Source organism: Roseateles sp. GW821-FHT09G09, from assembly GCF_059415965.1.
The window spans coordinates 61,241-116,603 of the sequence record NZ_JBWKOG010000009.1; the positions used below are offsets into that span (position 1 = coordinate 61,241).

53 protein-coding genes and 3 pseudogenes (1 of these 56 only partly in view) are annotated in these 55,363 nt (G+C 69.5%); 37 read left to right on the top strand and 19 right to left on the bottom strand.

Translation table 11 applies throughout. The features are described 5' to 3' along the window. Both AC07O8_RS22635 and AC07O8_RS22640 read right to left on the bottom strand, forming a co-directional pair. Positions 1 to 2,273 (bottom strand): beta strand repeat-containing protein (locus AC07O8_RS22635; protein WP_495050191.1); only part of this gene is annotated, 2,273 nt, incomplete at its 3' end. Between the two features lie 443 nt (positions 2,274 to 2,716). Further along, on the bottom strand, positions 2,717 to 3,826 hold the full coding sequence (locus AC07O8_RS22640; RefSeq protein WP_495050192.1) for a pirin family protein: 1,110 nt from the start codon (positions 3,824 to 3,826) through the stop codon (positions 2,717 to 2,719). A gap of 193 nt (positions 3,827 to 4,019) precedes the next feature. Between AC07O8_RS22640 and AC07O8_RS22645 the strand changes: the two genes are divergently transcribed. Together AC07O8_RS22645 and AC07O8_RS22650 are read left to right on the top strand one after the other, a co-directional pair. Continuing rightward, a complete protein-coding gene (locus tag AC07O8_RS22645; protein WP_495050193.1) occupies positions 4,020 to 5,516 on the top strand; it encodes an ATPase domain-containing protein in 1,497 nt (498 codons plus the stop codon). Continuing rightward, a complete protein-coding gene (locus tag AC07O8_RS22650) occupies positions 5,517 to 7,175 on the top strand; it encodes an ATP-binding protein (protein WP_495050194.1) in 1,659 nt (552 codons plus the stop codon). A gap of 67 nt (positions 7,176 to 7,242) precedes the next feature. On the opposite strand, the gene AC07O8_RS22655 is transcribed toward AC07O8_RS22650, so the two are convergent. Beyond that, positions 7,243 to 7,584, bottom strand: coding sequence for a YciI family protein (locus AC07O8_RS22655; RefSeq protein ID WP_495050195.1), 342 nt, complete (start codon positions 7,582 to 7,584; stop codon positions 7,243 to 7,245). 132 nt (positions 7,585 to 7,716) lie between these two features. On the opposite strand from AC07O8_RS22655, the pseudogene AC07O8_RS22660 reads away from it, so the two are divergent. The 5 genes and pseudogenes from AC07O8_RS22660 to AC07O8_RS22680 all read left to right on the top strand — a co-directional run. Then, positions 7,717 to 8,025, top strand: a pseudogene (locus AC07O8_RS22660) (antibiotic biosynthesis monooxygenase family protein); the annotation flags it as partial. An 18-nt stretch (positions 8,026 to 8,043) separates the two neighbouring features. Continuing rightward, entirely contained in the window at positions 8,044 to 8,547 is a 504-nt protein-coding gene (locus AC07O8_RS22665; RefSeq protein WP_495050330.1) for a GNAT family N-acetyltransferase, read from the top strand. A 4-nt stretch (positions 8,548 to 8,551) separates the two neighbouring features. Beyond that, complete coding sequence (locus AC07O8_RS22670) at positions 8,552 to 9,205, top strand: helix-turn-helix domain-containing protein (RefSeq protein ID WP_495050196.1); 654 nt, start codon at positions 8,552 to 8,554, stop codon at positions 9,203 to 9,205. A 43-nt stretch (positions 9,206 to 9,248) separates the two neighbouring features. Next, a complete protein-coding gene (locus AC07O8_RS22675) occupies positions 9,249 to 10,451 on the top strand; it encodes a hypothetical protein (protein ID WP_495050197.1) in 1,203 nt (400 codons plus the stop codon). Positions 10,452 to 10,559: 108 nt separating this feature from the next. Further along, a complete protein-coding gene (locus tag AC07O8_RS22680) occupies positions 10,560 to 10,880 on the top strand; it encodes a hypothetical protein (RefSeq protein ID WP_495050198.1) in 321 nt (106 codons plus the stop codon). Between the two features lie 82 nt (positions 10,881 to 10,962). Here the strand turns inward: AC07O8_RS22680 and AC07O8_RS22685 are convergent, their stop codons facing one another. Further along, complete coding sequence (locus tag AC07O8_RS22685) at positions 10,963 to 11,538, bottom strand: hypothetical protein (RefSeq protein WP_495050199.1); 576 nt, start codon at positions 11,536 to 11,538, stop codon at positions 10,963 to 10,965. Between the two features lie 120 nt (positions 11,539 to 11,658). On the opposite strand from AC07O8_RS22685, the gene AC07O8_RS22690 reads away from it, so the two are divergent. Beyond that, positions 11,659 to 13,077: an APC family permease gene (locus tag AC07O8_RS22690; RefSeq protein ID WP_495050200.1), complete on the top strand. Its 1,419-nt coding sequence runs from the start codon at positions 11,659 to 11,661 to the stop codon at positions 13,075 to 13,077. Here the strand turns inward: AC07O8_RS22690 and AC07O8_RS22695 are convergent, their stop codons facing one another. Beyond that, the gene (locus AC07O8_RS22695) at positions 13,078 to 13,758 is read right to left on the bottom strand and encodes an O-methyltransferase (RefSeq protein WP_495050201.1); all 681 of its coding nucleotides are present in this window, start codon (positions 13,756 to 13,758) and stop codon (positions 13,078 to 13,080) included. Between the two features lie 180 nt (positions 13,759 to 13,938). On the opposite strand from AC07O8_RS22695, the gene AC07O8_RS22700 reads away from it, so the two are divergent. Then, the gene (locus AC07O8_RS22700; RefSeq protein WP_495050202.1) at positions 13,939 to 14,604 is read left to right on the top strand and encodes a TetR/AcrR family transcriptional regulator; all 666 of its coding nucleotides are present in this window, start codon (positions 13,939 to 13,941) and stop codon (positions 14,602 to 14,604) included. Here AC07O8_RS22700 and AC07O8_RS22705 read toward each other — a convergent pair. Together AC07O8_RS22705 and AC07O8_RS22710 are read right to left on the bottom strand one after the other, a co-directional pair. Continuing rightward, complete coding sequence (locus AC07O8_RS22705; protein WP_495050203.1) at positions 14,582 to 15,814, bottom strand: arabinose transporter; 1,233 nt, start codon at positions 15,812 to 15,814, stop codon at positions 14,582 to 14,584. The two genes, AC07O8_RS22700 and AC07O8_RS22705, sit on opposite strands and share 23 nt — an antisense overlap. A 276-nt stretch (positions 15,815 to 16,090) precedes the next feature. Beyond that, entirely contained in the window at positions 16,091 to 16,897 is an 807-nt protein-coding gene (locus AC07O8_RS22710; RefSeq protein ID WP_495050204.1) for a MetQ/NlpA family ABC transporter substrate-binding protein, read from the bottom strand. A gap of 242 nt (positions 16,898 to 17,139) precedes the next feature. Between AC07O8_RS22710 and AC07O8_RS22715 the strand changes: the two genes are divergently transcribed. From AC07O8_RS22715 to AC07O8_RS22735, 5 genes are all read left to right on the top strand, one after another. Beyond that, positions 17,140 to 17,856, top strand: coding sequence for a tetratricopeptide repeat protein (locus tag AC07O8_RS22715; protein ID WP_495050205.1), 717 nt, complete (start codon positions 17,140 to 17,142; stop codon positions 17,854 to 17,856). A 137-nt stretch (positions 17,857 to 17,993) separates the two neighbouring features. Continuing rightward, positions 17,994 to 19,118, top strand: coding sequence for an O-linked N-acetylglucosamine transferase, SPINDLY family protein (locus AC07O8_RS22720; RefSeq protein ID WP_495050206.1), 1,125 nt, complete (start codon positions 17,994 to 17,996; stop codon positions 19,116 to 19,118). 23 nt (positions 19,119 to 19,141) lie between these two features. After that, positions 19,142 to 19,609 (top strand): OsmC family protein, encoded by a 468-nt coding sequence (locus AC07O8_RS22725; protein WP_495050207.1) that lies wholly within the window; start codon positions 19,142 to 19,144, stop codon positions 19,607 to 19,609. 108 nt (positions 19,610 to 19,717) lie between these two features. Continuing rightward, positions 19,718 to 21,406 carry a hypothetical protein gene (locus tag AC07O8_RS22730; RefSeq protein ID WP_495050208.1) on the top strand — a complete coding sequence of 563 codons (1,689 nt, stop codon included), beginning with the start codon at positions 19,718 to 19,720 and terminating at the stop codon, positions 21,404 to 21,406. After that, entirely contained in the window at positions 21,406 to 22,578 is a 1,173-nt protein-coding gene (locus tag AC07O8_RS22735; RefSeq protein WP_495050209.1) for a serine hydrolase domain-containing protein, read from the top strand. The genes AC07O8_RS22730 and AC07O8_RS22735 overlap by 1 nt, the downstream gene beginning before the upstream one ends. 32 nt (positions 22,579 to 22,610) lie before the next feature. On the opposite strand, the gene AC07O8_RS22740 is transcribed toward AC07O8_RS22735, so the two are convergent. Next, positions 22,611 to 23,456, bottom strand: coding sequence for a PA4780 family RIO1-like protein kinase (locus AC07O8_RS22740; protein ID WP_495050210.1), 846 nt, complete (start codon positions 23,454 to 23,456; stop codon positions 22,611 to 22,613). A 415-nt stretch (positions 23,457 to 23,871) separates the two neighbouring features. Here AC07O8_RS22740 and AC07O8_RS22745 point away from each other — a divergent pair, with 415 nt between their 5' ends. Next, the gene (locus tag AC07O8_RS22745; protein WP_495050211.1) at positions 23,872 to 24,840 is read left to right on the top strand and encodes a YihY/virulence factor BrkB family protein; all 969 of its coding nucleotides are present in this window, start codon (positions 23,872 to 23,874) and stop codon (positions 24,838 to 24,840) included. 24 nt (positions 24,841 to 24,864) lie between these two features. On the opposite strand, the gene AC07O8_RS22750 is transcribed toward AC07O8_RS22745, so the two are convergent. After that, complete coding sequence (locus AC07O8_RS22750) at positions 24,865 to 26,463, bottom strand: aspartate:alanine exchanger family transporter (RefSeq protein WP_495050212.1); 1,599 nt, start codon at positions 26,461 to 26,463, stop codon at positions 24,865 to 24,867. A 264-nt stretch (positions 26,464 to 26,727) separates the two neighbouring features. Between AC07O8_RS22750 and AC07O8_RS22755 the strand changes: the two genes are divergently transcribed. The 5 genes from AC07O8_RS22755 (at position 26,728) to AC07O8_RS22775 (ending at position 30,146) form a co-directional block, all read left to right on the top strand. Beyond that, positions 26,728 to 27,723, top strand: a complete 996-nt coding sequence (locus AC07O8_RS22755; protein ID WP_495050213.1) for a 2-hydroxyacid dehydrogenase — start codon at positions 26,728 to 26,730, stop codon at positions 27,721 to 27,723. A gap of 208 nt (positions 27,724 to 27,931) precedes the next feature. Then, complete coding sequence (locus AC07O8_RS22760) at positions 27,932 to 28,387, top strand: hypothetical protein (RefSeq protein ID WP_495050214.1); 456 nt, start codon at positions 27,932 to 27,934, stop codon at positions 28,385 to 28,387. A gap of 239 nt (positions 28,388 to 28,626) precedes the next feature. Further along, the gene (locus AC07O8_RS22765; protein ID WP_495050215.1) at positions 28,627 to 28,938 is read left to right on the top strand and encodes a hypothetical protein; all 312 of its coding nucleotides are present in this window, start codon (positions 28,627 to 28,629) and stop codon (positions 28,936 to 28,938) included. 104 nt (positions 28,939 to 29,042) lie between these two features. Then, a complete protein-coding gene (locus AC07O8_RS22770; RefSeq protein ID WP_495050216.1) occupies positions 29,043 to 29,594 on the top strand; it encodes a DUF805 domain-containing protein in 552 nt (183 codons plus the stop codon). A 162-nt stretch (positions 29,595 to 29,756) separates the two neighbouring features. Then, positions 29,757 to 30,146: a hypothetical protein gene (locus tag AC07O8_RS22775; protein ID WP_495050217.1), complete on the top strand. Its 390-nt coding sequence runs from the start codon at positions 29,757 to 29,759 to the stop codon at positions 30,144 to 30,146. Between the two features lie 52 nt (positions 30,147 to 30,198). On the opposite strand, the gene AC07O8_RS22780 is transcribed toward AC07O8_RS22775, so the two are convergent. Continuing rightward, the gene (locus AC07O8_RS22780; protein ID WP_495050218.1) at positions 30,199 to 31,173 is read right to left on the bottom strand and encodes an aspartyl/asparaginyl beta-hydroxylase domain-containing protein; all 975 of its coding nucleotides are present in this window, start codon (positions 31,171 to 31,173) and stop codon (positions 30,199 to 30,201) included. A gap of 198 nt (positions 31,174 to 31,371) precedes the next feature. Here AC07O8_RS22780 and AC07O8_RS22785 point away from each other — a divergent pair, with 198 nt between their 5' ends. Together AC07O8_RS22785 and AC07O8_RS22790 are read left to right on the top strand one after the other, a co-directional pair. Further along, positions 31,372 to 32,205, top strand: coding sequence for a MipA/OmpV family protein (locus tag AC07O8_RS22785; protein WP_495050219.1), 834 nt, complete (start codon positions 31,372 to 31,374; stop codon positions 32,203 to 32,205). A gap of 136 nt (positions 32,206 to 32,341) precedes the next feature. After that, positions 32,342 to 34,324, top strand: coding sequence for an AI-2E family transporter (locus AC07O8_RS22790; protein ID WP_495050220.1), 1,983 nt, complete (start codon positions 32,342 to 32,344; stop codon positions 34,322 to 34,324). Here AC07O8_RS22790 and AC07O8_RS22795 read toward each other — a convergent pair. Together AC07O8_RS22795 and AC07O8_RS22800 are read right to left on the bottom strand one after the other, a co-directional pair. Then, on the bottom strand, positions 34,249 to 34,539 hold the full coding sequence (locus tag AC07O8_RS22795) for a hypothetical protein (RefSeq protein WP_495050221.1): 291 nt from the start codon (positions 34,537 to 34,539) through the stop codon (positions 34,249 to 34,251). The two genes, AC07O8_RS22790 and AC07O8_RS22795, sit on opposite strands and share 76 nt — an antisense overlap. Before the next feature lie 135 nt (positions 34,540 to 34,674). Further along, complete coding sequence (locus tag AC07O8_RS22800; RefSeq protein WP_495050222.1) at positions 34,675 to 35,079, bottom strand: response regulator; 405 nt, start codon at positions 35,077 to 35,079, stop codon at positions 34,675 to 34,677. Positions 35,080 to 35,322: 243 nt separating this feature from the next. On the opposite strand from AC07O8_RS22800, the pseudogene AC07O8_RS22805 reads away from it, so the two are divergent. From AC07O8_RS22805 to AC07O8_RS22815, 3 genes and pseudogenes are all read left to right on the top strand, one after another. Beyond that, positions 35,323 to 36,675, top strand: a pseudogene (locus AC07O8_RS22805) (acyclic terpene utilization AtuA family protein); the annotation flags it as partial. A 111-nt stretch (positions 36,676 to 36,786) separates the two neighbouring features. Further along, positions 36,787 to 37,206, top strand: coding sequence for an AtuA-related protein (locus tag AC07O8_RS22810; RefSeq protein WP_495050331.1), 420 nt, complete (start codon positions 36,787 to 36,789; stop codon positions 37,204 to 37,206). Continuing rightward, complete coding sequence (locus AC07O8_RS22815) at positions 37,203 to 38,234, top strand: Bug family tripartite tricarboxylate transporter substrate binding protein (RefSeq protein ID WP_495050223.1); 1,032 nt, start codon at positions 37,203 to 37,205, stop codon at positions 38,232 to 38,234. Before AC07O8_RS22810 ends, AC07O8_RS22815 begins: the two co-directional genes overlap by 4 nt. 267 nt (positions 38,235 to 38,501) lie before the next feature. Here the strand turns inward: AC07O8_RS22815 and AC07O8_RS22820 are convergent, their stop codons facing one another. Together AC07O8_RS22820 and AC07O8_RS22825 are read right to left on the bottom strand one after the other, a co-directional pair. Further along, on the bottom strand, positions 38,502 to 38,693 hold the full coding sequence (locus tag AC07O8_RS22820; RefSeq protein WP_495050224.1) for a 4-oxalocrotonate tautomerase: 192 nt from the start codon (positions 38,691 to 38,693) through the stop codon (positions 38,502 to 38,504). A gap of 27 nt (positions 38,694 to 38,720) precedes the next feature. Continuing rightward, positions 38,721 to 39,475: pseudogene (locus AC07O8_RS22825) on the bottom strand (class II aldolase/adducin family protein). Between the two features lie 150 nt (positions 39,476 to 39,625). On the opposite strand from AC07O8_RS22825, the gene AC07O8_RS22830 reads away from it, so the two are divergent. Further along, positions 39,626 to 39,925 carry a hypothetical protein gene (locus AC07O8_RS22830; RefSeq protein WP_495050225.1) on the top strand — a complete coding sequence of 100 codons (300 nt, stop codon included), beginning with the start codon at positions 39,626 to 39,628 and terminating at the stop codon, positions 39,923 to 39,925. 73 nt (positions 39,926 to 39,998) lie between these two features. Here the strand turns inward: AC07O8_RS22830 and AC07O8_RS22835 are convergent, their stop codons facing one another. Continuing rightward, complete coding sequence (locus AC07O8_RS22835; protein ID WP_495050226.1) at positions 39,999 to 40,817, bottom strand: hypothetical protein; 819 nt, start codon at positions 40,815 to 40,817, stop codon at positions 39,999 to 40,001. A gap of 153 nt (positions 40,818 to 40,970) precedes the next feature. On the opposite strand from AC07O8_RS22835, the gene AC07O8_RS22840 reads away from it, so the two are divergent. Then, positions 40,971 to 41,342 (top strand): VOC family protein, encoded by a 372-nt coding sequence (locus tag AC07O8_RS22840; protein WP_495050227.1) that lies wholly within the window; start codon positions 40,971 to 40,973, stop codon positions 41,340 to 41,342. A 48-nt stretch (positions 41,343 to 41,390) separates the two neighbouring features. On the opposite strand, the gene AC07O8_RS22845 is transcribed toward AC07O8_RS22840, so the two are convergent. Beyond that, positions 41,391 to 42,224, bottom strand: a complete 834-nt coding sequence (locus tag AC07O8_RS22845) for an amidohydrolase family protein (RefSeq protein ID WP_495050228.1) — start codon at positions 42,222 to 42,224, stop codon at positions 41,391 to 41,393. A 41-nt stretch (positions 42,225 to 42,265) separates the two neighbouring features. Here AC07O8_RS22845 and AC07O8_RS22850 point away from each other — a divergent pair, with 41 nt between their 5' ends. Further along, positions 42,266 to 43,030: a GntR family transcriptional regulator gene (locus AC07O8_RS22850; RefSeq protein ID WP_495050229.1), complete on the top strand. Its 765-nt coding sequence runs from the start codon at positions 42,266 to 42,268 to the stop codon at positions 43,028 to 43,030. A 119-nt stretch (positions 43,031 to 43,149) separates the two neighbouring features. Next, positions 43,150 to 44,127, top strand: coding sequence for a Bug family tripartite tricarboxylate transporter substrate binding protein (locus AC07O8_RS22855; protein ID WP_495050230.1), 978 nt, complete (start codon positions 43,150 to 43,152; stop codon positions 44,125 to 44,127). 96 nt (positions 44,128 to 44,223) lie between these two features. Here the strand turns inward: AC07O8_RS22855 and AC07O8_RS22860 are convergent, their stop codons facing one another. Both AC07O8_RS22860 and AC07O8_RS22865 read right to left on the bottom strand, forming a co-directional pair. Beyond that, a complete protein-coding gene (locus AC07O8_RS22860) occupies positions 44,224 to 45,036 on the bottom strand; it encodes a carbonic anhydrase family protein (protein WP_495050231.1) in 813 nt (270 codons plus the stop codon). A gap of 139 nt (positions 45,037 to 45,175) precedes the next feature. Then, positions 45,176 to 46,309, bottom strand: coding sequence for an FAD-dependent oxidoreductase (locus AC07O8_RS22865; RefSeq protein WP_495050232.1), 1,134 nt, complete (start codon positions 46,307 to 46,309; stop codon positions 45,176 to 45,178). 108 nt (positions 46,310 to 46,417) lie between these two features. Between AC07O8_RS22865 and AC07O8_RS22870 the strand changes: the two genes are divergently transcribed. The 8 genes from AC07O8_RS22870 (at position 46,418) to AC07O8_RS22905 (ending at position 55,255) form a co-directional block, all read left to right on the top strand. Next, positions 46,418 to 47,149 carry a TetR/AcrR family transcriptional regulator gene (locus tag AC07O8_RS22870; protein ID WP_495050233.1) on the top strand — a complete coding sequence of 244 codons (732 nt, stop codon included), beginning with the start codon at positions 46,418 to 46,420 and terminating at the stop codon, positions 47,147 to 47,149. A gap of 276 nt (positions 47,150 to 47,425) precedes the next feature. Beyond that, complete coding sequence (locus tag AC07O8_RS22875; RefSeq protein ID WP_495050234.1) at positions 47,426 to 48,967, top strand: DUF4331 domain-containing protein; 1,542 nt, start codon at positions 47,426 to 47,428, stop codon at positions 48,965 to 48,967. 14 nt (positions 48,968 to 48,981) lie between these two features. Continuing rightward, complete coding sequence (locus AC07O8_RS22880; RefSeq protein ID WP_495050235.1) at positions 48,982 to 49,353, top strand: hypothetical protein; 372 nt, start codon at positions 48,982 to 48,984, stop codon at positions 49,351 to 49,353. Then, entirely contained in the window at positions 49,350 to 50,525 is a 1,176-nt protein-coding gene (locus AC07O8_RS22885; protein WP_495050236.1) for a hypothetical protein, read from the top strand. Before AC07O8_RS22880 ends, AC07O8_RS22885 begins: the two co-directional genes overlap by 4 nt. An 11-nt stretch (positions 50,526 to 50,536) precedes the next feature. Then, entirely contained in the window at positions 50,537 to 51,745 is a 1,209-nt protein-coding gene (locus AC07O8_RS22890) for a HupE/UreJ family protein (RefSeq protein ID WP_495050237.1), read from the top strand. Then, complete coding sequence (locus AC07O8_RS22895) at positions 51,742 to 53,805, top strand: TonB-dependent receptor (RefSeq protein ID WP_495050238.1); 2,064 nt, start codon at positions 51,742 to 51,744, stop codon at positions 53,803 to 53,805. Before AC07O8_RS22890 ends, AC07O8_RS22895 begins: the two co-directional genes overlap by 4 nt. Positions 53,806 to 53,870: 65 nt before the next feature. Further along, positions 53,871 to 54,557 carry a sigma-70 family RNA polymerase sigma factor gene (locus AC07O8_RS22900; protein ID WP_495050239.1) on the top strand — a complete coding sequence of 229 codons (687 nt, stop codon included), beginning with the start codon at positions 53,871 to 53,873 and terminating at the stop codon, positions 54,555 to 54,557. After that, positions 54,557 to 55,255, top strand: coding sequence for an anti-sigma factor (locus AC07O8_RS22905; protein ID WP_495050240.1), 699 nt, complete (start codon positions 54,557 to 54,559; stop codon positions 55,253 to 55,255). Before AC07O8_RS22900 ends, AC07O8_RS22905 begins: the two co-directional genes overlap by 1 nt. A 9-nt stretch (positions 55,256 to 55,264) precedes the next feature. On the opposite strand, the gene AC07O8_RS22910 is transcribed toward AC07O8_RS22905, so the two are convergent. Next, a protein-coding gene (locus AC07O8_RS22910) for a TonB-dependent siderophore receptor (protein WP_495050241.1) crosses the window boundary here: on the bottom strand, positions 55,265 to 55,363 show its end. The gene runs 2,118 nt beyond the window's last position; 99 of the gene's 2,217 nt are visible here — the last part of the coding sequence; the start codon falls outside the window, past its right edge; the stop codon is at positions 55,265 to 55,267.

Below are 55,363 nucleotides of genomic sequence, written 5' to 3' on the forward strand. Positions count from 1 at the left end.
GTGCCGCCGCCCGTCAAGCTCGTCAGCGTCGCGCCTGCCGTTGTCGCGGAGATGTCGAACGTGCCGTCGTTCGCGAGTCCGCTGGACGCGGCGATGCTGCCCGTGCCCGTCAGTGCCAAGGTCGCGCCGCTGGCGACCGATGTGGCGCCGGTGAAGGTGTGGACGCCGGACAGCGACTGCGAGCCGCCGGCGACCGCCAGACCGCCGCTGCCGCCGAGCGTGCCCGCATAGCCGCCGCTGGCGTTGACCAGCGTCAGCGTCTGAGCGCCCAGGGCGACCGTGCCGCCGCCCGTCAAGCTCGTCAGCGTCGCGCCTGCCGTTGTCGCGGAGATGTCGAACGTGCCGTCGTTCGCGAGCCCGCTGGATGCGCCGATGCTGCCGGTGCCTGTCAGTGCCAGAGTCGCGCCGCTGGCGACCGACGTGGCGCCGGTGAAGCTGTTGATGCCGGAAAGCGTCTGCGTGCCGCCGGCGACGGTCAGACCGCCGCTGCCGCCGATCGCGCCTGCAAAGCCGCCGCTGGCGTTGGCCAGCGTCAGGGTCTGAGCGCCCAAAGCGACCGTGCCGCTGCCGGCCAGGCTCGTCAGCGTTGCGCCTGCCGTCGTTCCGGAGATGTCGAAGCTGCCGTCGTTGGCGAGTCCGCTGGACGTGCCGATGCTGCCGGTGCCTGTCAGTGCCAGAGTCGCGCCGCTGGCGACCGACGTGGCGCCGGTGAAGCTGTTGATGCCGGAAAGCGTCTGCGTGCCGCCGGCGACGGTCAGACCGCCGCTGCCGCCGATCGCGCCTGCAAAGCCGCCGCTGGCGTTGGCCAGCGTCAGGGTCTGAGCGCCCAAAGCGACCGTGCCGCTGCCGGTCAGGCTCTGCAGCGTCGCGCCAGCCGTCGTCGCGGAGATGTCGAAGCTGCCGTCGTTGGCAAGCCCGCTGGACGCCGCGATGCTGCCCGTGCCTGACAGCGCCAGGGTCGCGCCGCTGGCGACCGAGGTGGCGCCGGTGAAGGTGTTGACGCCGGACAGCGTCTGCGTGCCGCCGGCGACGGTCACTCCGCCGCTGCCGCCGATGACGCCGCCGAAGGTGTCCGCGGCATTGGTCAGGGTCAGGACTTGCCCGCCGAGCGCCACGGTCCCCGTGCCCGCCAGGCTGATCAGCGAGGCGCCGGCGGTGGTCGTGGAGATGTCAAACAGGCCGTTGTTCACCAGCCGGCTCGAGGTCGCGATGCTGCCGGCGCCGGCCAGCGCCAGCGTGGCGCCGCTGCCGATCGTCGTCTGGCCGGTATAGGTATTGACGCCCGTCAGCGTGATCGACCCACCGTTCGCGCCGGTGTTGACGAAGCTCATCGCGCCCGGCGTGCCAGGCGTCTGGTCGGACAGCACGCCACTGAAGGTCGAACTCAATCCGTTCTGGTCGATCGTGCCGCCGGCGCCCTTGATCGCGAGGTTGGTGCTGTAGACGGCGTTGTTGACGTCGGCCCGCAGGGTGCCGCCGTCGAACACCGGATTGACGGCGCCGTTCACCAGATCGGAGCCGGTCACCGTGCCCGACGTGATGTCCGGCGTGGCGGGCGGTGCGTTGGTGCCCGCCAGCGGATCGCCTGTGTAGGTCCCGATGGTGTTGGCCAGGAAGAAGTTCGGCGGGACGGCGAGGTCGTTCCAGTTGTAGTCCGCGAAGCTGACCTTGTAGGTCCCCGTCGTCGCGATGTTGAAGGTCGTGGTGAGCCAGGGCGTGACGCCGTCGCCCGGGTCGAAGCCATAGGCCACATAGGTGTTCGGGGACGGACCGGTGGTGTCCCCCGCACCGCCGGCCCGGGCCAGTGACTCGAGGTACTGCAGCCCGTTGCCCGACACCGAGAAGAGGGCGCCATCGTTATAGCCAGGATCGGTGACGTTGAGTGCCCACGCGAACGAATACGTCCCGGCGTTGAGCGTCATCGTCTGCGTCAGCACCGAGAAGTTGGTGACGCTGCCGGCGAAATTCGGGTTGTGATTGAGCAGCGCGTCGACGGTCCCGTTGCTCAGCCCCAGCGCGGTGTCTGCGGCGGAGGCCCCGTTGATGGTCGCACTGACCGGCGACAGCCGCCACATGCCCTGACCGGTCGGCGGCGTCAAGGTGAACGGCGTGCCCTTGCTGAACGTCGTGAACGCCGTCGTCTGGTAGGTGACGTTGTTGCCGATGCCGGTCCAGCCGGTGGAGAAGTCCAGGGTGGTCTGCGCCTGGGCCGCGCCGGGTGGCGCGCCGATGGCGCCGATGGCGCCGAGTACCGCGAGGTACAGCAGGTTCAAGCGCGGAAGCTGTCGCTGCCGACGCACGGTGCGCTCCGCAACGGCAGTGAAAGACGGCCGCGCGCGGCTCAGACAAAGACTGTCACCCATGAGTCATCCCCTATGTCCAATGGTTTGAGTCGGTCGGCCCGGATCACTTGAGGTGCATCGCCTCATCCGTTGACGCGGATGACGTACTGCGTATGCTTTGTCTTGGAGATCTCTTGGGCCGTGACGGCAAGCAGTCTTGCATGAACCTTTGATTCGGTTCTCCGCAAAAGACAGGTGAACAAGGTGGTATGCGCTGAAATGCCGAAAATCAAATGAACCGGTCATTCGCCATTCGCCATTCGCCATTCGCCATTCGCCATTCGCCAGTCGCCAAGCGCCAGGCGAAGGGCGGGCGGAAACGTGTCCCTCCATCAGGGGGTCAGGCGTTGTTCCGTCGCCTTGACCGGGACGATTCAGTCGCGCGATGCCGGCCGCTCCGTCCGCCCGTTGGCGTGTCGGGCGAAGCGGTCGCTGTCGTCGCCATGCACCGGCGCGGCATCCGGCCAGGGCCAGCCGCCGAATTCCGTGCGGCGGTAGTCCTCGAACGCCTGGCGCAGCTCCTGCTCGGTGTTCATGACGAAGGGACCGTACTGCGCCACGGGCTCCCCGATGGGACGGCCTTGCAGCATCAGCAGCTCGCCGGGTTCGTCGCCGTTGATCAGCACGACCGTGGCGCCCGCGCGCACTTCGATGGAGGACCTGACCGGCACGACCTGACCCTCGATGGTGATCTGGCTGCCGGCGAAGAAGTACAGCTTGCGCCGCGTGCCATCGCCCAGCGCCGCGGGCAGGGTCCATGTCGCGCCCGCTTCCAGGCGCAGCGTCCACATCGCCAGGTCCGAATGCTGGCGCGAACCCCAGGAGTCCGGCGGCGGCGCGAGCGGCTTGGCCGCGCCGGCATGGCCGTTGCCGTGGCCATTTCCGTTGCCGTTGCCGTTGCCGTTGCCGGCGCCCGGCAGCTCCCCGGCGATCACCACCACCTCGGTCGCGCGTCCCGCTTCATCGACGAAGGTGTGCCGCGGGATGTCCTGCGACCAGAACATCGTGAAGTGCGGCTCCACCATCTTGCTGTCCGCCGGCAGGTTGAGCCAGATCTGGAACAGCTCCAGCGGATTGGGCCGATCGGTGTGCAGCAGGGGGAACATCTCCGCGTGGACGATGCCCTTGCCGGCCGTCAGCCACTGCACGTCGCCGCCGCCGAAGCGCGCGCCGGCCCCCAGCGAGTCCGCATGGTCGATGCGGCCCTTGCGGACGATGGTCACGGTCTCGAAACCGCGGTGCGGATGCGCCGGGAAGCCCGGCACCTGCTCCCCGTGGTACATGCTCCAGCCGTCCTGGCGCGAGAAGTCCGAGCCCATCTTCCGGCCCGCCAGCAGCGACGCGTCCGGTCCGTAGCGGCCGTTGCCGCGCGGATAGGCGTCGTCGTGGTGGACGCAGAACAGGAAGGGGTCGAGCGTCTCCCAGGGCATGCCGAGCGGCTGCACGGAGACAATGGGGGAGGCGGGCGAATCGTTAGCGGTCATGGGGAGTTTCCGGCAATGTGGTCGATGAACCATTGTCAACGCCCATTGCACGCGGTCGCAGGCTGGCATCCCCGGCGGCAACCCGGGCGGGAGCGCCGATTGCCACGGCGCGGCATCCCGACCTCTCCAGACCGTCCCCCAGGCGCTTGGCGAGACCGCCCGTTTCCCGTTTCCCGCTCCCAACGCCTTGCTCATGTCCAACACGCGCTGCTCCACTGGCATCTCCGGCCTGGATGACATCCTCCAGGGGGGACTGCCCCAGGGCCACCTTTATCTCTTCGAAGGCGAGCCGGGCACCGGCAAGACCACGCTCGGCATCCACTTCCTGCTGGCCGGCCTGGCCGTCGGGGAATCCGGGCTGTACGTCACGCTGTCCGAGACCGGCAACGAATTGAAGGAGGTCGCCCGCTCGCACGGCTGGGACCTCGACGCGGCCGGCCTCGAGGTCTTCGAGCTGGTCAGCCCGGATCAGCTGGGTCCGGAGGCGGAGCAGACCATCATCCATCCCGCCGAGCTGGAGCTGAACCAGACGGTCCAGGGCGTGATGGCGCGCATCGAGGCGAACCGTCCGAAGCGCGTCGTCTTCGACAGCCTGTCGGAGATGCGCCTGCTCGCGCAGGACCCGCTGCGCTACCGGCGCCAGGTGCTGGCGCTCAAGCACTTCTTCGCCCGGCACGACTGCACGGTGCTGATGCTGGACGACCTCAGCGCCTCCACCGGCGACATGCAGCTGCGCAGCATCGCCCACGGGGTCGTGTGGCTGCAGCAGGTCGTGGGCGAATACGGCGCGGACAAGCGCTTCCTGCGCGTGGCCAAGATGCGGGGCATCGGCTTCCGCAGCGGGGAGCACGACTTCACGCTCAAGACCGGCGGCCTGGAGGTGTTCCCGCGCCTGGTCGCGGCCGAGCACCACAAGGTGTTCCGGCCCGAGAACGTCAGCACCGGGAACGCCGCCTTCGACGACGCGCTGGGCGGCGGCCTGGCCCGCGGCAGCAACACCCTGTTCGTCGGACCGTCGGGGGTCGGCAAGACCACCACCGCCATCGCCTGCGTCCACGCGGCGCTGCGGCGCGGCGAGCGGGCCGCCTACTACCTGTTCGACGAAGGCCTGGGGACCTTGCTGCCGCGCGCGAAGACGCTGGGCTACGACCTGCAGGGCTACATCGACGACGAGCAGTTCCTGCTCAACGCGCTGGATCCGGCAGAGGTCACCGCCGGTGAATTCGCCGCGCGCGTGCGGCGGTCGGTCGAGGAGGACGGCGCCCGCACCGTGGTGATCGACAGCCTCAACGCCTATCTGCAAGCGATGCCGGGCGGCAAGTTCCTGATGCTGCAGATGCATGAACTGCTGACCTACCTCAACCAGCGCGGCGTGATGACCATCCTGGTGCTGGGGCAGCACGGCATCCTCGGCCAGGGACGCATCGACATCGACCTCAGCTACCTCAGCGACGCGGTCGTGCTGTTCCGCTACTTCGAGGCGCGCGGCAACCTGCTCAAGGCGGTCTCGGTGGCGAAGAGCCGCACCAGCAAGCACGCCAGCACCATCCACGAATTCCGCCTCGGCGAGCAGGGCGTGGAGATCGGCGTGGCGCTGACCGACTTCGAAGGGGTGGTGTCCGGCATCTCGCGCTACGCCGGGGAGGTCGCCCTCCTGAGCGACAGCGACGATTTGCCGTCGCGCCGCTGAATGACGAGCGCATTCGAATCCCGCGTGATCGTCCTGGCGCCGTTCGGCCGGGATGCGCAAGTGATCGCCGAGGTGGTGTCGGGCCTCGCCCCGGCCCATCCCGTCCATACCCCCGAGCAGCTGCTGACCGCGCTGAGTGACGGCGCCGCCGCGGCGGTGGTGACCGAGGAAGCCCTGTCCATCGCCCCCGGGAGCCCGATGCACCGGTGGCTGGGCGCCCAGCCCCCGTGGTCGGACTTCCCCTTCGTCGTCCTGACCAGCAAGCGCACCGGCCGGCGCGCGCCCGGCGCGGCGACGTCGCTGCACCTCATGGGCAACGTCATCCTGCTGGAGCGGCCGCTGAGCCCCGACACCCTGCACAGCGCGGTGGAGGCGGCGGTGCGCGCCCGCGCGAGGCAGTACGCGAACCGGGCGATGCTCGCCGAGCTGGCGGTCGCGCACGACGCGGTGGAGCGCCTCAACCGGGAGCTCGAGGACCGCATCGATCGGCGCACGCGGGAGCTCTCGACGGCCAACAACCGGCTCATGAACGAGATCGCCGAGCGCGAGCGGGCGCAGGCGGCGCTGCTGCAGGTCCAGAAGATGGAGGCGATGGGGCATCTGACCGGCGGCATCGCCCACGACTTCAACAACCTGCTGCACGTCATCGGCACCAACCTGGACCTGCTGGCGCGTCTGGACTGTCCGTCGCCGGCCGGCCGGATCGTGGAAAGTGCGCGCCGCACGGTGAAGCGCGGCGCGCGATTGACCGAACAGCTGCTGTCCTTCGCCCGCAACCAGTCGCTGGTGCCGCAGGCCACCGACGTGCATGCGTCGATCAACGGCATGCAGGAACTGCTGCTGACCTCGGTCGGATCGCGCGTGCGCATCGACCTGTCGCTGGACCATCCGCGGCCGGTCGTGCGGCTGGATCCCAACCAGCTGGAGATGGCGGTCCTCAACCTGGCCCTCAACGCGCGCGACGCGATGAAGGAAGGGGGCGCCATCCTGATCTCGACGCGGGAGATCGACTGGGAGCGCGAGGGTCAGGTCGTGCCCGGGCTGCGGGTCACGGTGGCCGACAACGGGGCCGGCATCCCACCCTCGATCATCGAGCGCGTCTTCGAGCCCTTCTTCACCACGAAGGCGATGGGCAGCGGCACCGGTCTGGGCCTGGCGCAGGTGTACGGCTTCGCGAAGCAGTCGGGCGGGCAGGTGAGCATCGAGAGCGCGCCCGGGCAGGGGACGCAGGTCCACCTCAGCTTCCCGCTGGCCACGGAGGCGCTGGCGGAGGACGCCGAGGCAGACCGTTCGAGCCTGGTCACGCCGCCGCAGGAGATCCTGGTGGTGGAAGACGACGACGAGGTGCGCCATTCCATCGTGCAGAGCTTGGAGCTGCTGGGGCATCAGGTGACGGCGGTGTCGAACGGCGCGGAGGCCTTGCTGACGCTGGACCGTCGCCAGCCGAGCCTGCTGATCGTCGACTACGTGATGCCGGGCATGAACGGCGGGGAGCTGATCCGCCGCGTGCAGGACGCCTGGCCCACGATCCCGATCATCCTGGCGACCGGGTATGCCGACATGGACAAGGTCGGCCAGGTGCTGGGCGCGCGCTCCATCCTGAAGAAGCCCTTCCGCGTGGATGCGCTGGCGGAGGCGGTGCACCTGGCGGTGGCCTGAACGGCTTTCCTGCCCCCTCTCCCGCAAGCGGGAAAGGGAGTCAGACCGGGGCGACGCCAAGGTCGCGTCAGGACGCCGGGTCGAAGAAGAACACGCGCAGCTCCTGTTGGCAGCGACAGGCCTCGGCGATGCGCGCGGCCCAGTCGACGGCGGCCTCGCGCGTGGGCAGCTCCAGCACCGTGAATCCCCCGTTGAGCGAGGGCGCCCACGGATAACCGCCTTCGGCGACGGTGCCGTCGGCCGAGACGAGCACGGGCGGGACGCTTTCGTCGATGCCGCCGCCGAAGACGTAGACGCCGGCGACCTTGGCCTCCTCGATCACGGCATGCGAGTCGCGGACCACCGCGTCCCAGTCGCCATCGGGGACGACCATCGCGGCGCTGGGGAAGGAGATCAGGTACTTGGCCATGGGGCTCTCTTTCAGGAATGTCGTCGCCGGAACCAGGGCGATCATGCCCAAGAACACAGGTTGGCGGCCTGCGCAATTCGGGATTGATGTTGAAATCATCGTTCCCTTCAACCCGCCCTTCCGAATCTCCCCGTGTTCACTTCCACCTTCACGTTCTACAAGGGCGAGTACGACGCCGACTTCCATGCACTGGACAACGCCATCGCGGAGATGGCCAAGGCCATCCCGGGCTACCTCGGCGAGGAGAGCTGGGAGAACCCCGCGCTGGGGCTCATCACCAACGTGTACTACTGGGAGTCGATGGACGCGTTGCGCCAGTTGATGAGGCATCCGCTGCATCTGCGGGCCAAGCAGCAGCACGAGCGCTGGCTCAAGGGCTACCAGGTGGTCATCAGTGAAGTGGCCAGCATGTACGGCAGCCTGGATATCCATCCGCTGGCGGGACGCCGGATCTCGGCCGTGACCAAGCGCGAGCATGAGTCCGGCAAAAAGCCCGGGAGCGAGCGGCCGGCCCGCGCCGCCGCGGGCGAGCTGCACATCTCCGTCGACAAGTCCGATCTCGACGTCGATCTCATCCACGCGTTCCTCGCGAACGAATCGTCCTGGGCTCGCGGCGTCCCGCGTCAGGTCGTCGAGCGCTCCATCGCGCACTCGCTGTGCTTCGGTGGTTACATCGACGGGCGCCAGGTCGCGTTCGCGCGGGTGATCTCGGACTTCTCGACCTTCGCGAACCTGGTCGATGTCTTCGTCCTCCCGACGCATCGCGGCCGGGGGCACAGCAAGCGCCTGATGGATGCTGTGATGTCTCATCCCGATCTGCACGGACTCCGGCGATTCACGCTCGCCACGGGAGACGCGCACGGGCTCTACGCGCCGTTCGGCTTCACGCCGCCGCTGAAGCCGGCGACGCTGATGGAGCGCTACTTGCCCGGTCTGTACGAGTCGACCTCGGAGAGAGGGTGAACGAGTGACGACAGCGATCTCCGTTCACCACGCCTTCGAGCAGATGGCGCGTCACCGCCACGGCGAGGGCTATGTCGCGCTCGTGCTCACGGGCGGCTACGTGGAGGCGGGTGACCGGGGACGGCTGCGCGTCGAGGCCGGCCAGGCCGTGTTCCATGGCGAGCACGAATCGCATCGGAACGAGTTCTTCGGCATCGGCGCACGGGTGCTGAATCTGCCGGTGTCCGGGCGCGACATCCGCGAGGCGTTCGGGCAGGTCGACGATGCCGATGCGGTCGCCCGGCTCGCCGAGCGCGACCCCGCCGAGGCCGCGCGACTGCTGCACCGGATGTTTCGACCGCTCGCCGTGCGACTGGACGATTGGCCGGACCTGCTGGCCGCGGCGCTCTCCGCCGATCCGGATCTCGGGCTCGCCGAATGGGCCGACACCATGGGCATCGCGCCGCAGTCGCTCAGCCGGGGCTTCCACCGCGCCTATGGCACCAGCCCGAAGCGCTACCGCCTGGAGCAGCGAACGCTGCAGGCGCTGCGCCGTCTGCCGGACTGGCAGGGATCGATGGCGATGCTCGCCGCAGAGACCGGCTTCGCCGACCAGGCCCACCTGACGCGCGCCATCGTGGCGCTGACCGGCCGGACACCGAAGTACTGGCTGGGTTAAGTCCGTTCAAGAAGGGAAGGCACGGCATGCCTAGCATCCAGGCATGCAACGACGACTCTTCCTCAACACGCCGCTGATCGCGTCGATGGCGTCCCTGCTTGCCGTCGAGCCCGTCGGCGCCCAGACCCGGCCCAATCGCACGCGATGGCGGGTGCGGGCGTCCGAAGGCTTCGATGCGATCGCCTTCCTCGGGCCGTTGTCGGGCACGCGGCTCTACCTCGATTTCTATGGCGACGACGCCGACGCCTTCGCGCCGCGCCTGCCCGAGGCGGTAAGCGGCGACGTGGCGCGGTTGTGGAACGAGGCGACCAAGGACGGCTTCGGCCTGCTCGGTCCCAACCTGCAGGTGCTGTTCTCGGCCAACGGCCACGACGCGACGATCGCCACGCTGCTGGCCGCGCTCCGGTCACGGGAGAGCTCCATCCTGCCGAGCTACAAGGCCAGCAGTTATTGGAGCGAAGAGGACTGGGCCTGGTTCGACCGCGCGGCGCCCCGAATCGACGCGATCTTCAGCGCGATGCAGCGCGCCGGGTTCGCGGCCTTCCGCAAGGAGCGGATCGGCGAGGACCTGGACCGTCGCATCGCGGAAGTGGGGCGCGCACTGGCCGGCTTCGACGTGATCTCCTGGCAGGAGAAGCTGACCGGTCGCCGCTTCGAACCGGAGATCCAGATCGTGCTGCTTCAGTTCTCCAAGCCGCACGGCATCAAGGTGCAGGGGCAGACCTTCCTGCAGGCGGCCGACTACGACACCGCGACCACGGTGCGCATTGCCGCGCACGAGATGCTCCATCCGCCGATGCCGATGGACGGCCCGGCCGCGACCGGGGCGCTTGCCGCGTTCGACCGCGATCCGTTGATCGCGAAGATCGTGCGCGAGCACGATCCGCGCTGGGGTTACACGACGCTGAAAGGACTGATGGACGAGGATCTGTGCCAGGCGCTGGACCAGATGATCAGCGAGGCGCTGGGCGTGGCACGCAACCCGGCGGACCGCTGGCGCAGGTCGGACGACGGGGTCCACGTGATCGCCGCGGGTCTGTACGGGCTGCTGCGCCAGGACCGTTGGGCGGAGAAGGGCGGGTCGATCGAACGCTGGCTCGCCGACGCTGCTGCGAAGGGACGACTGGACCCGTCGGTGTTTCATCCTGCAGCGGCGCGGGTGCTAGAGCGGCCCGTCGATGCGCTGTGGCCGGTGGCTCCGGATGCGCCGGATGCGCCGGCGAAGCGGGCGTCGGCTTCCGGCTGATCGCCGCACGGGGCCGTTCAACCGCTCCATCCGCAGCTCGCGACACGGCGGTCCACCAGCGCCGGTCACTCGCATACAACGCCTCCTGGAGCAATTGGAGGATTGAACATGCAGGCAGTTTCTGCGGCGGGCGCGAGCGAAGAACGCGTGACCGCCACCGTCCCTCGGAAGAGGAGTTACTTCATGGCCAGCGCGGCCACGGTCCTGGCCATCGGGATCGCGGCGGCGGCGAGCTGGTTCACGGCGATGAGCTTCGTCGAGGCCTACGGCATCGGCGCTGCGCACTTCGGCCAATCCACCGACCTGGCCAGGCGGACCGGGCCTGGCATGGAGCTCGTCGTGCTCGACGCGGTGGCCGTGCTGTTCGTGGCGGTGCTGGCGCGAGTGGCGTGGCGGGGCTTCCGCTCAGGCGCACGAGCCACGCTGTAAATGCAGCTGCATGCGGTCGAATTCGATCGCCGCTTGCGGTGAGCGTTCCAGCATCTTCACAACCGCCGGATGATCCTCGTCATCACCGCTTGCGCGTCACCGCCCCGAGGATGGCCGTACCCACGTGTCCGGCCAGCTCCTGATAGCGCGCGTCGTAGATGACCGAGCTCGCCATCTGGGGCTCTTCCACCTCGGTGCTCCAGATGGTCGTCTTGCCGTCGACGGCCATCAGCCGCGTCGCGACCTTCAGTCGCAGCGAGCAGGAGCCCAAGCCTGTGCAGGTCTGCTCGGCGCTGGCGGCGCGGACATGCAGACGCCGCCAACTGGCAGGCGCATCGACGGCTTTCGAGGCGACACCGGGCGTTTCGATCACCACGACATGCGCGATGCCCGCCGCGTTCAGCTGCTGCGGGATCCGGGTCGTCGCCGCCGTCTGGAACTTCTCGAGGACCAGATCGCGCGAGGCCTTCATCCGGTCCACCGGCTGGGGCTTGTCCGTCGTCAAGGCGGCGACCTCGTAGACGAGCACGATCCCGTCGACCGGAACCGGGAGGGTGTAGCCGCTCTCGACATGGGTGTTTTTCTGCTCTGTGGCGCAAGCCGTGAGCAGCGTAGCCGCGGAGACCGCGACGAACTTCAGGAATAGGATTCTTCGCATGGGACGACACGCTAACGGCACCGCCTGCGTGCGCTCCTCGGGAGTTACCCCACGCACTCGTGGCTCAGTTCGCTGACCACCGGTAGCATCGCGCGTCCCCCGCCCGAGCCTCCGCCCTTCATGTCATCGTCCGTTCCCGCCGGCAACCCCGCTGACGCCGTTGCCGGCGCGCAGCCACTGCGCATCCTCGACGTCCGCCACGCGATGGCGCTGTGCATCGGCATGGTGGTCGGCGCGGGCATCTTCAAGACCTCGCCGATGGTGGCGCAGTTCCTGGCGACGCCGGAGCAGCTCTACCTCGCCTGGGCGCTCGGCGGCGTGCTGTCCTTCGTCGGCGGGCTGTGCTTCGCGGAGCTGGCCGCCGCCTTCCCCGATGCCGGCGGCGACTACCACTTCCTGCGACGCGCCTTCGGCGCGCGGCTGGGCTTCCTGTTCGCGTGGTCGCGCTTCGCGGTGATCCACACCGGCTCGATGGCCTTGCTCGGTTTCGTGTTCGGGGACTACCTGGCGCAGGTGGTCGACCTCTCGCCGTGGCTCGGCGAGTCCGTCAGCGCATGGCTGGCGGGCGGGCTCATCGTCGCGCTCACCGGACTGAACCTGCTGGGCGTGCGCGTCGGCCTGGGCACACAGCTCGGGCTGACGACGCTGGTCATCGGCGGGCTGTTGCTGCTCGGCATGAGCGCGGGCGTGCAGCAATGGCAAGGACTGGCACCGGTCGCACCCGCCGCGTCCGGCGCCGGGTCCGACGCCGGATCTGGCGCACTCGGCGCGGTGAACGGCGCCACGGTCTCCTGGGGCACGGCGATGGTGTTCGTCTTCCTCGCCTACGGGGGCTGGAGCGACGCCGCCACGCTCTCCGCCGAGATGAAGGACCCGCGCCGCGGCATCGTGCACGCGCTGCTGCTGGGCCTGGGCACGGTGACGGCGCTGTACCTGCTCGCCAACTGGGCCTACGTGCGCGTGCTCGGCATGGGCGGACTGGCCGCGAGCGCGGCGCCGGCGGCCGAATCGATGCGTGTGGTCTTCGGCCGCGGCGCGGAACTGGCGATGGTCGGCGTGGTGACGCTGACGGCCTTGTCGGTGATGAACGCGATCCTGATCGCCGGGCCGCGAACGACCTACGCGGCGGCGCGCGATCTGGCGGCGGAACTGCAGCTCGCGCGCTGGGACGCCGACCGCGGCACGCCCACGGCCGCGGTGATCGCGACCAGCGGCATGGCCCTGGCGCTGGTCGCGTTCGGCGCGGCGACGCGGGGCGGCTTCTCGACCATGGTCGACTACCTGTCGCCGGTGTACTGGTTCTTCATGACGCTCAGCGGCCTGGCGGTGCTGGTGCTGCGCCGCAAGGCGCCGGACCACCCGCGGCCCTTCCGCGTGCCGCTGTACCCGGTGCTGCCGCTGGTGTTCGTCGGCTGCAGCACGTACGTGCTGTGGGCCAGCGTGGCCTACGTCAGCTCGGGGGCCGTGGTCGGCGTCGCCGTGCTCGCCGCCGGTGCGCTGCTGCTGGCGAGCTACGGCCGCCTTCGACGGCGGCCTTGATCAGCCCAGCCGGAGCGACACCTCGACGTCCTCGCCGAACGGCAGCGACAGGTAGCCGCCGTCGGCAGCGCGGATGCGCTTCAGGTAGTCGGGGCTGTAGTCGACGTTGTCGGCGATGACGATCGCCCCGGGCCGCAGGTGCGGCTCGACCAGGTCGAGCACGTCGTCGTACAGGGCCTTCGCGCCGTCGAGCAGCAGCAGGTCGATCGACGCCGGCAGCCCGTCGCGCAGCGTCTGCAGCGCGTCACCCGCGCGGAAGTCCACCAGGTCGCCCAGGCCGGCCTCGGCCACGTGCGCGCGTGCCTGGGTCACCTTGGACGGCTCGAACTCCGTGGTGATCAGCAGCCCGCCGCCGTTGTCGCGCAGCGCCGCGGCGAGATGCAGCGTCGACAGTCCGAAGGACGTGCCGAACTCGACGACGTGCCGCGCCTTGGCATGCCGGGCCAGCAGATAGAGGAGCCGGCCGGTCTGCGGCGACACCGGCAGCCAGAGGTCCTTCAGCTGGCCGTAGAAGGCCAGGTACTCCGTCTTGCTGCGCATGAGGCGCTCGCGTTCGGCGCGCGGGATGGCGGCCGCCGCGGGGCTGGTCGCCGCTTCGGCCTGCGCGAACAGGCGGGTCAGGAGCGGCGCCAGGGGCGCCGTGGTCAATGTCGTCGTGGTCGAGGTGCTCAGTGAGGTCATGATGAGGTGAGGTGAGGTGAGGTGAGGTGAGGTGAGGTGAGGTGAGGTGAGGTGAGGTGAGGTGAGGTGGAGGGCGGCTCCGCGCCCCGGTGTCGAATACGATCAATCCGTCGTGTTTTTAGAATACGATTGATCCGTCACATTCGCTATTCGCATTCCAGCCGCCACCGCCGCCTCGCCATGTCCACCCGCAAACCGCCCCAGATCTCCTCCCGGAAGCTGCCTCAGCAGGCCCGTTCGACCGACCTCGTGGCCGCCATCCTTCAGGCGGCCATTCAGGTTCTGGAGACGGAAGGCGCCGCGCGCTTCACGACCGCGCGGGTCGCGGAACGGGCCGGTGTCAGCGTGGGATCCGTCTACCAGTACTTCCCGAACAAGGCGGCGATCCTGTTCCGGCTTCAGACCGACGAGTGGCAGGCGACCACGGCGACCCTCCGACGGATCCTGGAGGACCGGAAGCGGCCGCCGCTGGAGCGGCTGCGGGTGCTGGTCCTGGCCTTCCTCAAGTCCGAGTGCGAAGAGGCGGGGATGCGCGTGGCGCTCAATGACGCGGCGCCGCTGTACCGCGATGCGCCGGAGTCGCAGGCGGCCCGGTCGGAAGTGACGCTGACGATGCAGGCCTTCATGGAGGAGGCCGTGCCCGACGCGGAGGTCGCGGCGCGCGCATTGGCGGGCGACCTGATCCTCACGACCTTGAGCGCGGTGGGGCACGACTTCTCGGCCAGTCCGAGGACGGCGGCCGAGATCAAGGCCTATGCGGGGGCCCTGGCGGACATGCTCTGCGCCTACATCGGCAGCCTGAAGGCGGCGCCGAAGGTGAAGCTCAGCCGCCGCCGGCCGGCATGAGGGCGTCGCGGGGTCTGGCCACCAGCAGGGCCAGCGCCACCAGCGCGGACGCTGCGACGGTCACCGCGGCGGCCAGGTAGACCGCGTCGACCGAATAGGCCCGCGCGAGCGCACCCGCCGCCGGACTGAGCAGGCCCAGCGAGACGTCGAGGAAGGCGACGTACGCGCCCATGGCCAGGCTGCGTGCCTGCGGCGGAGCGCGACGCACGGCTTCCACGCCGAATCCGGGGAAGGCGAGCGAATAGCCGAATGCCGTCAGGGCCGCGCCCGCGTAGGCGACGGAGGGACTGTCCGCCTGCCAGATCACCAGCAGGCCGACGGCCTCGAGGAGCACGCAGACGAGCGCCACCTTGGCACCGCCGATCTTGTCGGGCAGGTGGCTGAAGAGGACGCGCGCGCCGATGAAGGCGACGCCGAAAGCCGTGAAGGCGAGCGACGCGTCGCCCCATTGTTTGGAGACGAAGAGCAGGGCGATGAAGGCCGTGATCGCGCCGAAACCGGCGCTGCACAGGGCCAGGCCCAGCCCGGGGCCGCTGACGGCGGCGAGCACGGCGTAGAACGGCGTCCTGCGGCTGGCCGCGGGCGGCACGACGGGCGCGCGGGTGACGACGAGCAGGCCCAGGAACGGGATCACCACCACGGCGGCGCAGAGGCCGGCGAAGCCGCGGCTGGCGTTCAGGGCGACGCCCAGCGGGGCGCCGACCGCATAGGCGCCGTAGATGGCCGTGCCGATCCAAGCCATCACCTTGCCGGCGTTCCGCGGCCCGACGAGGCCGATGCCCCAGCCCATCGCGCCGGTGACCAGGAGGCTCTCGCCGACCGCGAGCACGAGGCGTCCCGCGACCAGCACCCAGACCGCGAGCGAGGGTCGTGTCGGGAAGATCAGCGAGACCAGGTAGACGACGCCCGACGCGGCCGCAAGTGCCAGGCCGAGCCGGACGGCGCGATCGGTGCCGCGGAGATCGGCGAAGTTGCCGGCCCAGGCGCGGGACAGCAGCGCCGCCGCGAACTGCGAGCCGATGACAAGGCCGACCACCAGCTCGTCCATGCCCAGCGTGTGGTGCACGTGCAGGGGGAGGACGGGCAACTGGAGGCCGATGGTGAGGAAGCCGATGAAGACGGTCAGTGTCAGCGGCAGCAGCCGCAGGAAGATGTCGGCGCCCGACGGCCCGGAGGCGTCGCCGCGCGATGCGTCGATGGAGCGATTCATGGTCGTATGTGAAGAGGGGAATCGGGCGTCGCCGCCTGGAGCGGATGCTCAGACGACGACTTAATGCGATGGATTGATCGCATTGAAGAATACGACTGATCCGTCGTATTCCCTATTCGCATTCACGAACGGCGGAGCGCTGGCGCGCGCATGCGCCGCGATCCGGTCGATCTCCCTCCTGGCCGATGGTCCCGCGCGGGCGGCGGGGGATCGTCAGGCGCTGGATCGGCGGCGGGACGCGTGCCCGCTGTTCAGGTTTCCGGCTGGGTCCGGTGTTCAGAACGCCGCGACCAGCGAATCGGCGAAGCGCTCGGCCACGAACTGCCGGACCTCGGGCGACTGGAAGGCGCGGACCAGCTTCGGCACCCAGGGGCGGTCCTTGTCCTGTGTCCTCACGACGATGAGATTGGCGTAGGGGCTCTTGGCGTCCTCGATCGCGATCGCATCGCGTTTGGGGACGAGGCCTGCCTGCACCGCAAAGTTCGTGTTGATCGCGCTGGCGTCGACGTCGTCCAGCGTGCGCGGCAGTTGGGCCGCGTCGACCTGGATGATCTGCAGCTTGCGCGGGTTCTCGGCGATGTCGAGCGTCGTGGCCGAGATGCCCGCGCCAGGCTTGAGCTTCAGGACGCCGGCCTTGTGCAGCAGCTGCAGCGCGCGGCCGCTGTTGGTCGGGTCGTTCGGGATGGCGACACGGGCGCCGGTCGCGAGTTGATCGAGCCGCCGGATGCGCTTCGAGTAGAAGCCCAGCGGCGCGGTGACGGTGACGCCGACGGCGCTGAGCTGGTAGCCGCGTGCCTGGATCTGCGACTGCAGGAAAGGCAGGTGCTGATAGCTGTTGGCCTGCACGTCCCCGGCGTCGAGCGCCGCGTTGGGCTGCACGTAGTCGGAGAACTCGACGATCTGCAGCGTCAGGCCATCGCGTGCGGCGATTTTCTTCGCGACCTCGGCGATCTGCGCATGCGGGCCGTTGGTCACGGCGATCTTGATGAGGTCCTCCGCGCGGCTCGCGCTGGAGAAGAGGAGGGCGACGACGGCGGTCGCCGCGGCGGTGAGTCCGAGGAGGGTGGAGCGTCGGGTGGCCATGTCGATGGAGGAACGGTCTGGGAACGAGAAAGAGCCCGGGAGGCGGGACTCCCGGGCTTGAAGATGCTCGGTAGAGCACACGGCAAAGGTCGACGTCAGGATCGCCCGGTTGGCGGCGTTCGGCTACGAAGGGATGCGCAGGTGCTTATAGCGTTCGCTTGTTTGGCTGCTGGCCATGGGTGTCCGTGGCGGCTGCAGGGCGGGCCCCTATGATTCCCGCACCAGCTTCGGGGAGTTCCGCGTTGAGCAAGAGGAAGGAACGGCATGTCAGCGGGCGGCAGGCCGCCGACGCGCTGGTCGATCAGGGCCGCTGGGCGGACGCGGCGGCGAGTTACCGCGCCCTGGCCAAGACGGGCAGCCAGGATGACGTGCTCTTCCACAACTGGGGTGTGGCGCTGCGCGAGCTCGGACGGTCCGAAGACGCCATCGCCGCCTTCGAACGGGCCATCGGCCTCAAGCCGAGCTATGCGAAGGCCTTTCACGGCCTGAGTCTGGCCTACCGGGACATCGGCGCCACGGACTCGGCGCTGATGGCCATCGAGCTCGCCATCGCGAACGATCCCGAGCGCGAGACCTTCAGGCTGGAGCTGATCGATCAGACGATCGCCACGGGCGCCCTGGACGCGGCCATTCACCTGGCGGATCGATTCGATCGCAGTGCCCCGGGCTTCGCCATCGCGCAGAACCTCAAGGGATTGGCGCTTTGCAAGGCCGGATCGCTGGACGGCGCGCTGGAAGCCTTCAGCAACGCGATCGAGTCGGACGCGCGCTTTGCCGCGCCACGTCAGAACCGCGCGAACCTGCATCTGCGGGCCAGGCGGTTCTCGAGGGCGGTTGCGGACTTCGACGCGGCGATCAAGCTGGCTCCGCGCACGGCGTGGCTCGCAGGTCTGAGGCTGTACGCCGCGATGCACATCTTCGACTGGCGCGGCCTCGCGCAGCGCCAGCGGCGCTCCTGACGGCCGTCGCAACGGGCGAGCCCACCGCGCAACCGTTGATCGTCCAGCACCTGACGGACGATCCGGCGTTGCAGCAGAGGGCGGCAAGGACCTGGGTAGCACAGACTCTGCCGAAACCTCGGCAGGTCGAACGAACGTTGGGCTTCCCCGCGGGTCGCAAGATCCGCATCGCCTATGTCTCGCGCGACTTCCACAGCCACCCCGTCGCGTACCTGATCGCGGAGGTGCTGGCGCTGCATGACCGGCAAGTCTTCGACGTCGCGATCATCAACTACGGCAACCCCAGCGAGGATCCGATGCAGCAGCGGCTGCGCGCTGGCGTCGATGCGTTCATCGATGTCCAGCATCAGTCCGACGAGCAGATCGTCCGGATCTGCCGCGAGCTGTCGATCGATATCGCCATCGATCTGACGGGCTACACCGACCACGCCCGCAGCGCGATCTTCGCGAGCCGTATCGCGCCGGTGCAGGTGCTCTACCTCGGATATCTCGGGACATCGGGTTCGGCGCTGTACGACTACGTCGTCGCGGACCGGCATCTCGTCGACGAGCGCACGCGCGGCTTCATCGACGAGCGGCTGCTGGTGCTGCCGTCGTACCAGGCCAATGATCGCCAGCGTCCGAGACCGGCGGCCGATGAGCAGCGCGCCGCCGCCGGGCTGCCCCGGGACGCATTCGTGTTCTGCTGCTTCAACAACCCGGCGAAGCTGACGCCGTCGATGTTTGCGGCGTGGGCGCGGATCCTGGAGCGCGTGCCAGGCTCGGTGCTCTGGCTGCTGGCGGAGGAGGACGAGGCCATCCGCAACCTCCGGAGCCACGCCGATGGATTGGGTCTCGATCCGGCTCGCCTCGTCTTCGCGGATCGTTGCGATCGCGAGACCTATCTCGCGCGCCTCGCGTCGGCGGATCTCTTCCTCGACACGCTGCCCTACAACGCTGGCACGACGGCCAGCGATGCCCTGTGGATGGGCCTGCCGGTGTTGACGCAGGCGGGGCGGTCCTTCGCCGGCCGCATGGCGTCCAGCCTGCTCTATGCCGTGGGCATGCCGGACCTGGTGGTCGCCACGCAGGACGAGTACATCGACACCGCGGTGGCGCTTGCGATCGATGGGGGCAGGTACCGGGAACTTCGGAATCGCCTCCAGGAAAATCGCGATTCGGCTGCGCTGTTCGACACACCGGCTTTCACGCGCAGCTTGGAGTTGGCCTACCTCGCTGCGCTGTCAGGAACCCAGGACGGCGACATCGTCGTCGGTGAATAGAAGGTTTTCAGGAGCAACTCACGATGGCACATCGCGAACACCACTACCCGGTCACCGTGACGTGGACCGGCAACCAGGGCACCGGCACCTCCGGCTACAAGGCCTACCGCCGCGACCATGCGATCGAGTCGGCGGGCAAGCCGCCGATCCCGGGATCGTCCGACCCGGCCTTCCTCGGCGACAAGACCCGCTGGAATCCCGAGGACCTGCTGGTGGCGTCCACCAGCGCCTGCCACAAGCTCTGGTACCTGCACCTCTGCGCCGAAGCCGGCATCGCCGTGCTCGCCTACGTGGACGAGGCCGAAGGCACCATGGTGGAAGGCGCGAAGGGCCGTTTCACGCAGATCGTCCTGCGGCCGCGCGTCACCGTGCGCGCGGGCGACGACGTGGAGCTCGCCGGACGTCTCCACCACGAGGCGCACGAGCAGTGCTTCATCGCCAACTCGCTGAACTTCCCGGTGCGCTGCGACGCGTCGATCCACACGGAATGATCCGCGGCGGCACGTCAAGTCCCTGACGGACGCTTCCCCGTCCGGGCTGTGGCCGGGAATGGCGCGGTCGGGCAGCATGCGGTCCTCCGAATATCCGGATCCGATCGCATGCGTTTCCCCTCTCTCCGATCCGAGGCGGCGGCCCGTACCGCGTACACCGCCTGCACCGCCGCTGTCGCCTGCACCGCCTGGGCCACCAGCGTCCTGGCGCTGATCGCCCTCCCTGCCCACGCCGCGCCCGATGCGAAGAGCCTGCTCACCGACTCCGCCGCCATGAGCCAGCTCGTCGAGGCCGTGAGTTTCGACGTGATGTCCGAAACCGCGATCGACGCCTGCCAGGACCTCGGCGCGGCCTCCGTCCCGTCGATGCGCGAGGCCTGGATCGCCTGGCGCGGCCGCTACCAGATCGCCCCGATGCGGGTGGTGCTCACCCGCATGATGCAGCGGCGCAACGCCGATGCGCCCTGGGAAAAACTCGTCGAGCCCATGCGCCAGCGCGTGCTGGGCGACCCGCAGGCCTGCGTCACGCTGGCCCGCGAGTGGCAGGGCGGCGGCAAGGACGTCACCGCCAACTATCCGCAGGCGGGTGCCGTGGCCCGTGCGATCGTGCAGGCCAATCTGGTGATGCCGGTCACCCCGCTGCCGGTCGCCGTCGAGCCCGCCCGGGGGCAGGTCTTGCTGCCCAGCCAGGTGATCGCCCTGACGGAGCAGCGCGGCAACTGGCTCGTGATCTCCGAGGAGGCCGCCCGGCGCAAACTGGGGCTGGTCTACGTCAAGGGCCGCGTGGCCCGCGACCTGCGCCGTCCGGAGAACTTCTCCCTCGTGCAGGAGCAGGGCGACCGGATCGGCGAGCAAAACATCTACCTGAAGTTCAACGCCGAGTCCTGGGTGGGCCGGGAGATCGTCCTGCGCGGTGTCGTCACTTCGCTGAGCCGCCTGTCGATGGACCTCGCGGACGCCGCGCTGGTCACCGATCCGTCGGGGCTGACGCCGTCGCCGCTGGCGCAGACGCCGCTCGCGCGCAAGACGGTGTCGCTGCAGCGCGTGACGACGGCACCCGGCAAGGGGCTGGGCGAGAAGGACCTGGCCGCCGTCGTGATCCACGGCGAGGCCAACAACCTCAACGGGACCCGCTGGGAGGAGGACGTGCGTTTCCTGCTGCGGGACGGCAGCGTCTATCGCCGCACCGAGATGCCGCCGGACCAGCTCGACGTCACTGCGTCGCGCCAGCTCGAGCCGCAGCGCTGGGGCCGCTGGCGGAGCGCCGGCAAGGGCTACGCGATGCAGGCCCAGGACGACGACGGCCGTCCCGCCGGCGACTGGAAGCCAGAGGGCCACGAGGCGGTCCGCCCCTGGCCCAAGGACGCGCGGCTGGAGGGCAGCTTCAGCCGACGCAGCTTCACCGGCAGCATGATCACCGGGGGCACGTCGGCCACGCGGGGCATCCGCTTCACGAAGGACGGGCGCTTCGAGCGCAGCTTCAGCGCGGTCTCCAGCACCGGCAGCCTGCAGGCGATCACGGGCACGGTGGTCGCCGGCTCGTCGCACGGCGACGGCAAGGGCAGCAGCAGCACGGGCAGCAGCACCGTCGGCACGGGGCTCGGGGACGTCGGCGTCAGCAGCGGCACGCGCACCAAGGACGACGGCGCGAGCCGACGCGGGCGGTATCAGCTGAACGGCTTCGCGATCACGCTCGAGTACGACGACGGCCACCAGGAGCGGCTGCTCAGCTTCCCCGTCGACGGCGACAACCGCTCGGTCTACATCGGCACGGGCAGCTACGACCGGGACAAATGATGCGGCTTCAACCCTGCCCACCGCAGCGGCAGCACGCGCTGCATCACGTGATCGCGATCCTGATCGTGTCGCTGGCCGGCGTGGCGCACGCTCAGACGGCCTCCGGCTGCCAGGGCGTGTACGTCGATCCCCAGAAGCGCTTCCTCCACAACGAGGCCCCGGCCGCCGCCGTCCCGCAGGTCTTGCCAGCAGGGACGCCTTTGGGCGCGGTGGCCTACAAGCCGCGGGGTTCGACGACGGCGGTCCCGCTGGAGGACTACTTCGGGAAGTTCTGCACCACCGGGTTCCTGGTGATGCACGAGGGCCAGGTCGTGTTCGAGCGCTACCTGCAGCAGGCGAAGCCGTCGACGGCGCTGCTGTCCGCGTCGATGTCCAAGACCGTGCTCGCGCTGCTGGTCGGCATGGCGATCGACGAGGGCAAACTGTCCCTCGACGAGCACGTGGCGGCGGTGTTGCCGGACTTCCGCGACAGTGCCTTCGCCGACGACAGCGTCGAGGACCTGTTGCGCATGAATTCGGGCGTGGCGCTGAAGAATTCGTTCCGGCCCGGCGAGGCCTCGGACAACCAGACCACGAATCCGATGATCGAGCCCTTCACCGACATGCGCGTCTACTTGGCGGGCAAGAAGGACAAGGATCCCGCCGGCAAGGTCTTCAACTACAACGGCGCGGTGACGGCCGTGCTCGGCCTGATGCTGAGCGCGCGCACCGGCGTGAGCAACACCGAGTACCTGTCCACGCATCTGTGGGGACCGATGGGCGCCGAGTCCCCCGCCTACTGGATCAAGAACCGGGCGGGGCAGGAGGGCGTGCAGGGCCAGTTCGTCGCGACCTTGCGGGACTACGCGCGGTTGGGGCAATTGATCATGAACCTCGGCCGGGTGGGCGGGCGCCAGGTCGTTCCCCAAGCCTGGATCGCGCAGATGACCGCGCTGCGCAAGGACAAGCCCCAGCCCGCGAGTGTGCCGTTCTACGGCCTGCATGTCTGGATCCCGCAGACGGCGGGCGGGCGCTCCTTCGCGTGGGGCACCAACGGTCAGAACTTCTTCGTTGACCCGGTCGCAAAGGTCGTGATCGTGCATACCGGCAACAGCCCGGACGCGGAGTTCAACGGCAACGACCACCTGTTCCCGATGCGGGATGCGATCGTGGCCTCGCTGCGGGCTCGCTAGGAATTCATCGAGGAATTGAGCTAGGAACTGAGCTAGGAATTGAGCATCCGCAGGCGCCGCGCGGCTTCCTCGTCCACCGCGTCGTCGATTTCGCGGATCACCTCGCCGAGGTCCACCGGGCCCGTCGCATGCTTGAAGCGGCCGGTCAGCGGCGTGTCGGGGGTGAGGCTGCCGCTCTCGTACAAGGCCCAGATCTCGTGGCCGTAATCGGTGCTCAGCAGGTCCGGGGCGAAGCCGCCGAAGAAGTCGCGCAGGTTGTTGACGTCGCGCAGCAGCATGCGCTTGGCGTGGTTGTTGCCGGCGGCATCCACGGCCTGCGGCAGGTCGATGATGACCGGGCCGTCGCTGGCCAGCAGGATGTTGAATTCGGACAGGTCGCCGTGGACCACGCCCGCGCCGAGCATGCGTACCACTTCGGTCAGCAGGCTCTGGTGGTGCGTGCGGGCTTCCTCGGCGGTGAACATCGCGTCGTTCAGACGCGGCGCCGCATCGCCGTTCTCGTCCACGACGAGTTCCATCAGCAGCACGCCGTCCATGAAGTTGTACGGCCGCGGCACGCGCACGCCGGCGCCGGCCAGGCGGTAGAGCGCGTCGACCTCGGCGTTCTGCCAGGCGGCTTCCTGGGCCTGCCGGCCGAATTTCGTGCCCTTGGCCATGGCGCGGGCCTGGCGGCTGTTCTTGGTCTTGCGGTTCTCGGTGTAGTCGACGGCCTGGCGGAAGCTGCGCTGCGTCGCTTCCTTGTAGACCTTGGCGCAGCGGGTCTCGTCGCCGCAGCGCACCACGTAGACCAGCGCCTCCTTGCCGCTCATCAGCTGACGCACGACGGTGTCGATCAGGCCTTCCTCGATCAGGGATTGGAGACGCGGGGGTGCTTTCATCGGAGCTTTGAGGGGCGCATCAGACGCCGCAGGGTGCGGCGCGCGCGATCGCATGGATGCCATTGGGCGGAGCGGCATCTTCTCATGGTGGTGCGGCCTCGTCGGCCACCGGCGCATCTGCCCGGCGCGCCGATTGCCCTGGCGGGCGACGGATTTGGTTTGCGCCCGCACCGACGGATGTGCGGATGTGAATCGTTCGATGAATCGTCTGTGAATCGCTCGATGAATAGTTCAGGAGGGGGCGGATAGATGGATTCCTGGTCAACAAGTCGCTTGGGTTCCAGCGCCGTTTCCTCTGAAAACTCGCGCTGGATCAGTTGAAGCACGGTCATCCCAACGGACGCCAGAACGGACGAAGTGGATGCCTCATGAATAGTTCAGCGAGTTCCTCACGAATCGAAGGATCGACGGCCACATGTCCTGGTTGCGCAATTCCCACGGTCAGCCGCGGCTGACTGGACTGCTGCGGTGGGCCAGGCGCGCGGCCGTGCGCACGCCCGTCCTCGGCGTGCTGCTGCTCGCCATCCGCAACTACGTGCTGCACCAGAGCGCCAACCAGGCGGGGAGCATGGCGTTCTCGATCGTGCTGTCGATGTTCCCGCTGCTGCTGTTGCTGTCGGCGGGGGCGGCGTACATCGGATCGCCCGGCGACGCCGCCGCGCTGGCGGGCCGCGTCGTGGAGTACGCGCCGCCGCTCGTGCGCAGCGCGCTGCAGCCGGTCGTCAACCAGGTGCTGGCCCAGCGCAGCCAGGCGCTGCTGGCCATCGGCCTCTTCGTCACCTTGTGGACAGCGTCGTCCGGCATGCAGGCGGTGCGCACCGCGCTGAACCGCGCCTACGCCATCGAGCGCGGCGCGCCCTTCTGGCGGGCGCGCCTCAAGGTCATCCTGTTCACGCTGATCGTCGGCGGCGCCATCCTGACCATCTTCAGCTCCGTCATCGTCATGCCCTACGTCTGGGAGGCGCTGGAGAACGGCGTGGGCAAGGGCCGCGAGACGCTGTGGCTGCGCAACAGCGTGCGCTACGGCGTCGCGTTCCCCGTGCTGGTGGTGCTGTATGCGCTGCTCTACGGCTGGCTGCCCGATGTCCGCTTGAGACTGCGCACCGTGCTGCCCGGCGCCGTCGTCGGCGCGGCGCTCTGGGTGGCGTCCGCGGCGACGCTCTCCTACACCCTGCGCAGCGCCGGCAAGCTGGCGCTGCTCTACGGCAGCTTCGCGGGCGTGGTCGCCACGTTGGTCTTCCTCTACGTCAGCGCGACGACGCTGATCTACGGCGCGGAGGTGAACGGGGTGCTGCGGCAGCGGTTGAGGGCGGACAAGGAGGCGGCCAAAGAGGCGGCCAAGGAGGCAGAGCCGAACCCGGAACCGGAACCGGAGACCGTCTGACCCGGACGGCCGAAGGGGTCGGATTCACGCCCCCCACATCGCCACCACCTGCACCAGCACGATCTTCACGATCGTCATCGACGGGAAGATCATCGCGTAGCCGATGTCGGGCTGGTCGGTGGGCGCGATGCGGTTGGAGAAGGCCAGGATCGCCGGGTTCCCCGTGGCGCCGGCCACGATGCCCGCGGCGGCGTCGAACGGCAGTCTGAACACCGCCGTCGCCATCAGCAGCGTCACTGCCACCAGCACCGAGACGATTGCGCTGCCCAGCGCCAGGTAGAGCCAGCCGCTCTCGGCGATCGTCGCCGCGAAGGTCGATCCGGACGAGATGCCCACCACCGCGAGGAACACCGTCAGCCCGAAGTTGCGCAGCACCAGGTTGGCCGAGATCGGCATCACCCACGTGAGCGGCCCGGTGCGGCGTCGCCAGCCCAGCAGCAGCGCGACCAGCAGCAGCCCCGCGAATCCCAGCGAGAGGTGGCCCAGCAGCGGCAGCGGCAGGCTGATCGCGCCGACGGCCAGCCCCAGCGTCACGCCGACCCCCATGCCGATGTAGCTCACCTCGCCGGTGGCCCGCACCGAATCGCCGAAGTAGCGGCCCAGCGCGGCGAAGCTCTCGCGCGGCGCCAGCACGCCCACGCGGTCGCCGAACTCGAGCACCCGGTCCGCGTGCGGCGCCAGGTCCACGTCGCTGCGCCGCAGGTGCAGGATGCGCGCGCGGCATTCGGGCGGGAGCTGCAGTTCCGACAGCCGCTTGCCGGCAAGTTGCGGGCTGGAGACGAAGAAACGCTCGTAGTCGAACTCGCTGCGGTCGCGCAGGATCCGTCCCGGCGCCGCGTGGCCGAAGCGCAGCGCGGCGTGCTGCAGCGCGGCGGGGTCGGTGCCGGTCAGCAGCAGCACGTCGCCGCGCTGGAGCTTGACATCGGGCGCGGCGCCCATGTTGTGATGACCGCGACGGATCGCGGAGATCGCCACGCCCTGCGGCAGCGTCTGCGCCACGGCGGCCACTGTCCTGCCGAGCACCGCGACATCGTCGACGCCGACTTCCTCCACATGGAGCGAGGGCGGGGCAGGGGCCTCCAGCCGCGGCTTGCGCCAGGCGTTGTAGAGCCCGAGCAGCAGGATCGGGATCGCCACGCCGAACGGATAGGCCACCGAGTAACCGGTCGCCGGCGACGGCCCGAACACCGCCAACGCCGCCTGCAGCGCCGCCGTGCTGGTGCCCGCGCCCGAGAACGCGCCCAGCGCCTTGGGCAGTTCCACGCCCGGCCAGAGCCGCGTCGCCGCGATCATCAGCCCGAGCGCGGCCAGCACGCCCAGCAGCGCCGCCGCGTTGGCCTTGGCGCCGCGCGCGCTGGTCAGGCCGCGCAGGAACTGCGCGCCGTACGCGATGCCGACGCCGTAGAGGAACAGCATCAGCCCCAGGTTGCCGATGAGCGCGGGCAGCTTCAGCTGCGGCGCGGCCGCGCCGATCGCGAGCCCGACGAACAGCACCGCGCCCGATCCCAGCGCGAAGCCCCTGAGGCTGCGGGCGCCCAGCCAGTAGCCCACGGCGATCGTGAGGAACAGCGCCAGCAGCGGCTGCGACGCCAGGAAGAGTCCGAACCGGTCGACGACATCCATGGAACGACACCTCCGAGGAAGAGCGGTCGAGTGTAGGGGCCAGTCCTTGCCTCATGCACCAAGCTTGACGCAACACCCGTGTCCATCGACCCTGCGACGGTTCCTTCATGATTCAATGGGACAAGGGCGGCGATCATGATGACGCTGACCCACTATGCGACCGGCACGTCGCCGATCATCTTCGGCAGCGGCTACGTCACGATGGGGCCGTCGTGGCGCGTGGACGCAAGCGGGAGAGGGCGTGAGAGGCAAGGAGCAGAAGCTATGAAAACCGCAGTCTTCAGTACCCGCCGGTACGACCAGACCCTGCTTCAGCAGGCCAACCGGGAGATCGGCCACGAACTGGTGTTCGTGCAGGATCGGCTGACCGTCGACACGGCGGTGCTGGCGGCCGGCTGCAAGGCGGTGTGCGTCTTCGTCAACGACGCCGTGGACGCCGAGGTGCTGGCCCGGCTCGCGGCGCAGGGCACGCTGCTGGTGGCGACGCGCTCGACCGGCTTCAACCACATCGACGCGGCGGCCGCACGGCGGCTGGGCATCGAGGTCGTGCGGGTCACGGACTACTCGCCGTACTCGGTCGCCGAGTTCGCCGTGGGCCTGCTGCTGGCGGTCAACCGCAAGATCGTCCGCGCCAGCGTGCGCACGCGGGACGGCAACTTCGAACTCGACGGCCTGATGGGCTTCGACCTGCACGGCAAGACGGTCGGCGTGATCGGAACCGGCAAGATCGGGACCATCTTCGCGCGGATCATGGCGGGCTTCGGCTGCATGGTGCTGGGCCACGACGCGTTCCCGAAGCCGGCGTTCGAGGAACTCGGCGGACGCTACGTGCCGCTGAAGGAACTGATGGCGCAGTCGGACGTGATCTCGCTGCATTGTCCGCTGACCGAGCAGACGCGTCACATCGTCGATGCCAGCTCTCTGGCGCAGCTCAAGCGCGGCGCGATCCTGGTGAACACCAGCCGGGGCGGCCTCGTCGACACCGAGGCGGCGACGCAGGCGCTGAAGACGGGACAGCTCGGCGGCCTCGCGATCGACGTCTACGAGCAGGAGGCCAGCCTGTTCTTCCAGGACCTGTCCTCCACGGTGATCCACGACGACGTGATCCAACGGCTGGTGTCCTTCCCCAACGTGATCGTCACCGGGCACCAGGCCTTTTTCACCGTCGAGGCCATCGGCCAGATCATGGCCACGACGCTTGAAAGCCTGAGCGCGTTCGAGCGCGGGGAACCGTTGGTGAACCGGATCCCCGAAGACTGAGGCGGCAGACCCGGTCGACCGGGCGCCGCCGGCCGCCACCGGCGGCATCCCGTTGTCCTCGTTGTCGTCGTTGTCCTGGTTGGCCACGCTGAAACACGGCCCAACGCGCGAGGACTCGCCACCGAGTCGGGAGCGCGGCTTGCCGCTCAGTCTGTCCGGCGCCTGCGTCCACGCGGCGCCCGCCCTGCGTTTCCTTGGAGAACAGGCGATGAGGCACTTCAGCACCTTCCTGACCGCGTTCTGCGTGACCCTGGTCGCGGCCGCCGCCCTCGCGCAGACGGCGGAGCCGCCGGTCACGTCCAATGCCAGCCGCCGCCAGTCCGGGACCGTCGGCCCGCCGATCGACGCAGCCTCCGTGAGCCCGTCTGCCGCGTCCGCCTCCCGGCCGGTGGCGCCGGGCGTGACTGCGTCGGCTGCCACACCGGCGTCCGCTCGGACACCGACTCAGGCGCCGGTTCAGGCTCCGGTTCAGGCGCCGGGTCAGGCGCGGGAGAACGACCCGGCCGACACCTCGCCGCCGGTCACGACGGCCCCGGCCGAATCCGCCATTCCCGACAAGCCCGCCAAGCCTGCCGCCGGCAGCCGCGCCAGCCGCCGGGCGAGCGGCCGGGTGACGGAGGCCGACGGCTCTTCGGCGCTGCCCGTCCGGCCGGACCGGAACTGAGTTTCTCCGCACCTGTTGACGACCAGCATCACAAGCTGGAATTGATTCCAGAAAGCGACCAACGCAAGACCCGGCCCCTCCGGTGTCAGGTTGTGACCACGATCCCCCCCAGAGGGTGTGGCGGATCATGTCCAGGTCGGTGATGCTCTACGTCGCGCTGTCGGAAGGTGACGAGGTGGGCGCGATGACCTTCGGCAACGGGGAAGGGCAGCGTCGCGACTGCGCGCCGCGCAAGGGGCATGGGCACGCTCAACGTGCTGATGAACAAGATGCACGACCTGCAGCCGGCGCTGCGACTGCTGCGCCGCCGGCATCTGGTGCTGCTGGCGAGCCTGCGCGAGACCGCGCTGGGCCGCATCGCCGCGCAGCCGATCGCGGGACCGGAGGACGCCGTCGCGGTCGCCAGCGCGCACCTGCTGTCCCAGGCCCGCCACGACGCTTTCGCCCGCGTGGTCGATCACGACCGCCTGTCGATCGACGTCGAGCCGCGCCAGCTCGCCGCCACGCTGGTCAACCCGTATCACGAGGTCAAGCGGGCCGGCCTGCTTTGATGCGACGCCTGCGACTCAGCACATCGGGGTCAGCACCGCCGCCTTGGTCCATCCGACTCAACGGATCCGATTCCACGAATCCGATTCCACGCGGGAGGGACACCATGACTGAACAGACCTTGAACCAATACGCCGGGCCGACCGCGCATGTCGCCGACGTGGCGTTTTCCGAGGGCACGTCGCCCCTCAACGTGTTCGGCATCGAGGGGCGCATCGGACGGCTGCGCTACCTCGCGTACCTGATGGCGGGCTCGCTCGTCCACGGCATCCTGTCGCGCGTCCTGGGTGCGGCCACCGGCGGCGGGGGCGATGCCATGACGGTGGTCGCGGTGGTCCTGTCCCTGGCGCTGCTGTGGTTCCACGTCCTCACCGGCGTCAAGCGGTGCCATGACCTGAACATCAGCGGGTGGTGGTCGGCGACGCTGGTCTTCCCGGTGATCATGCTGGTGTGGGCGTTCGTCCCTGGCAGCAAGGGCGGCAACCGCTTCGGCCCGCCGCCGCCGCCCAACAACTGGGGCGTGCGCATTCTCGGACTGCTGTTCCCGGTCCTGTTCTCCGGCGTGATCCTGGCGATCGCGATCCCGGCCTACAACGCGTACGTCGCCACGGCCAAGGCCCACGCCGCACGGACCGCGCAGCCGGCCCAGCAGCCCTGAGCGGAGCGGGCGAGGCTGCCGCTGACAGTCGCCCGGATGGGAGCCTTCCGAACGGGAGCCTTCCGAACGGGAGCCTTCCGAACGGGAGCCTCCCGAATGGGGCAGGCGGGCGCTGCCGTTTGCCGATAGGCTGCGGGCTTCGCCCGACAACTGTCCACTGCCATGACCACCGACGCCTGCCACCAGCTCCGACGCAGCCTCCTCGACCTCCACCGCGCGCTGGTGGAGCTCGAGCGCGGCGACTACCAGAAGGCCCACGGCCCGCAGAGCTCGGGCGAGTTCCTCCAGGTCATGGCCTTCGGCGAGGAGATGAAATGGCTGGAGCCGCTGAGCCGGCTCATCACGATGCTCGACGAGGCGATCGACGGCGCCGCGGATGCGAAGGAGACGCCGCTCCCGGTGGCCCAGCGGCTGCGCGGACTGCTCAGCCTGGACCGCGACAGCGCGGATCCGTTCATGCGGCGTTACGCGGTGCGATTCGATCAGTCGCCGGACCTGGTGCATGCGCACGCGGGCGTGATCGCGGCGTTGAAGGCAGTGGGGACGCGTTGATCAAGCGCTGTGACCTCGTCGGCTTCGAGGTCGTGGACGCGCGTCGAGCGGCTCAAGCCGTGATCGCCTCCAGCACCTGCAGCACCGCGAAGACCATCCCCATCAGCGCGCTCAGCAGGCTGGAGTTCAGGACGAACTTCAAGGTCTTGTAGGTGCGGCGGCGCTCGGCCTTCATCTTCATCGAGCGCTCGCGCAGCGGCGCCAGCCGCGCGAACAGCGCGCTGTAGAGCCCTCGTCGGTCCTCGGCCGTGTTGGGGACCACCGTGCCGCTCGCGATGACGCGATAGGCGGCGTGGATGAGTCGCCCCAACGCATTCATCGGCCGGTCCACGTCGCACATCAGGATCAGCCGCGGCTGGTCGGTCCCGTTCTCCGCGCTGTGCGGATAGGTCTCGTCGAAGATGAAATCCCGTCCGTCGGCCCAGGCGCAGTCCACGACGTCCACCTGGAGGCGGCACGCCGGATCGTTGGGCGTCTGCAGTCCCAGGTGGTACCGCAGCGAGCAGGCCATCGGATCGGCATGCAGCGAGAGTTCGGATCCCGCGGGCAGGATCGAGAACATCGCCCCACGGATCTGCGGGACCTGCGCCAGCAGCGCCACCGTGCGCGGGCACAGCCGCTGCGCGGAGTGATGCGTCGTGCCGTACCACTTCAGGTAGAACTTGCTCCAGCCACGCTTGTAGAACGTGCGGAATCCGACATCGTAGTAACCCGCCGAGCCCTCCGCCTTCGCGGCCTCGAAGGCGCCGGCCGCTTCCAGCGCCAGCGCCTCGTCGCGCATCACCTGCCAGTTGTCGCGCAGCAGCCGGATGTTGTGCAGGTAGTCGGCTGCGAGCACCGGCCGGCGGGCGTGCGCCCGCGTCGTCATGTACATCAGGCAGTTGAGCGGCGCGAACACGGGCCAGCTCTTGCGCAGGTACTGGGTGAAGCTGTCGTAGCGGCGCCGGCCGCGCCAGCGGTAGACGTAGGCGATGCAGGCAGCGGTGTACGCCGTCACGGCCAGCAGGCCGAAGGTGCTGAAGTTCATGGAGGTCTTGGTCAGGGTCGCTGGACCCGGGTGGGCGCATCGTCGACGGCGTTGTACACGATCGGGATGACAGGGCGGGCCCGCTGGCGCACGCGACAGGGGCAGCGTCGTCCCTGCCGGGCCGTGTACGGTAAGTGCCCAGTAAGAGAGCGCCCCCGAGGATGCGGGCTCTGTCCAACGCCCTTCCCGGGAACCCTCATGGTCACGCAGAAACGATCCCTTTCGCATGCTTCCACGGCGCTGGTGCGCGCCGCCCTGACTTCCGCCGCCGCCGTCTGCGTGGCGGCGCCCTTGAGCGCGCTCGCGGCCGGTCCCGGCGGTCCTGACGGCAAGGACGACGGCTCGTCCACCTGGGGCCTGGGCATCGGCGCGGTCTCGACGCAGAAGGCCTACAAGGACATCGACCGCGACAACACGGTGCTGCCGATGATCCAGTACGAGAACCGCTGGCTGCGGGTGTTCGGACCGGGCCTGACGGTGAAGCTGCCGCGCTGGGACGTGGCACCGGGCCATCGCGTGGACTTCGGGCTGGTGGCCAAATGGGACGGCGCGGGCTACGAGGCCGACGACGCGCCCATCCTCAACGGCATGGCCGAGCGCAAGGGCGGCATCTGGGTCGGCGCGAAGGCGGCGTGGAAGAGCGACTTCGCCGAGCTCGGCGCCGAGTGGACCGCCGACGCCTCGGGCCACAGCAAGGGCCAGCGCCTGGGCCTGAGCCTGGAGCGGTCGTTCCGCGTCGGCCAGAACGTGATGCTGACGCCGCGCCTGGGCGCGCACTGGCTCGACAAGAAGTACGTCGACTACTACTACGGCGTGCGCGCCGGCGAAGTCACGGAGGGCCGTGCGGCCTACCAGGGCAAGTCGACGGTCAACGCGGAACTGGGCCTGCGCGGCATGTACCTGTTCAACGCCAGGCATTCGGTCTTCGTCGACGTCGGCGTCACCGGCCTGGGCAGCGGCATCAAGGACAGCCCGCTGGTCGACAGCTCGACCGAGAATCGCGTCTTCATGGGGTACCTCTACCGCTTTTGAAGCCTGACCGTCCGCGCTCGGCGGCGGCGATCTCGCCGCGCCTGGCGCGGGTGACGATCAGGTCGTGGCTGCAGGTTGACCGGGCGGCGGCGGCGTCCGTCGCCGGGGCGGTCCAGGGTGGCCGCAAAATCCCCCCATGACCCAAGCTTCCCCGCCGTCGCCCCTGGCCGGCAAATTCCTCATCGGCGTGTCCGTCCTGGGCCTGCTCTACCTGGGCCGGGAAGTGCTGGTGCCGATGACGCTGGCGGGGACGCTGGCCTTCGTCCTGGCGCCCTTCGTGCGGCGGTTCCGACGCCTCGGACTGGGGCAGACCGCCGCCGCCATCTCGGCCCTGCTGCTGGCCGGCTGCTTCATGGCGATCGTCGGTGCGGCCCTCCTGGGTCAGTTGAGCGCCATGTCCCGCGAGCTGCCGGCCTACGAGTCCAACCTGCAGGAGAAGCTGGGCACCCTGCGCAAACTCACGATCGATCAGCTGGAAGAAGCGCACGGTCGCGCCGGTCGGATGATGGGCAGCTTGAAATCGTCCCCGTCGCGGACCGCAGGATCTTCCGCCGTCTCTTCCGCCGTCTCTTCCGCGGGCTCTCCCGGGGGCGCCGATCCGGATGAGCCGTTCCCGCGTCCCGCGACGGCGCCCGCCGAGCCGCCCGACCGCGGCGCGGACGCGCTGCGGCGGCTGGCCGCCGCCGTCTGGGGCCCCGCCGCCACGGTGGGCATCGTGATCCTCGTGCTGATCTTTTCCCTGCTGGAGCAGGACGTGCTCCGCGACCGCCTGATCCGCCTGCTCGGCGGATCGGACATCCGCGCGGCGACCAGCGCGGTGAACGACGCGGGCCAGCGCCTCTCGCGCTATTTCATTTCGCAGTTCACGGTGAACTTCGGCGTGGCGGTGGTCATCGGGGTCCTGCTCGCGGTGCTCGGCATGCCGCACGCCGTGATCTGGGCGGTGCTGGCCGGCGTGCTCCGCTTCATCCCCTATGTCGGCTTCCCCGCCGCGGCCTTGGGCGCCTGCGCGGTGGCTGCGGGCGTGTCACCCGGGTGGGAGCTTGCCGGATCGACCGCGCTGGTGTTCCTGGCGGTCGAACTGGTGGTGGCCCACGTGCTGGAGCCGCGCCTGTACGGGCATGCGACCGGGCTTTCCCCGCTGTCCGTCGTCGTCGCCGCCATCTTCTGGAGCGCGTTGTGGGGACCGGTCGGCCTGCTGCTGTCCACGCCCCTGACGCTGTGCCTCGTCGTGGCGGGCCGGCATGTGCCCGCCTTGGCCTTCCTGGACATCCTCCTCGGCGACACCCCCGCGTTGAGCCTCGCGCAACGCTTCTACCAACGCAGCCTGAGCGGGGACGCGGTGGAGATCCTGGCCGACGCCCGCGCGTTCCTGAAGCGGAAGTCGCTGGCGACCTACTGCGACAAGGTGGTCCTGCCCGCCCTCAATCTCGGCAGGGACGATCTGGTCAGGAACCTGATCACCCAGCAGCAGCGGTCCGCGGCGCAACGCGTCATCCTGCAGGTCCTGGGGGAGTTGACGCGGCTGCCTCATGCGCCGAAGCGCCGATGGACACGGTCCGCGCTGCTGGGCGGCGATCTCGGGCTGCAGCTGCGTCAGGATAGGCTGAACATCGAGGCAGGCTCGCCGGGCCGTCCCGCCGCGGACGGCCGGCCGGCGCTGATGTGCATCAGCATGGACGACCGGGAAGCCCACCTGTCGGCGGAGCTGCTCGTGCGGATCCTGCGCGGTGATCGGCTCGATGCGTCGCACGTCACCGTCCAGGAATTGGCGGGCATGCCGGATGAGCTGGACGTGGCGGCCATGCAGGCGGTGCTCGTCGTGGCCGCCGCCGCGGACGGCGCGGTCGACGGCGACGCCCAGGCCCTCAACGAAATGCTCGCGCGAATGCCGCAGGCGCGGGTGATCTCCATGTTCTCGGCGAACCGGACTTCCGTGGACCAGATCGCGCCGGATCGGCCGCATGACACGGTGTTCTCCTTCGAGGAGGCGATCGCCGTGCTGAAGCGCGCGGAACTCCAGGGCGCGCCTCAAGCCGCGCCTCAGGCTGCGGCGGTGCCGACGCTGTCGTCGTCGCGAAGTTCGCCCGCGGCCATCTCGTCGAAGGACAGCCGGTAGTCGGGGACAGGTCTTGCGTGTCTTTCCTCGGCCTGCGCCCGGGCGAGCAGGGCGCGACGCGCGGGATCCGCCTTGATCAGGCGTCGGGCGCGACCGATCTCCGCCGCATGCTCGGGCCGGCGGCGCTCCCAGTCCGCCAGCAGCGGGCCGTGACGCTCAGGGAAGATGCACCACCATTCCACGATCGAGGCCGCGTTGTTGAGGTCGAGCAGCATGCCGGTACTCCAGGAGTTGGATGGCTCGATGATACTGTATTTGCATACAGTAGTCACTCAAATGTGCAGGACGACTTCCTCAAACGGACAGGTGGGAGGGGCGGGGGCCGCGGCCGCAGGGGCGCGGCGGCGACTTCACACCGCGCTGGCGCGGATCCGGGACTGACCAAAGGTCACCGGCGCCTGCGCCAGCACGGCCAAGGCCTGCAGCAGGCGCTCCAGGTCGTAGGTCTTGTCGTAGAAGCCGGTGATGCCCGCGTCCACGCATCGGGGGCCGTATTCCGCCTCGTCCGCCGAGGTGACCATGTAGGCCAGGCCTTCGTAGCCGGCCTGACGCAGGCGTTCCATCAGCGCGAAACCGCATCCCCGGACGAGGTCCAGCTCCGTCAGCACGAGGTCCGGGGCGCACAGCGCCGCCAGCAGGACCGCCTGGTCCTCATCGGAGGCCTGGCCTACCACGGTCGCGGTGGGCACTTCCCGCAGGCGCTCGTAGAGCATCTTGCGGAAGGTGTCCGAGGGATCGACGAGCAGAATCTTCATGACTTTCTCCTGGGCGGATACTCGCATCGCCGCTGCCCGATGTCTGCGCCACCCTTGCCATTCAGGCTGTAGGTGATTGCCTGACCCGGGCACTCCGCGTGAAGACCTTCACGAAGGTCATGCCGCGTTACGGGTCACGCCCGGCGCCGCATCCGATAGATGTGGCGCTGCAGCCCCTCATCGGCGATGGGGCGAGTGATCAGGTCGGGGTGGTCGGGACGGCGCGCGCCTACAGTCGGCGACATGGCCTCTGTTTCCACCCCCTTGCTCGTCGGCTGCGCTGCCGGCTTCTCCGGCGACCGCACCGACGCGGCGCGGCCGGTCGTGGACACGCTGATCCGCCTCGGCGGTCCGGCGGTGCTGATCTTCGAGACGCTGGCCGAGCGCACGCTCGCGTTGGCGCAGCTCGCGCGGCAGCGCGATCCCGAGGGCGGTTTCGAGCCGCTGCTCGACGAGATGCTGCGGCCGGTGCTGGCCGACTGCCTCGCCCACCGCATCCCGATCGTGGGCAACTTCGGCGCGGCGAATCCGCCGGCCGCGGCGCGACGCGTGCAGGCGCTGGCGGCCGAACTCGGCCTGCGGGTGCCGGTCGTTGCCGTCGTCGCCGGCGATGCGCTGGTCTCGCCGTCGCAGCGCGCGCTGCTGACGCAGACGCTGGCGGGCGAGGGCCACGCGATCGCGGAGGACACCATCGCCTGCGCCAATGTCTACCTCGGCGCCGAAGGCATCGCCGACGCGCTGCGACGGGGCGCGGACGTCGTCGTCACCGGCCGCGTCGCGGACCCGTCGCTGACGGTCGGTCCGGCGCTGGCGCATTTCGGCTGGGCACTCGACGACTGGGATCGTCTGGCCGGCGCGACGATGGCGGGCCACCTGCTGGAGTGCGGCGCCCAGGTCTGTGGCGGCTACTACGCCGACCCGGGATTCAAGGACGTACCGGACCTGGCGAGCGTGGGGTTTCCCATCGCGCGGATGGATGCCGACGGCGGCTGCACGGTCTTCAAGGCCGACGGCACCGGCGGCTGCGTCGACGCGCACACCGTCAAGGAGCAGTTGCTGTACGAGCTGCACGACCCGGCCGCCTACCTCACGCCGGATGTCGTCGCCGACATCGCCGAGGCGCAGGTGACGCGCGTCGGCCCGGACGAGGTGCGCCTGTCCGGCGTGCGCGGTCACCCACGGCCGCAGGCGCTGAAGGCGAACGTGTTCTTCGCCAACGGCTGGTTGGCGGAGGGCGAGATCTCCTACGCCGGCCCCGGCGCGGAAGCGCGCGCCCGGCTTGCCGCCGAGGTGCTGCGCGTCCGGCTGCACGAACGGGACCGGCAGGGGCCGTTGCGCGTCGACCTGATCGGCGTGGCGAGCGTGCTGGGCGACGATGCTGGCGAGGCGCTTGCACGGCTGCCGACGGGCGATGCACGCGACGTGCGGCTGCGCGTCGCGGCCAATCATGCCGATCGCGCGGGCGCGGAGCGTCTGACGCGCGAGGTCACGGCGCTGTACACCTGCGGCCCCGCGGGCGGCGGCGGCGTCAGGACGAATCTGCGCCAGCGACTCGGTCTGAGTTCATGCCTGTTCCCCCGAGCACTTGCTCCTTCGACGGTGGTGCTCTCATCGGAAGGCAGCGAAGGCGGCTGGGGCCGGAATGGTGCTTGGGGGTCCAGGAGGGATCCCCCATGCACCGTGGAGAGCCCGCGCTTGGCGACTCGTATGAAGGCGGCCTCCCGGCCCGCCACCACTTCACCCACCCGCCGCGTCGAACTCCGGCTTGCCGCCCACGGCCGCACCGGCGACAAGGGCAACCGGTCCAACATCAGCGTGATCGCCTGGGACCCGGCGCTGTATCCGCTGCTGGTGGATCAGCTCACCGAAGAGGCCGTGGCCCACCACTTTGCTGCCCGCGCGCCGACCCACGTGGCGCGCCATCTGCTGCCGCGTCTGCACGCGATCAACTTCGTCCTGGATGACGTCCTGGACGGCGGCGTCAACGATGCGCTGAACCTCGACAGCCACGGCAAGGCCTTGTCCTTCGTCCTGCTGGCGATGCCCTTGGAAGTGCCGGAGCACCTGCTGCCCTTGCTCCGGCGACCGATCCCGAATCACGACGACACGATGGAGACGACCCGATGAGTTCCCAGAGATCGATCAGCCGGCGACACGCGCTGCGGACTGCCGCGTGCGCCGCGGCGCTTCCCATGGCGCTGGCCGCGGCGCTGTCCGTGGCCGCGCCGGGGCAAGCCCTGGCCCAGGCTTCTGGCGCGGGCGGCTACCCGAGCAGGCCCATCACCTTCCTGGTCCCGTTCGCCGCGGCGAGCGCGACGGACCAGCTGGCGCGCGCCCTGGGCCAGGCGATCACGGAGCAGACCAAGCTGCCGGTCGTCGTCGACAACAAGGCCGGGGCGAGCGGCATGCTCGCCGCGCAGCAGGGCGCGCGTGCCGCGCCGGACGGCTACACGGTGCTGATCACGACCAACACGACGCAGGCCGCCAATCCCCACCTGTACCGGAAGCTGCCCTACGACCCGGTGAAGGACTTCGCGCCGGTGACCGGACTGGGCAAGGGCGGCCAGGTGATGGTGGTGAAGGCGGACGGCCCGTACAAGTCCGTGGCGGACGTCATCGCGCGCGCGAAGCGCGAGCCCGGCAAGGTGAGCTTCGGCAGCGGCAGCGCGTCGAGCCGCGTCGCGGGCGAGCAGTTCCAGCAGCTGTCCCACACGCAGCTGCTGCACGTGCCGTACAAGAGCAATCCGCCCGCGCTGACCGACCTCATCGGCGGTCAGGTGGATTTCATGATCACCGACACGGCGACCGGTCTGCCGCAGATCAAGGCGGGGAAGGTGAGGGCGCTGGGGTTCTCGATGACGAAGCGGTCGCCGCTGCTGCCCGAGGTGCCGACCCTCGAAGAGGCGGGCGTCAAGGGCTACGACATGAGTTATTGGTTCGCGGCCTATGTGCCGGCGGGGACGCCCGCGCCGGTGGTGCAGCGGCTGCGCGAACTGCTGACCGCGGCGCTGCGCAGCGTGCCGGCGAAGACCTTCTTCGAAGGCGCCGGCGTGGACGCCTGGGCCAGCACGCCGGACGAGCTGCGGGTGTTCCAGGAGGCGGAGACCCGCAAGTGGGGGCAGATCATCAAGGCGGCGGGAATCGAGCCGGAGTGACCGCTTGTCTCGCTCCCTCTCCCGCTTGCGGGAGAGCAACCGTGTCAAGCATTCTTTGACTGCCACGTCCGCTGGCCCTCACCCCCACCCTCTCCCGCAAGCGGGAGAGGGAGCAAGAGGGTCAGCTCGGCGCACGCTCACCCCCTCTCCCGCAAGCGGGAGAGGGGGCAAGAGGGTCAGCTCGGTGCACGCTCACTCCCTCTCCCGCTTGCGGGAGAGGGCCGGGGTGAGGGCCAGCGGCGGTGGAAGTGCTGAAGCCCTCGCGGATCACTTGCCCTTTTCGCTCCACAACACGCCGCCGGTCGCCCAGTCCTGACGCTTCACGTCGAAGAACAGGACGTCGACACCGTCGGCGCTGCCGCCGAGCACGCGGACGCAGGCCTCGGTGAGTTCCTTGGCCAGATCGGCCTTTTGTTGCGGGGTCCGGCCTTCGAAGAGTTCGACGCGGAGGGTGGGCATGGAGGTTCTCCTGGGAGTGTTGGAAATTCAGTCGCGGAAGCCGGGCGACAAGCGGTCCACGCGACGCAGCAGCGCAGGCCATTCGGCGTCGCCGTCGCGTTCGGTGCCGTCGCCGATCCATTGGCGGTGGGTGAGCGTGGCGAGTTCGTCGCTGACCTGCCGCACATGCCCGCCGGTTGCGGCCATCGCGCGCAGTTGGGCCTGCGCGGCACGCTCGAGGATGTGCATCAGCAGATAGGCCTCGGCCACCGATCGGCCGACGGTCAGCGTGCCGTGGTTCTCGAGGATCAGTCCGTCGAGCCTGCCGAGATTGGCGACCAATCGGGTCTGCTCGTCGGTGCCCAGCGCCAGCCCTTCATAGGCATGACGGCCGAGCCGGCCATGCAGGCGCATTGCCCATTGCGAGGTCGGTTTCAGACCGTCGGGCAGCATTGCCAGCGCGACGCCCCAGGGCGCGTGCAGATGGATCACGCATTCGACGTCGGCCGGGCGGCATGCACCGCGCCGTGGATCGCGAAGCCGCTGGGATTCACGCGCCGCCCGGTGCCGTCGACGACGCGTCCGCGCACGTCGACCTTCACCAGGCTGGAGGCGCAGACCTCGTCGAAGCCGAGGCCGAATTCATTCAGCAGATAGACGCCGGGCTCGCCCGGCACGGCGGCCGACAGATGCGTGTAGATCGTGTCGTCCCAGCCCGCCAGCGCCGCCAGGCGATACGCGGCGGCGAGGTCGATGCGCACGTCGGCTTCGGTGCGCGGGTGGGTGTGGGGGAACTTGCTCATGGCTCGCTGGGCAACTTCTAACGGCGGTGGATGGTATCGCCGAGTTGCGGGATAAGCTCCGTTCCCGCGAGACTTTGAGTTCGACGCCTGCTCGGTTCCTTCTGCAGAGAGCGGCGGCAACGGTTGACGAAGAAGCAAGAAAGGGCCTGCATGACAGACCGACGCAAGACCTGGCTTCATCTACTGGCGGCCACGCCCTGGCTGTTGCTGCTGCTCGCCGGCCTCCTCTGGGCGCTGACCTTGGTAAGGGCAATCAAGGACTCAGGCTCCTTCCTGATCATGCAGCCCATCGCAGTTGCGATGGCGCTGGTTCTTGCGGCCGCGGCGGTGGCCGTGCTGAACATCCTGCTGGGGACGCTGTCGCTTCTCTGGAAACCTTCAAACGCAGGCGGCGTGATCTTGGGATCAGGCTTGGTGGCCGCCCTTGGCGCCTACGTTCTGTGTAAGTGAATCGCCTGCCCACTTCAACGAGGACGGTCGCGCCATATCAGGACGCGCAAGCGGTCGGTCTTGACGCCGGATCTCACACCCCCGGCACGCACACCATCGCAATGCTCGCCCACACCCCGAAGCTGAAGTACGGCGTGAGCCACAGCGCATCGGCCTTCCACGCCACCCAGCTGCCGCTGGGCACGCGGCGGTGCCAGGCATCGCGCGCGCCTTCGTCCAGGCGCATGTAGACCAGGCCGCGCGCGCGGCCCTCGCGGTAGCGGCGGCAGTACATCGGCACGTCGACGCTCAGCACGTAGGCGACGAAACCCGTTGCCCCCACGATCCCGGTGAGCGCCACCGCATGGCCCCACCCGCTGCTGTTCAGCGCGATGACGCCGAGCAGGATGGCCATCCAGCTGAAGCCCGCCGCCCAGAGCGAGGACTCGACCGCCTGCGTGATGTGGTTCAGCGTCAGCACGCTGTGCCAGCAGAAGCACTGCGCGATCACCATGAACAGCGGGATCGCCCACGCCGCCTTCTGGACAGCCGGCAGGCCGGCGTGCGCGCCCAACTGGTGGACCAGCAGCCCCAGCTGGAACGCGAAGCAGATCTCCGCGATCGTGGCCGCCGTGCGGCCCAGGAAGATGCTGGACAGCGGCGTGTCGATCACGACCAGCCGCTCGAGATCCACCCGCGGGAACAGCGAGCGGTAGGCGCAGACCAGCACATAGACACCGGACAAGGCCAGGTGCAGGTGAGCCTGGACACCGTGGATCGGCGCGAACTGCAGCACCGCCAGCCACAGGCTGACGTTGAGCACGGCGATCGCGCGAAGGGCGCGCCACCAGGACAGCACGCCGGGATCCGCGCCGACGAGCCCTACAGAAGAAATATTGCGAATTGATGACATCTCGCGATCAGGGTAACCGCGAGGCCATCCCCAAGGGAATGGCCCGGAAGACTCATCCGGCGGCGTCGAGGTCCACCACAGGGCCCGCCGACAGGTCGCCGGCAGGCGGTCGCCAGATGGCGCGATGATGGGACACCTCTTTCAGGAGACCTCATGTTCGATCACGTCAAATTCGGCGTCCGCGACTATGCCGCGAGCAAGGCGTTCTATCTCCAGGCGCTCGAGCCGCTCGGCGTGACCATCGGCGGGGAGGGCGCCCCGTCCTACGGCATCGAGATCTGCGGGAGCAACGACGCCTCGTTGTGCCTGTTCGAGACCGGGGAGCGGACCGCCCCGCTGCACATCGCCTTCGTCGCGCAGACGCGCGCGCAGGTCGACGCATTCCACCGCGCCGCGCTGGCGGCCGGTGGCACGGACAACGGTCCGCCCGGGCTCCGGCCGAAGTACCACGCGAACTACTACGCGGCCTTCGTCATCGATCCGGACGGGCACAACATCGAAGCCGTCTGCCACGCGCCGGGCTGAGCGCCGCCAGCCCGGGTCATCGCGGCGAACGGCGCTGCGTGCCGCCGCTCAGAACCCGTAGAGGCTCAGCGCGTTGTCGGTGAGCACGACCTCGCTCATCGCGTCCGACGCCAGCCACCGCGCGAGCCACGTCGGCGACACGGAGGTGGCCTGCGCCTGCTCATGCGCCGTGCACGGCCAGTCGCTGCCCCACACCAGACGCATCGGGCCGACGCGATCGAGCCAGCGGGCGGCGAGGTCTTCCGCGTCGCACCCGGCCGCCAGGCGGTAGGGCGCGCTCAGCTTCACGTAGAGCCGGTCGTGCTGGCCCGCCACCAGGCCGCTCACTTCGGTCGGCGCCGCCGGCTTGCCGAAATGGTCCACGACGACCGTCAGTGATTCTGGAAGCTGGCGCAGCACCTCGGCGAGCCGCCCGTGGTCCGTGTGGATCTGCACGTGCCAGGACAGCGCTTCCAGCTGATCGAACAGCGGGTGCAGTTCCTCGCCGATCCGATGGTCAGTGCCGACCAGGTTGAGGCGGACGCCGCAGACGCCCAGCGCGTCCATGCGTCGGAGTTCGCTCACCGCGAAGTTGGCCGCGACGACGGCCACGCCACGCAACTGGGCGGGGCGCTCCGCGAGGACCTGCATCAGATGGCTGTTGTCCGTGCCCAGGAAGCTCGGCTGCACCAGCACGCCGTGCGAGATGCCGTGCGACGTGACCGCCGCTTCCCAGGCCTCGATCGTCGCCGCGTAGGCCGGCAGGTAGCGCGCGCCGGGCGCGCCGCTGGCCGTCAGCGCAAACACGTGGAAGTGCGTGTCCACCACGTTCGTGACCACGCCCGTGACCGCGTCAGTGTGGGGCTCGGTGGGCTTGACGGCGGAGAGGGGCGTCGGCATCATGAGTGAATTCTAGTCCTATAGAGGACTATAGGAAAACAGCCTTGAGCACATCGAGCACATCGATCACTTCTGGCCCCCCGGACGCGGGACTCGCCCCGGCCGCCGGCGTCAGCCGTTATGCGCAGCTCGCGCAGGACCTGCGCCAACGCATCATCGGCGGCGAGTGGTCCGCCGGTGCGGCGATCCCGTCGGAGACCGACCTCGCGCAGCGCTTCGGCGTGGCGCTCGGCACCGTCCGGCAGGCCGTCGCCATGCTGGCGGCGGAGGGCATCATCCAGCGCGTGCACGGCAAGGGCACCTTCGTCACGCAAGGGCTGAACGGCCCGTCGCTGCTGCGTTTCTTCCGCTTCCGCGGTCCGGCGGACGGGCCGCCCACGGCGCAGATCCGGCGCTGCCAGACGGTGCGCCTGCGCGCGGCGGAGGCCCAGGCGCTGGGTCAGCAGACCGGCGACGGCGCGCTGCGCGTCAAGCGGGTGCGGCTGCTCGCGGGCAAGCCGGTGCTCGCCGAGGACATCCTGCTGCCGATGGACCGCTTCGCCGCGCTGCGCGAGCTCGCGCCGGGCGACTGGGAAGACCTGCTCTATCCGATGCTGGCCCGCCTGTGCGGCGTGACCGTCGCGCGCGCCGCCGATGAGCTGACCTTCGGCCATCTGGACGCCGCGACCGCGGCCCTGCTGGACCTGCCCGAGGGCGCGCCCGGCATCCGTGTCGATCGCAAGGCCTTCGACCTCGGCGGCCAGTGCATCGAGCTGCGCACCACCTGGGGCGACGCCACCGCTTTCCACTACAGCGCCGAGATGCGCTGATTCCCTGCGCTGATCCCTTCGCCGAGGCGGGCGCTTCCTGTTCTCTCCGCCCGCTCTGCCTGCTCTGTCCGCGACGCCTTCCCGCTGTTTTCGTTCTGCCTTTTCTCTGGAGACTCCCCATGATCCAACGACGCCATGCCGTGATGACGGCGCTCGCCGCAGCCGCCCTGGCCAGCTTCCCGGGCGCCGCCTCGGCGCAAGCCTGGCCCACCAAGCCGGTGACCTTCATGGTGAGCTACCCGCCCGGCGGCGGCGCGGACCTGATCGCGCGGCTGATCGCGCCCAAGGTCGGCGAGGCGCTCGGCCAGACCGTCATCATCGAGAACCGCCCCGGCGGCAGCGGCCAGATCGCCGCCGGCGCCGTGTCGCGCGCGCCGGCCGACGGCTACACGCTGCTGTTCGACGCATCCTCGTACGCGGTCACGCCGACCCTGTTCCCCAACTCGCCCTACAAGCACGGCAAGGCCTTCAAGACGGTCGCGGTGACGGCGCTGTTTCCCAACGTCGTGCTGGTGAACGCGCAGTTCCCGGCGAAGAACGCCGCCGAGCTGATCGCCGCGGCCAAGGCGAAGACGGACGCGGTCGCGTTCGCGTCGTCGGGCAACGGCTCGGCGCAGCACATCGCCGGCGTGCTCTTCGAGCAGGCCGCGAAGGTCGAGATGATGCACGTGCCCTACAAAGGCGGCGGTCCCGCGCTGACCGACGTCATCGGCGGCCAGGTCCCCGTGTTCTTCGGCAACGTGGCCTCGACGCTGCAGTACGTGAAGCAGGGCAAGCTGCGTCCGCTGGCGGTGAGCGGGAAGAAGCGTTCGGCCGCGCTGCCGGACGTGCCGACCGGCGTCGAGGCTGGCCTGCCCGGGTTCGAGATGTACGAATGGAACGGGCTGTTCGCCCCGGTCGGCACGCCGGCGCCGGTCGTCGATCGCCTGTCCAAGGCCGTGCAGCAGGCGCTGGCCTCGCCCGAGGTGAAGGCGCGGATCGCCGAGCTCGGCGGCGACGCCTTTCACGGCGGCGTGGCCGAGTCGGAGAAGTTCGTCGATGCCGAGCTCAAGCGCATGGCCACTCTGATCAAGGACCGCAGCATCACGGTGGAGTGACGATCACCGGAAGCGGAACGCTTCCGGGTGAAAGTGCCGACCGACATCGGAGAGCATCGCCCGGCCCGACGACGGGCTGATGCATGCCGCTTCGCGTCATTGGTGCGTGCTCTGGTCGCGATAGACCGTGCGGCCATTCAGCGGCTGAACCGCGCGTGAATTGCCTGCCGCCTCATACAGCGCGCGGAAATGGCGGATCTGCGACGTCGACATGATGATGGGATCTTCCAGCAGCACCCAGGAGACGTTCTCCGGGAAGACGTCGGTGCTGAGCTGATCCGCCACCGAGCCGGCCGGGTTGTTGCAACCCACGGCGGACGGCGCCGTCAACGAGCCGTCATAGCGCCACGAATGCGCGCCGTGAGGCAGCACGTTGGCCAGATGGAAACCGGGGATGGTCAGCGGCGCGGCGTTCGAATCCTCCGGCAGTGCGTGCTTGAAGATCTTCTGCAGCTCATGGTGTTCGCCGCCGGCCTTGACCAGCGCGCCGATCACCAGCAAGGCGTCGTTGTCGCCCAGGCAGGCGCCGCGCTTGAGGTGGACGAAATGAATTTCCATCGGCGCGGCCTTGCCATTCAGCTTGTGCTCCGACGGCGTATGGAAATGGAACTGCGCGAGGTCGTAGATCGTGCCGTTGACGCTGATCGAAGAGCCTGCCGGCACGTTGACGCGCAGCGTGGCGAACTCTTCAGGAACGAAGGGATTCGCGGTGGGATTGAAGGTGTTGACCACCGACACCGTGGCGGTCTGGTACGCGCGGGTGATCTTCGGCAAGGGTGCACCGACGGTCGTGGCCGTGTGGATGTCGATCGGGCTTTGCCGACCTTCGGCGTGCGCCAGGGGCAGGGCGGCCGACAGCGCGAGGACCAGCGACGTGGCGACGAAGAGGGAGGGGCGGAAATGGGACAAGGGTGGCTCCGGTCAGGTGAGGTGAGGTGAGGTGAAAACCCGCCGGGTTATGGCCGCGAAGGTCGGACGCGGTGAGGCGCGACGCGCAAACTGATTCCGACATGCGAACTTAGTTGCTCCCCCTTACCAATGCCGGCGACTAGGCGGCGCCCTGTGCCTGGTTGAGGAATCGCACCAAGCTGTGCGGCGCCTCTTCGCCGAGGCACGCGTCGAGCACCTCGGCGGATCCCGTCGCCGCCTCGGCGCTGCGAGGGAATAGCTTCGCCTCATACACCGACAGCGCCGCTTCCAGATCGTCCGGATGCGCCGCGATGGCTTCGCCGAGCTCGGCGCCATCGACCATCGCGAGGTTCGCGCCATCGCCTGCCGGGGCCATCAAGTGTGCCGCGTCGCCGACCAGCGTCAAGCCGGGAACGCGTGTCCATCGGGTATCCGGAGGCAACGCGTGGATGGGCCGCAGCACCGGATCCGTCTCGCCGTTGGTGATCAGCGCGGTGAGCGCCGGTGCCCAGCCTTCGAATTCCGAAGCCACGAGACGCAGCGCGGCCGCAGGCTCTGCGGCTTCGATCTCCGACACCCACGCCATCGGCTTGCGCAGCGCGACGTAGGTGTGCAGCACGCCGTCCGGCTCGCGATGCGCAAAGATGCCTTGGCCCGGCGCCATCGCGAAGAACGCGCCGCCGCCGACAGCCTCGGCGCTCGCGGGATGGCGGACGTCGGCATCGGACAAATAGGTCTCGATGAAGGTTGTGCCGACGTACTCGGGTTTCGCCTGCGAGAGCAGCGGGCGGACTTTCGACCAGGCGCCATCGGCGCCGACGAGCAGATCGGTCGTCGCCGTCGAGCCATCGGTGAAGGTCAGCGTGTGCTGCCCGTTGCCGAGCGCGGCGACCGACGCGAGCTTGCGGCCCCATTGCACCGTCCCTTCGGGCAGCGCCTCCAACAGCAGCCGACGGAGTTCGCCGCGTCGCACCTCGGGGCGGCCGCCGGTGCCGTCGTCGGTTTGATCGAGCAGCACCGCGCCGGTCTTATCCAACACGCGCGAGGCCTGGCCGCCGGGATGGATGAGGCGGACAAATTCGTCGTGCAGCCGCGCGGCCTTCAACGCGACCTGGCCGCTGTCGTCGTGGATGTCGAGCATGCCGCCCTGCGTGCGCGCGGTGGACGAAGCCTCCGCCTCGTAGACGGTCGAGGCGATGCCGTGGACGTGGAGGACCCGGGCGAGCATCAGCCCGCCGAGGCCGGCGCCGACGATCGCGATCGTGCGTGTCATGGTGAATCCTTCTGAGGGTGGCATCGCCCGGACGGGAAGACCAGGTCGGTGTATGGAATGACGTTCCATGATGATGGATCGGAGTTCCAGTTGTGTCAAGATCAGGGCATGGTCAAGAAGACACGTTCGCCTCAACGGCGGGAGGATTCACTCTCGCGGGATCGCATCGTCGAAGCCTCGATCGAGCTGCTCGACAGCGCCGGGGAGGGCGGTCTGACTTTCCGCGCGCTGTCGGAACGGCTCGCCACGGGGCCCGGCGCGATCTACTGGCACGTCGCCAACAAGGGCGATCTGCTCGTCGCCGCGTGCGACGCGGTGATCGCGATCGTGATGGCAGAGGTGACGGCCGCGCAGGAGGACGCGCGTGCCGGCACGCAAGCCGACGCGCAGTCGCCGCAGGACACGATCCGTGCGCTCGCGCTCGGCATGTTCGACGCGATGGACGAGCATCCCTGGATCGGTTCGGCGCTGTTCCAGTCGGCCGGCGCGTTGCCGACGGTGCGCCTGTTCGAATGCATCGGGCAGCAGGTGAGGGCACTCGGCGCGCCGGCGGCGGGCGAGTGGTCCGCGACATCGGCGCTGTTGCACTACATCCTCGGCGTCGGCGGACAGAACGCGGCGAACCGGCTCTCCGCGCAGACGCGCGAGCTCGACCGGGAGGACTTCCTCGGCGAGGTGGCCGAGGCATGGACGGCGCTCGACGAGCGCAACTACCCGTTCACGCGATCGGTCGCGGACCAACTCCAGGGTCACGACGACCGCGGCGATTTCCTCGCGGGGATCGATCTGATCCTCGGCGGGATCAAGGCGGCAGCGGGAACGAAAGCGCGCAAGCGCTAGCGACGGGCGCACCTGCGCCGGCTCACGCGCCGCGCGTACGCATCGCCGCGAGATTCGGATTCATCGCATTCCCGTCCCGCCTGTCCCCTCCAACGCTGACGTGTCCGCGGGCACACAGGGCGCCCCCTTGCCCTTGCCGTTCCAGCGGTGGACCTCCAACCCGCGACACGGACCGACTCCGCGCATCCACGGCGCCATCGGCTGCGTAAAGGGACTCGGGCGGCACCTCCGCGCCCGCCTCCACCACATCGTTCCCTCCACAACGAGGAGCACTCCATGACCCCTATCCCGTTCGCCCCCTCGGCGACGACCCTGCGCGCCGGCCTGTTCGCCGCGAGCGCGCTCTGCGCGGGCCTGGCCTTCGCGTCCAGCCATCGCGAGGCGCCCTTCATCACCACCGTCCCCAAGGCGGATGCGACCGACTTCTACATGTTCATGAGCTACGAGTCCGGCCGCGCCGACTACGTGACGCTCATCGCCAACTACGTGCCGCTGCAGGACCCCTTCGCGGGCCCCAACTACTACGCGATGGATCCGAACGCGCTCTACGAGATCCACGTCGACAACAACGGCGACGCCAAGGAAGACATCACCTTCCAGTTCCGCTTCAAGAACACGCTCAAGGCCACCACGCTGGCCATCGGCGACAAGAACGTCGCCATCCCGCTGGTCCAGTCCGGCACCGTCTCCGACATGAAGGCCGCCGCGCTCAACGTCAACGAGAGCTATACCGTCGACATCGTGCGCGGCGACCGCCGCTCCGGCACGCGGACCCCGATCGCCAACGCGTCCGGCGGCGCGACCACCTTCGACAAGCCCGTGGACAACATCGGCAAGAAGACGATCGCCGATTACACGGCCTACGCGGCCAAGCACATCTACCCGGTCACGATTCCCGGCTGCAACCAGCCGGGCAAGGTCTTCGTCGGCCAGCGCAAGGATCCGTTCGCGGTCAACCTCGGCACCATCTTCGACCTGGTGAACGCGCCCGTCGGGCTGATCACCGACCCGGCCCAGATCAACGCCGCGCCCAACACGCTCGACGGCAAGAACGTCACCACGCTCGCGCTCGAGGTGCACAAGAGCTGCCTGGTCTCCGGTACCGAGCCGGTGATCGGCGGCTGGACCTCCGCCAGCATGCGCCAGGCCCGCATCCTCGATCCCGCGCCCAAGGCCGGCCACCAGACCGCCGACAAGGCCGGCGGCGCCTGGGTCCAGGTCTCGCGCCTGGGCATGCCGCTGGTCAACGAGGTCGTCATCGGCCTGCCCGACAAGGACCGCTTCAACGCGTCCAAGCCCAAGGACGACGCGCAGTTCGCCACCTACGTGACCAACCCGACCTTGCCGGCGCTGCTCGCCACGGTGCTCAACCTGCCGGGCTCCGCGCCGACCAACCTGCCGCGCAACGACCTGGTCACCACCTTCCTCACCGGCATCAAGGGCGTGAACCAGCCGGCCAATCCGGTCGCGTCGGAAGAGCTGCGCCTGAACACGTCCATCGCGGCCGTGCCTTTCGCGCAGCAGAACCGACTGGGCATCGTCGGCAACATCCTGGCCAAGGGCAACGACAACGCCGGTTATCCCAACGGCCGCCGCCCGAAGGACGACATCGTCGACATCTCGCTGGTGGCGGTGATGGGCGGCCTGTGCATGGCCAACGGCGACACCGACGCGCTGGGCTTCGGTGCGGCCTGCAAGCCGTCCGCGGTGCCGCTGGGCGCCACGGCCTTCAAGCTGCATGACGCCGTCGACCAGGCCGTCGTGCCGCTGCTGCCCGGCTTCCCCTACCTGTACACGCCCATGGGCGGTACGCAATGAACGAGGAGCCCATCATGAGTGAATCCTCTTCGAGGGCCTCCGCGCCTGTCCACGCATCGACCGGCGCATCGACCGGCGTCAGTGCCGATCGCGGCGCCCGGTCCCGCGCGCTGCGCGTCGGCCGTCCGGCGCTCGCGCTGACCACGGTCGCCGCCGCCATGATGGTCGCCGGCTGCTTCGGGGGCGGCGGCGACGACGGTGGCGGCGGTCCCGGCGACGTGACGCCGGCGTCGGTGCCGGACAGCGCGCTCGGGTCGTCCACGGCCTACACGCAGTTCACGCTGACGACCTCGCAGTCGAGCAGCGAGACCGCGGAGCCGCTGACGGCCGACAACGTGACGACGCCGCCCGCCAGCGAGACCGACGAACCGGCGCCCGTCACTTGAAGGCCGCGCGAGCCCTCGCGCTCGCGTGCCTCGCCCTCGCCGCCGCCGTCGCGTCGGCGGAACCCTTCACGCCTCGTCAGGACGACGAGGTCGTGGAGCGGTTGCCACTGCGCGCCGGCTCGGCGGGCGAGCGTGCGCGTCAGCGCGCCGAGCAGCGCGTGCTGGCGCAGCAGCCGCGCGATCTCGGACTGGCGCTGCACGCCGCGCGCGAGGCCGTCGAACGCAGCCGGCGCTACGGCGATCCGCGCGACCTCGGCACTGCCCAGGCGTGGCTGCAACCGTGGTGGAACGACCCCGCCGCGCCGCCTGCCGCACGCCTGCTGAAGGCGACGGTGCTGCAGGCGCGGCACGACTTCGACCTGGCGCTGGAGGAACTCGACCGGCTGCTGCGCGAGCGCGGATTGCCGTCCGCCGTGCAGGCACAGGCGGAACTCACGCGTGCCGGCATCCTGCAGGTGCGTGGACGGTGGGATGAGGCCCGAGCCGGATGCCAGCGTCTGGCGGGGCCGCCGCTGTCGCTGCCGCACGGGCACGCGTGCCTGGCGGAGCTCGACAGCCTTCAAGGAAAGGACGCCGCCGCGACGGAGCGCCTGGCGGCGCTCGACCGCGCATCGGGTGCGCCGCATGCGTGGATCGCGCTGCTGCGCGCCGAGCTCGCCGAGCGCCAGGGACTCAAGACGGCGGGAACGCTCTATGCGCAAGCGCTCCAGTTGGACGACGACCTCTACGCCCGCGCGGCATATGCCGACTGGCTGCTCGATGCCGGCCGTCCGAAGGACGCGGCCGCCATCGTGCGTGCTGGTCAGCCTGAGGGCTTGGACCAGATTCCCGACGCGCTGCTGCTGCGCCTGGCCATCGCCTGGAAGCGATCAGGTGACGCCGGTGCCGGACGCGCAGCGACGGAGATGCAGCAGCGCTTCGATGCCGCCGCGCTGCGGGGCGATTCCAGCCACGCGCGGGAGCGCGCCCGCTTCGCACTGGACGTGCGGGGCGACACGGCGCTGGCCTTGAAGGAAGCCGCCGTGAACTGGTCGCAGCAGCGCGAGCCGGCCGATGCGGTGCTGCTCATGCGGGCCGCGCGCGCCGCGAAGCAGCCCGACGCGGCCGAGCCCGTCCGACGCTTTGTCCGAGAGCAATCGATGCAGGACCAGCGTCTGAAGGAGCTCGGATGAACGAGGCGTCGATGAGCAAGTCCCAGCGCAAGGGCAGTCGCTGGACGACGTCGATCCGGTGGTGGATCGCCGCGATCCTGGTGCTCGCCGGCGTCCTTGCTTCGTCGATCGCCGAGGCCCACAAGGCCAGCGACGCCTACCTGCAGCTGCGAACGGACGGCATTGCCGCGACGCTGCGCATCGACATCGCCCTGCGCGACCTGGACCGCGATCTGGTCCTCGACGCCGACGACGACGGACTGCTGCGCTGGGGCGAGGTGCGATCGCGCGCGGCGGACATCGAGTCGCTCGCCGACCGCGGCGTGCGGATGGAGATCCGCGACGCGCAAGGCGGTGCCTGCCGACCCGGCGCCTATGCGCCGTTGCAGCTGGAGCAGCACAGCGACGGCCGGTATGCGGTGCTCGTGCGGACGTGGACCTGCACCCAGGCGCCGGCAAGTGGCGCGCTGTCGTATGGCCTGTTCGCGACGACCGATCCGACGCATCGCGGCGTGCTGGTCTGGCGGCAGGGCGGCGCGGCGAAGACCGCCGTCGTCGCGCCGGGAACGGCGGGCATGACCGTGGCACTGGGATCGGAAACGGGATCCGCGCCTGCCCGGACGCACAGCCTGGCCGGCATCTTCCGCGACGGCGTGCATCACATCTGGATCGGCATCGACCACGTGCTGTTTCTCGTTGTCCTGCTGCTGCCGGCGGTGCTGCGCCGCGAGGCCGGACAGTGGCGGTCCGCCGAGGCGTGGCGCCCGGCGCTGTGGAGCGTGTTCGGCGTCGTCACGGCCTTCACCGTGGCGCATTCGATCACCCTGGCGCTGGCGGTCTTCGACCTCGTCAACCCGCCGTCCCGCTGGGTCGAAAGCCTGATCGCGCTGAGCGTGCTGCTCGCCGCGCTGAACAACCTGCGGCCGGTGCTGGTCGAGACGCGCTGGCGGCTGACCTTCCTCTTCGGACTGGTGCACGGCTTCGGTTTCGCGAGCGCGCTGAAGGACCTCGGCCTCGCGCGGTCCGAACTGGCGGCGCCGCTGGTGCTGTTCAACCTCGGCGTGGAAGCGGGGCAGCTGGCGATCGTGGCCGTGCTGGTGCCGATCGCTTGGGCGTTGCGGCGCTGGCGCGGTTATCCGCGATGGGTGCTGGGCGCGGGATCCGCGATCGTCGCGGTGATCGCGATCGTCTGGCTGGTCGAACGGCTCTTCGATGTGCAGATCCTGGGAGTCGGGGCATGAAGGCCAATCGTGTGATGAGCGGCGTGGCGATGGCAGCCATGGCAATGACGTCGACGGCTCAGACCCTCGCGCTGGAGCGGGTCGAGGTCGAAGGCCGCCACTACGACAACGGCATCGGCAGCAGCGATGCGGCGTCGCAGGGCACGATCCGGGCGGGGCTCCTCAAGAGCCGTCCCGTGCTTCGCCCCGGCGAGGTGCTGGAGTTCGTGCCCGGCCTGATCGTCACGCAGCACAGCGGCGACGGCAAGGCGAACCAGTACTTCCTGCGCGGCTTCAACCTCGACCACGGCACCGACTTCGCCACCACCGTGATGGGCCTGCCGGTCAACATGCCCAGCCACGCGCACGGGCAGGGCTACGCCGATCTCAACTTCCTCATCCCGGAACTGGTCGATCGCATCGACTACCGCAAGGGACCGTACTTCGCCCGCAACGGCGACTTCGCCGCGGCGGGCTCGGCGGACATCGACTACCTGCGTGAGCTCGGCGCCCCCTTCGTCAGCCTGACGCTGGGCGAGGGGCGCTACCGGCGCGCGCTGGCGGCCGGGTCCACGCGCGTCGCGGAGGGCGTGCAACTGCTGGGCGCCGTGGAGGCGATGGGCAACGACGGCCCATGGCGGTTGCCGGAAGACCTGAACCGCCGCAACCTCGTGCTGAGCCTGTCGGGCGCCTCCGGCACCGATCGCTGGCGCGTCGGCCTGATGGACTATCGCGCCGACTGGACGTCGACCGACCAGGTGCCGCAGCGTCTCATCGATGCCGGCAGCTTCAACGGCCGGCCGTTCGGGCGCTTCGATGCCATCGACCCGAGCGACGGCGGCAGCACGCGCCGCAGCAGCCTCTCCGGCGAATGGTCCCGCGACGACGGCGATCGCAGCACCCGCGTGGCCGCGTACGCGATGGCGTACCGGCTCTCGCTCTACTCGAACTTCACCTACGCGATGGAACGCCCCGACACCGGCGACCAGTTCGCGCAGAAGGACGACCGCAAGGTCTACGGCTTCAGCGCGAGCCACGCGGTGGAGACGACGCTGGCCGGGCTGCCGGCCCGCGGCGAGGTCGGCGTGCAACTGCGCCAAGACCGCGCGCGGGTGGGGCTCTTCGACACCCAGGCGCGCGCGACGATAGGCACCACGCGCGACGACCGCGTGCGGGAAACGCTCGCGAGCGTCTACGGCGACCTCGGCGTGGCGCTCACGCCCTGGGCGCGCACCGTCGTCGGCGTGCGCGCGGACCAGGCGCGGTTCCGCGTCGACAGCCTCAGCGATGCGACGAACTCGGGCTCCGCACGGCAGACCCTGGCGTCGCCGAAGTTCTCGCTGATCCTGGGACCCTGGTCGCGCACCGAGTTCTTCCTCAACGCCGGCCGCGGTTTCCACAGCAACGACGCGCGCGGCGTCACGGCGCGCGTCGATCCGCGCACCGGCGATCCGGTGGACCCGGTGCCGGGGCTGGTGAAGGCGAAGGGCTACGAGCTGGGCGTGCGCAGCGAGATCGTGCCGGGCCTGCAGAGCTCGCTGGCGCTGTGGAAGCTGGACTTCGATTCCGAGCTGGTCTACGTCGGCGACGCCGGCGCCACCGAGGCCAACCGGCCGAGCCGGCGGCACGGCGTCGAATGGAACAACCGCTACGTGCCGGTGCCGTGGCTGCTGATCGACGCCGACCTGGCGTGGACGCGGGCGCGCTTCTCCGATGCCGATCCCGCCGGCGCGCGAATCCCGAATGCGGTGGACAAGGTGGCCTCGTTCGGCGTGACGGTGCGCGAGCTGGGACCCTGGTCCGCCAGCCTGCAATGGCGCTACCTCGGCAGCGCCCCGCTGATCGAGGACGACAGCGTGCGGTCCCGCTCCTCGCTGACGACCAACCTGCGCGTGAGCCGCCGCCTCGGCGCGAAGACGGAGCTGACGCTGGATGTCTTCAACCTGATGGATCGCCGGGTCAACGACATCGAGTACTTCTACGAGTCCCGGCTGCCCGGCGAGGCGGTCGCGGTGGCCGACCGCCACGTGCATCCCGCCGAGCCGCGCACGCTGCGCGTGACCTGGCGCCGCAGCTTCTGATGCCGTGCCAACCACGCCTGATCTTTTTCTTGATCCAGATTCGCGTGGCGTGCGTAGAAGGGCCCATGACGACCCCTTCCGACGATTCCGGTCCCGATCCGCGGGCCCAGGCGACGCCATCGGCCCAGTCCGAGCGCGATGAGCGGCTCGCGGCGCTGATGGCGCGCGTGGTGTCGTCCGACCGCGGCGCGTTCGACGAGCTCTACCGGGCCACCAGCGCGACGCTGTTCGGCATGGTGCTGCGGATCAATCGCGACCGCGGGCATGCGGAGGAGGTCCTGCAGGAGATCTACATCACCGTCTGGCGGCAGGCGCCGAGCTTCGATGCGGCGCATGGCAAGGTGCTGACCTGGCTCACCACGATCGCGCGGCACCGGGCGATCGACAGCCTGCGGCGCCGGGCCGCGCAACCGGCGACCATCAGCCGTTTCGGCGGGATCGACGGAGGCACCGATGGCGGCGAGGGCGACCTGCTCGACCACCTGCCCAGCGAGCTGCCGAGCCCGCTGGACCTGCTGGACGACGCGAACCGCGCCCACGCGCTGGAGCGCTGCATGTCGCAGCTCAGCGGCGAGCAGCGCAGCAGCCTGGCGCTGACCTACTACCAGGGCTTGTCGCATTCCGAGGTGGCCGAGCACCTGAGCCAGCCGCTGGGCACGGTGAAGAGCTGGGTGCGGCGCGGCTTGCTGAGCTTGCGCGGCTGCCTGGACCGGGCGACCGGGCGGCTGGGCGCGATGGGCAGGGTGCTCTGATGGACTACGCACATCCCGAACGCGCGGAGCGGCTGGCCGCGGACTATGCGGTGGGCACACTCCGCGGCGGCGCGCGCCGTCGCTTCGAGCGCCTGCTGCCGGCACATCCCGCGCTCGCCGCGGCGACGGCGGCCTGGTCGGCGCGCCTGCAGCTGCTGGCGGGGCAGGTGGCGCCGGTCGAGCCGCCGCCGCACGTGTGGACGGCGATCCAGACCCGCCTCTTCGGCGCTGCGGACGCCGAGGCGCGCTCGATCGCGCCGGGGCGTCCGGGACCGCTGCGTTTCTGGCGTGGCCTCAGCGCGGTTGCCCTTGCGGCTTCGGTCGTGCTGGCGGTGATGGTCGCCCGGCCCGTGCCCGAAGCGGCGCCCGTCGTGGTGGTGCTGCGCAGCACGCCGGAGGGCGTCGAGCTCGTCAAGACCGGCTTCGTCGCCAGCGTGTCCGCCGACGGACGCGCACTGGTGCTGAAGCCCCTGGCGCCGGTGGTCATCGACGCAGCCCACGCGCTGGAGCTCTGGGCCGTGCCGAAGGCGGGCGCGCCGCGCTCGCTGGGCCTGATCGCGTCCGGCGATGTCTCGACCACGGTGACGCGCGCCAACCTGCTCGACGACACCCAGGCCTTCGCGGTCAGCCTGGAGCCGAGCGGCGGCTCGCGCACCGGCAAGCCGACGGGGCCGATCGTGTCGGCGGGCGGGATCTGAGCGTCCGGCTCAGTACGCCACCCGCAGCGACACCGAGTAGTTCGCCGGCGCGCCGTAGTAGGTGTTGTCGAACTGGTCGAGGACGAAGTACTTGCGGTCCAGCAGGTT

Bases quoted from the DNA above. Each gene is read 5' to 3' on its own strand.
- AC07O8_RS22765 (WP_495050215.1), top strand. From the start codon at position 28,627: ATGGGCACGCTCAACGTGCTGATGAACAAGATGCACGACCTGCAGCCG.
- AC07O8_RS22845 (WP_495050228.1), bottom strand. From the start codon at position 42,224: ATGATGCCGACGCCCCTCTCCGCCGTCAAGCCCACCGAGCCCCACACT.
- AC07O8_RS22775 (WP_495050217.1), top strand. From the start codon at position 29,757: ATGACCACCGACGCCTGCCACCAGCTCCGACGCAGCCTCCTCGACCTC.
- AC07O8_RS22655 (WP_495050195.1), bottom strand. From the start codon at position 7,584: ATGGCCAAGTACCTGATCTCCTTCCCCAGCGCCGCGATGGTCGTCCCC.
- AC07O8_RS22820 (WP_495050224.1), bottom strand. From the start codon at position 38,693: ATGCCCACCCTCCGCGTCGAACTCTTCGAAGGCCGGACCCCGCAACAA.
- AC07O8_RS22785 (WP_495050219.1), top strand. From the start codon at position 31,372: ATGGTCACGCAGAAACGATCCCTTTCGCATGCTTCCACGGCGCTGGTG.
- AC07O8_RS22835 (WP_495050226.1), bottom strand. From the start codon at position 40,817: ATGTCATCAATTCGCAATATTTCTTCTGTAGGGCTCGTCGGCGCGGAT.
- AC07O8_RS22790 (WP_495050220.1), top strand. From the start codon at position 32,342: ATGACCCAAGCTTCCCCGCCGTCGCCCCTGGCCGGCAAATTCCTCATC.
- AC07O8_RS22640 (WP_495050192.1), bottom strand. From the start codon at position 3,826: ATGACCGCTAACGATTCGCCCGCCTCCCCCATTGTCTCCGTGCAGCCG.
- AC07O8_RS22750 (WP_495050212.1), bottom strand. From the start codon at position 26,463: ATGGATGTCGTCGACCGGTTCGGACTCTTCCTGGCGTCGCAGCCGCTG.
- AC07O8_RS22780 (WP_495050218.1), bottom strand. From the start codon at position 31,173: ATGAACTTCAGCACCTTCGGCCTGCTGGCCGTGACGGCGTACACCGCT.
- AC07O8_RS22705 (WP_495050203.1), bottom strand. From the start codon at position 15,814: ATGAATCGCTCCATCGACGCATCGCGCGGCGACGCCTCCGGGCCGTCG.
- AC07O8_RS22645 (WP_495050193.1), top strand. From the start codon at position 4,020: ATGTCCAACACGCGCTGCTCCACTGGCATCTCCGGCCTGGATGACATC.
- AC07O8_RS22870 (WP_495050233.1), top strand. From the start codon at position 46,418: ATGGTCAAGAAGACACGTTCGCCTCAACGGCGGGAGGATTCACTCTCG.
- AC07O8_RS22675 (WP_495050197.1), top strand. From the start codon at position 9,249: ATGCAACGACGACTCTTCCTCAACACGCCGCTGATCGCGTCGATGGCG.
- AC07O8_RS22795 (WP_495050221.1), bottom strand. From the start codon at position 34,539: ATGCTGCTCGACCTCAACAACGCGGCCTCGATCGTGGAATGGTGGTGC.
- AC07O8_RS22650 (WP_495050194.1), top strand. From the start codon at position 5,517: ATGACGAGCGCATTCGAATCCCGCGTGATCGTCCTGGCGCCGTTCGGC.
- AC07O8_RS22830 (WP_495050225.1), top strand. From the start codon at position 39,626: ATGACAGACCGACGCAAGACCTGGCTTCATCTACTGGCGGCCACGCCC.
- AC07O8_RS22875 (WP_495050234.1), top strand. From the start codon at position 47,426: ATGACCCCTATCCCGTTCGCCCCCTCGGCGACGACCCTGCGCGCCGGC.
- AC07O8_RS22700 (WP_495050202.1), top strand. From the start codon at position 13,939: ATGTCCACCCGCAAACCGCCCCAGATCTCCTCCCGGAAGCTGCCTCAG.
- AC07O8_RS22905 (WP_495050240.1), top strand. From the start codon at position 54,557: ATGGACTACGCACATCCCGAACGCGCGGAGCGGCTGGCCGCGGACTAT.
- AC07O8_RS22680 (WP_495050198.1), top strand. From the start codon at position 10,560: ATGCAGGCAGTTTCTGCGGCGGGCGCGAGCGAAGAACGCGTGACCGCC.
- AC07O8_RS22725 (WP_495050207.1), top strand. From the start codon at position 19,142: ATGGCACATCGCGAACACCACTACCCGGTCACCGTGACGTGGACCGGC.
- AC07O8_RS22770 (WP_495050216.1), top strand. From the start codon at position 29,043: ATGACTGAACAGACCTTGAACCAATACGCCGGGCCGACCGCGCATGTC.
- AC07O8_RS22755 (WP_495050213.1), top strand. From the start codon at position 26,728: ATGAAAACCGCAGTCTTCAGTACCCGCCGGTACGACCAGACCCTGCTT.
- AC07O8_RS22890 (WP_495050237.1), top strand. From the start codon at position 50,537: ATGAGCAAGTCCCAGCGCAAGGGCAGTCGCTGGACGACGTCGATCCGG.
- AC07O8_RS22840 (WP_495050227.1), top strand. From the start codon at position 40,971: ATGTTCGATCACGTCAAATTCGGCGTCCGCGACTATGCCGCGAGCAAG.
- AC07O8_RS22695 (WP_495050201.1), bottom strand. From the start codon at position 13,758: ATGACCTCACTGAGCACCTCGACCACGACGACATTGACCACGGCGCCC.
- AC07O8_RS22800 (WP_495050222.1), bottom strand. From the start codon at position 35,079: ATGAAGATTCTGCTCGTCGATCCCTCGGACACCTTCCGCAAGATGCTC.
- AC07O8_RS22815 (WP_495050223.1), top strand. From the start codon at position 37,203: ATGAGTTCCCAGAGATCGATCAGCCGGCGACACGCGCTGCGGACTGCC.
- AC07O8_RS22685 (WP_495050199.1), bottom strand. From the start codon at position 11,538: ATGCGAAGAATCCTATTCCTGAAGTTCGTCGCGGTCTCCGCGGCTACG.
- AC07O8_RS22730 (WP_495050208.1), top strand. From the start codon at position 19,718: ATGCGTTTCCCCTCTCTCCGATCCGAGGCGGCGGCCCGTACCGCGTAC.
- AC07O8_RS22900 (WP_495050239.1), top strand. From the start codon at position 53,871: ATGACGACCCCTTCCGACGATTCCGGTCCCGATCCGCGGGCCCAGGCG.
- AC07O8_RS22895 (WP_495050238.1), top strand. From the start codon at position 51,742: ATGAAGGCCAATCGTGTGATGAGCGGCGTGGCGATGGCAGCCATGGCA.
- AC07O8_RS22810 (WP_495050331.1), top strand. From the start codon at position 36,787: ATGAAGGCGGCCTCCCGGCCCGCCACCACTTCACCCACCCGCCGCGTC.
- AC07O8_RS22760 (WP_495050214.1), top strand. From the start codon at position 27,932: ATGAGGCACTTCAGCACCTTCCTGACCGCGTTCTGCGTGACCCTGGTC.
- AC07O8_RS22710 (WP_495050204.1), bottom strand. From the start codon at position 16,897: ATGGCCACCCGACGCTCCACCCTCCTCGGACTCACCGCCGCGGCGACC.
- AC07O8_RS22855 (WP_495050230.1), top strand. From the start codon at position 43,150: ATGATCCAACGACGCCATGCCGTGATGACGGCGCTCGCCGCAGCCGCC.
- AC07O8_RS22865 (WP_495050232.1), bottom strand. From the start codon at position 46,309: ATGACACGCACGATCGCGATCGTCGGCGCCGGCCTCGGCGGGCTGATG.
- AC07O8_RS22745 (WP_495050211.1), top strand. From the start codon at position 23,872: ATGTCCTGGTTGCGCAATTCCCACGGTCAGCCGCGGCTGACTGGACTG.
- AC07O8_RS22690 (WP_495050200.1), top strand. From the start codon at position 11,659: ATGTCATCGTCCGTTCCCGCCGGCAACCCCGCTGACGCCGTTGCCGGC.
- AC07O8_RS22735 (WP_495050209.1), top strand. From the start codon at position 21,406: ATGCGGCTTCAACCCTGCCCACCGCAGCGGCAGCACGCGCTGCATCAC.
- AC07O8_RS22740 (WP_495050210.1), bottom strand. From the start codon at position 23,456: ATGAAAGCACCCCCGCGTCTCCAATCCCTGATCGAGGAAGGCCTGATC.
- AC07O8_RS22880 (WP_495050235.1), top strand. From the start codon at position 48,982: ATGAGTGAATCCTCTTCGAGGGCCTCCGCGCCTGTCCACGCATCGACC.